The 53137-nt window shown below is 69.5% G+C and carries 37 protein-coding genes and 1 pseudogene; 16 read left to right on the top strand and 22 right to left on the bottom strand.

All coding sequences use genetic code 11. The features are described 5' to 3' along the window. Positions 1-23 precede the first annotated feature (23 nt). A complete protein-coding gene (locus R5W23_RS22725; RefSeq protein WP_320688273.1) occupies positions 24-452 on the bottom strand; it encodes a hypothetical protein in 429 nt (142 codons plus the stop codon). A 388-nt stretch (positions 453-840) separates the two neighbouring features. Here R5W23_RS22725 and R5W23_RS22720 point away from each other — a divergent pair, with 388 nt between their 5' ends. Together R5W23_RS22720 and R5W23_RS22715 are read left to right on the top strand one after the other, a co-directional pair. After that, a complete protein-coding gene (locus R5W23_RS22720) occupies positions 841-1182 on the top strand; it encodes a hypothetical protein (RefSeq protein ID WP_320688272.1) in 342 nt (113 codons plus the stop codon). A gap of 212 nt (positions 1183-1394) precedes the next feature. Continuing rightward, positions 1395-2297, top strand: a complete 903-nt coding sequence (locus R5W23_RS22715; protein WP_320688271.1) for an MBL fold metallo-hydrolase — start codon at positions 1395-1397, stop codon at positions 2295-2297. Between the two features lie 138 nt (positions 2298-2435). On the opposite strand, the gene R5W23_RS22710 is transcribed toward R5W23_RS22715, so the two are convergent. Further along, the gene (locus tag R5W23_RS22710; protein ID WP_320688270.1) at positions 2436-2663 is read right to left on the bottom strand and encodes a hypothetical protein; all 228 of its coding nucleotides are present in this window, start codon (positions 2661-2663) and stop codon (positions 2436-2438) included. A 730-nt stretch (positions 2664-3393) separates the two neighbouring features. Between R5W23_RS22710 and R5W23_RS22705 the strand changes: the two genes are divergently transcribed. Continuing rightward, positions 3394-3825, top strand: coding sequence for a response regulator (locus R5W23_RS22705; RefSeq protein ID WP_320688269.1), 432 nt, complete (start codon positions 3394-3396; stop codon positions 3823-3825). A 373-nt stretch (positions 3826-4198) separates the two neighbouring features. On the opposite strand, the gene R5W23_RS22700 is transcribed toward R5W23_RS22705, so the two are convergent. The 7 genes from R5W23_RS22700 to R5W23_RS22670 all read right to left on the bottom strand — a co-directional run bounded on the left by R5W23_RS22700 (position 4199) and on the right by R5W23_RS22670 (position 18909). After that, a complete protein-coding gene (locus R5W23_RS22700; protein WP_320688268.1) occupies positions 4199-6373 on the bottom strand; it encodes a sugar nucleotide-binding protein in 2175 nt (724 codons plus the stop codon). Positions 6374-6420: 47 nt separating this feature from the next. Continuing rightward, positions 6421-6819, bottom strand: coding sequence for a hypothetical protein (locus tag R5W23_RS22695; RefSeq protein WP_320688267.1), 399 nt, complete (start codon positions 6817-6819; stop codon positions 6421-6423). A gap of 81 nt (positions 6820-6900) precedes the next feature. Then, positions 6901-9579: an FAD-dependent oxidoreductase gene (locus R5W23_RS22690; protein ID WP_320688266.1), complete on the bottom strand. Its 2679-nt coding sequence runs from the start codon at positions 9577-9579 to the stop codon at positions 6901-6903. Positions 9580-9759: 180 nt separating this feature from the next. Beyond that, positions 9760-11616 (bottom strand): glycoside hydrolase family 2 protein, encoded by a 1857-nt coding sequence (locus tag R5W23_RS22685; RefSeq protein WP_320688265.1) that lies wholly within the window; start codon positions 11614-11616, stop codon positions 9760-9762. Between the two features lie 301 nt (positions 11617-11917). After that, on the bottom strand, positions 11918-14638 hold the full coding sequence (locus R5W23_RS22680; RefSeq protein ID WP_320688264.1) for a hypothetical protein: 2721 nt from the start codon (positions 14636-14638) through the stop codon (positions 11918-11920). A 28-nt stretch (positions 14639-14666) separates the two neighbouring features. Beyond that, complete coding sequence (locus R5W23_RS22675) at positions 14667-16484, bottom strand: hypothetical protein (protein ID WP_320688263.1); 1818 nt, start codon at positions 16482-16484, stop codon at positions 14667-14669. Between the two features lie 361 nt (positions 16485-16845). Beyond that, entirely contained in the window at positions 16846-18909 is a 2064-nt protein-coding gene (locus tag R5W23_RS22670) for a PQQ-dependent sugar dehydrogenase (RefSeq protein WP_320688262.1), read from the bottom strand. 844 nt (positions 18910-19753) lie between these two features. Here R5W23_RS22670 and R5W23_RS22665 point away from each other — a divergent pair. Continuing rightward, on the top strand, positions 19754-21217 hold the full coding sequence (locus R5W23_RS22665; RefSeq protein ID WP_320688261.1) for an SEL1-like repeat protein: 1464 nt from the start codon (positions 19754-19756) through the stop codon (positions 21215-21217). Between the two features lie 738 nt (positions 21218-21955). On the opposite strand, the gene R5W23_RS22660 is transcribed toward R5W23_RS22665, so the two are convergent. The 4 genes from R5W23_RS22660 to R5W23_RS22645 all read right to left on the bottom strand — a co-directional run bounded on the left by R5W23_RS22660 (position 21956) and on the right by R5W23_RS22645 (position 24812). Further along, entirely contained in the window at positions 21956-22213 is a 258-nt protein-coding gene (locus tag R5W23_RS22660; RefSeq protein WP_320688260.1) for an indolepyruvate ferredoxin oxidoreductase subunit alpha, read from the bottom strand. An 828-nt stretch (positions 22214-23041) separates the two neighbouring features. After that, positions 23042-23965: a sigma-54 interaction domain-containing protein gene (locus R5W23_RS22655; RefSeq protein ID WP_320688259.1), complete on the bottom strand. Its 924-nt coding sequence runs from the start codon at positions 23963-23965 to the stop codon at positions 23042-23044. Beyond that, positions 23962-24186, bottom strand: a complete 225-nt coding sequence (locus tag R5W23_RS22650) for a DUF1653 domain-containing protein (protein ID WP_010040454.1) — start codon at positions 24184-24186, stop codon at positions 23962-23964. Before R5W23_RS22650 ends, R5W23_RS22655 begins: the two co-directional genes overlap by 4 nt. An 80-nt stretch (positions 24187-24266) precedes the next feature. After that, a complete protein-coding gene (locus R5W23_RS22645; protein ID WP_320688258.1) occupies positions 24267-24812 on the bottom strand; it encodes a hypothetical protein in 546 nt (181 codons plus the stop codon). A gap of 140 nt (positions 24813-24952) precedes the next feature. On the opposite strand from R5W23_RS22645, the gene R5W23_RS22640 reads away from it, so the two are divergent. Next, on the top strand, positions 24953-25813 hold the full coding sequence (locus R5W23_RS22640) for a hypothetical protein (protein WP_261186946.1): 861 nt from the start codon (positions 24953-24955) through the stop codon (positions 25811-25813). A gap of 49 nt (positions 25814-25862) precedes the next feature. Beyond that, the gene (locus R5W23_RS22635) at positions 25863-28466 is read left to right on the top strand and encodes a hypothetical protein (protein WP_320688257.1); all 2604 of its coding nucleotides are present in this window, start codon (positions 25863-25865) and stop codon (positions 28464-28466) included. On the opposite strand, the gene R5W23_RS22630 is transcribed toward R5W23_RS22635, so the two are convergent. Beyond that, positions 28457-29305 (bottom strand): helix-turn-helix transcriptional regulator, encoded by an 849-nt coding sequence (locus R5W23_RS22630; protein WP_320688256.1) that lies wholly within the window; start codon positions 29303-29305, stop codon positions 28457-28459. The two genes, R5W23_RS22635 and R5W23_RS22630, sit on opposite strands and share 10 nt — an antisense overlap. Positions 29306-29707: 402 nt before the next feature. Between R5W23_RS22630 and R5W23_RS22625 the strand changes: the two genes are divergently transcribed. The 4 genes from R5W23_RS22625 to R5W23_RS22610 all read left to right on the top strand — a co-directional run bounded on the left by R5W23_RS22625 (position 29708) and on the right by R5W23_RS22610 (position 37274). Further along, positions 29708-32458 carry a VCBS repeat-containing protein gene (locus tag R5W23_RS22625; protein ID WP_320688255.1) on the top strand — a complete coding sequence of 917 codons (2751 nt, stop codon included), beginning with the start codon at positions 29708-29710 and terminating at the stop codon, positions 32456-32458. A gap of 154 nt (positions 32459-32612) precedes the next feature. Then, entirely contained in the window at positions 32613-33926 is a 1314-nt protein-coding gene (locus tag R5W23_RS22620; protein ID WP_320688254.1) for a bifunctional folylpolyglutamate synthase/dihydrofolate synthase, read from the top strand. A gap of 135 nt (positions 33927-34061) precedes the next feature. Next, the gene (locus R5W23_RS22615; RefSeq protein ID WP_320688253.1) at positions 34062-35867 is read left to right on the top strand and encodes a hypothetical protein; all 1806 of its coding nucleotides are present in this window, start codon (positions 34062-34064) and stop codon (positions 35865-35867) included. Between the two features lie 81 nt (positions 35868-35948). Continuing rightward, complete coding sequence (locus R5W23_RS22610) at positions 35949-37274, top strand: GAF domain-containing sensor histidine kinase (protein ID WP_320688252.1); 1326 nt, start codon at positions 35949-35951, stop codon at positions 37272-37274. Positions 37275-37333: 59 nt separating this feature from the next. Here the strand turns inward: R5W23_RS22610 and R5W23_RS22605 are convergent, their stop codons facing one another. After that, a complete protein-coding gene (locus R5W23_RS22605) occupies positions 37334-38569 on the bottom strand; it encodes a DNA polymerase Y family protein (protein WP_320688251.1) in 1236 nt (411 codons plus the stop codon). Positions 38570-38786: 217 nt separating this feature from the next. On the opposite strand from R5W23_RS22605, the gene R5W23_RS22600 reads away from it, so the two are divergent. Then, positions 38787-40088, top strand: a complete 1302-nt coding sequence (locus tag R5W23_RS22600) for a nickel pincer cofactor-dependent isomerase, group 22 (protein WP_320688250.1) — start codon at positions 38787-38789, stop codon at positions 40086-40088. Positions 40089-40098: 10 nt separating this feature from the next. Continuing rightward, complete coding sequence (locus tag R5W23_RS22595; protein ID WP_320688248.1) at positions 40099-40284, top strand: hypothetical protein; 186 nt, start codon at positions 40099-40101, stop codon at positions 40282-40284. Here the strand turns inward: R5W23_RS22595 and xylA are convergent. Beyond that, entirely contained in the window at positions 40277-41590 is a 1314-nt protein-coding gene (gene xylA / locus R5W23_RS22590; RefSeq protein ID WP_320688247.1) for a xylose isomerase, read from the bottom strand. The two genes, R5W23_RS22595 and xylA, sit on opposite strands and share 8 nt — an antisense overlap. A gap of 124 nt (positions 41591-41714) precedes the next feature. On the opposite strand from xylA, the gene R5W23_RS22585 reads away from it, so the two are divergent. After that, positions 41715-42119 carry a hypothetical protein gene (locus tag R5W23_RS22585; protein WP_320688246.1) on the top strand — a complete coding sequence of 135 codons (405 nt, stop codon included), beginning with the start codon at positions 41715-41717 and terminating at the stop codon, positions 42117-42119. A gap of 67 nt (positions 42120-42186) precedes the next feature. Here R5W23_RS22585 and cysN read toward each other — a convergent pair whose 3' ends face one another. Both cysN and cysD read right to left on the bottom strand, forming a co-directional pair. Beyond that, positions 42187-44103, bottom strand: coding sequence for a sulfate adenylyltransferase subunit CysN (cysN, locus tag R5W23_RS22580; RefSeq protein WP_320688245.1), 1917 nt, complete (start codon positions 44101-44103; stop codon positions 42187-42189). A gap of 190 nt (positions 44104-44293) precedes the next feature. Continuing rightward, positions 44294-45211: pseudogene (gene cysD, locus R5W23_RS22575) on the bottom strand (sulfate adenylyltransferase subunit CysD); the annotation flags it as partial. Between the two features lie 991 nt (positions 45212-46202). Between cysD and R5W23_RS22570 the strand changes: the two are divergent. Then, positions 46203-46937 (top strand): hypothetical protein, encoded by a 735-nt coding sequence (locus R5W23_RS22570; protein WP_320688244.1) that lies wholly within the window; start codon positions 46203-46205, stop codon positions 46935-46937. A 91-nt stretch (positions 46938-47028) separates the two neighbouring features. Here R5W23_RS22570 and R5W23_RS22565 read toward each other — a convergent pair whose 3' ends face one another. Together R5W23_RS22565 and R5W23_RS22560 are read right to left on the bottom strand one after the other, a co-directional pair. Further along, complete coding sequence (locus tag R5W23_RS22565; protein ID WP_320688243.1) at positions 47029-47658, bottom strand: hypothetical protein; 630 nt, start codon at positions 47656-47658, stop codon at positions 47029-47031. A 325-nt stretch (positions 47659-47983) separates the two neighbouring features. Next, entirely contained in the window at positions 47984-48541 is a 558-nt protein-coding gene (locus R5W23_RS22560) for a hypothetical protein (protein ID WP_320688242.1), read from the bottom strand. Between the two features lie 265 nt (positions 48542-48806). Between R5W23_RS22560 and R5W23_RS22555 the strand changes: the two genes are divergently transcribed. Further along, entirely contained in the window at positions 48807-49310 is a 504-nt protein-coding gene (locus tag R5W23_RS22555; RefSeq protein ID WP_261190762.1) for a DinB family protein, read from the top strand. Between the two features lie 149 nt (positions 49311-49459). Here the strand turns inward: R5W23_RS22555 and R5W23_RS22550 are convergent, their stop codons facing one another. Then, positions 49460-49747: a hypothetical protein gene (locus R5W23_RS22550; protein WP_261190763.1), complete on the bottom strand. Its 288-nt coding sequence runs from the start codon at positions 49745-49747 to the stop codon at positions 49460-49462. 211 nt (positions 49748-49958) lie between these two features. On the opposite strand from R5W23_RS22550, the gene R5W23_RS22545 reads away from it, so the two are divergent. Continuing rightward, on the top strand, positions 49959-50834 hold the full coding sequence (locus R5W23_RS22545) for a hypothetical protein (protein ID WP_320688241.1): 876 nt from the start codon (positions 49959-49961) through the stop codon (positions 50832-50834). Between the two features lie 223 nt (positions 50835-51057). Here R5W23_RS22545 and R5W23_RS22540 read toward each other — a convergent pair whose 3' ends face one another. After that, a complete protein-coding gene (locus R5W23_RS22540) occupies positions 51058-52836 on the bottom strand; it encodes a GDSL-type esterase/lipase family protein (protein WP_320688240.1) in 1779 nt (592 codons plus the stop codon). Positions 52837-53137 lie beyond the last annotated feature (301 nt).

Below are 53137 nucleotides of genomic sequence, written 5' to 3'. Positions count from 1 at the left end.
GAGTTCATGGACGAGAACCGGCACTAACTGTGTGTGCAGGAGTGCTCGGCGGCACAGAGCGCGTCGAGCGCGGTGACGCCGAGCACCGCGGCGGTCGCGGTGAGAATCTTGGTGCGGTCGGCAGGTCTGGCGTCGGCATACGCGGCCGCGAGGGTGGCGAGGTCGATCACGTCCCCGCCCACCCGGCTCCACAGCCAGAACGCCGGGCGCTCGTTGGTCAGGATGCCCAAGCCGCTCAGCATTTCGCGCAGCCCGTACGCGCGCAGCAGGCCCGGGGAGCGGACACCGGTCGCCCGGGCCATCGTGCCGGGGGCCAGGGCCTCGGCCAGCCCGAGCCCCAGGCTGAACAGGCCGAGAGCGGTCGCCAAGGGGCGAGGCTTCGAGCTACCCGCTCCGGCGGGGAGGTGTGTTTTGACCGCCCGCGCCGGCAGGGGCTGAGTCGTGGCTGTCATGTTTAAACGCTCCGGTACGATGGGCGCACGAATCGACGCCTCGCGCTGGCGGTGCAAGTGTGGCGCCTGTCCGCACGCCGGAGCCAAGTTCGCCAACTTCTCTGACGCGCTCGTGCTCACTTCACGCGCGTAACGCCGCGTTGCCCTTGGATTGCCCATCACGACCTCCACGCGATTATCCTGTCACGGTTCTTAACCGACTGACCGGCGCGGCACTCGTGCGGACGCCCACGACCGTAGACCGTCTGCGTTGGGCTCGTGTGCCGGGAGTTTCCCCACAACTCGAACAAAGCACTCGTTGAAGCGCGCCGGTCGCCGTCTTGGCTCCGGGGTTGCTACGGAAGCCCGTTATGTGGAACCGGGTCGTTACTGTTCAACGGGAGCAACCATGACAGATCGTGAGAAGGGACCGCTGGCTGTGGCGGCCGGGGCGATACTGGCCGTGACCGGGGCCTGTTCGCGGCGCCCGGGCGCCGCGGGGCTCATGATTGCGGGTGCGGGGCTGGTGTGGTACGGCCTCGGCCGGTGGCGGGACGCGGCCGGGGCGGGCCGGCGCGCCGCCCATCTGGCGCGCTACGGGGCCGGCGTGAGCACCGGCATTTATGACCACGTTGCACAGGCCGCCAAGGAGGAACGGCACCCGGCCGGCACACTCATTGAAGATGTCGTCGAGGAAGCCTCCGACGACTCGTTCCCCTGTAGCGACCCGCCCTCTTGGACGGCTCGCTGACGGGTTCGACCGCGAACCGGTTTCACAGCCGGTACGGCCCACAGATGAATAGCCAATCAATAAACAACTCGCGCGAATAATCGAAGCGCACGCCGGGTTACGTATGCAGCGACTGGCACGAGCCGCTCCGGTTCTGGGGCCGCTCCCCTGCTTCGGCTCCGGCCCTGCCCCACCTTACACCATAGGTCCGTGAAATGGCCACAGGCTCAGGAATGCAACCCGCGGCAGACGTGTTCCGCGTGCCGCTGTCGATCGTGAACGCGTACCTGATCGGCCCGCCACTCGCCGCCGACCGCGGGTGGGTGCTGGTCGACGCCGGGCTTTCGATCTCGCGGGCCGCGATCGTGACGGCCGCCGCCGCGGCCTTCGGCCCGCGCTCCCGGCCGGCCGCGATCGTGCTCACGCACGGGCACTTCGACCACGTCGGCTCGGTAGAAGCCCTCGCGGAGCTCTGGGACGCGCCGGTGTACGCGCACCCGCTGGAGCTGCCGTACCTCACCGGCCGGTCCGATTACCCGCCCCCGGACCCCGCGGTGGGCGGCGGGGCGATGGCGCTCGTGTCGCCGCTGTACTCCCGACGCGGGATCGATCTGAGTTCGCGGGTCCGCGCCCTGCCCGACAACGGGGCGGTGCCGCACCTGCCCGACTGGCAGTGGGTCCACACCCCGGGGCACACGCCAGGGCACGTGTCGCTGTTCTGTGCCGAAGACCGGACGCTGGTTGCCGGCGACGCCTTCGTCACCACCAAACAGGAGTCGCTGCTCGCGGCCCTGCTCAAGCCGGAGGTGGTTCACGGCCCGCCCGCGTACTTCACGACCGATTGGGAGGCCGCCGGCGCGTCGGTACGGACCCTCGCCTCGCTGCGGCCGGAAGTCGCCGCGACCGGCCACGGCGTGCCGATGCGGGGGCGCGTGCTGCGTGAGCAACTGGACCGGCTCGCACGCGACTTCGATCGGCGCGCGGTGCCCGTTGACGGGCGGTACGTGCGGCGCCCGGCGGTCGCAGATGTCCGGGGCGTGCGCTACGTGCCGCCCCCGGTATTCCCGCCGGCCGCGGTGCTGCTGGCGGTCGGTGCCGGTGCGGTGGTCGGCGCACTAACGGCAAGTGGGGACTGATCCCCCTTTGCTCGGGGCTCGGTCGCTTACAGCCGACGCCCGGCCCCGACACGCTCTCGGGCCGGGGCCGTGACAAGTGTTTGCATCGCCGGTTCGCACTGGAACCCGGCACCGGGACATCGACCGGTTGATCCGTATTCACTCGCATTCCGCAAGGCCGAGCGGGCGGTCCCTGCGCACGACCACGACCTCCCCACAACACACGGGCCAGCCGTCACACGCGAACCGGACCAGGTGTTCGGAGCCGAAGCGCGCCTCGCGACGACACACCAAGCACCGCCAGCGAAAAGGCTGCGGCAGCGGCACGGGAGCCAGCGGCGGGACCTCCATGAGGAGGTCGAACGCTTCGGGTGCGAGTGGAATCATTACGAAGAACACCAGCGATATAAAAACCTGAATTATTCTCAGAACGGGCTCACCGCGCGACAGGAGAAGGTAACGTGACGTGTCAGGAGTTTCGCCCACCGCGAGGGGAGCTGACTGCTGCGTGTTTCGTCCCGTGGAGGAAGTGGAGCGGCCACGCGGGCTCATGAGCGGCGCTCACGGTAGCCCGTGCGAAATCCTGACGCTCTACACGCTCGCATATTAGATCAACTCATCTGCTGTTGTGAAGATTAGTGTCGAATCGGCTCTTCCTGAATTTCTGAGCAAACGGCCCCGTGCGAAATCGCGCATGGAGAGCCGTCGCTTGTGGCGTTCGCGAATTGTCCTGACACACCCGCGGACCGTTCGCATGTATCCCGCCGCTTATATCGCCCGAGCAGTTTTCCGGGTTGCTCGGGCCACGGCCGGGGGCGCTGTTGCCCCCGGCCCGTGCTATTTGCGCTCCGCTCCCCAACACGCGCACGCCGTTTCCCGGCCGCACCCGACGCCACGATGTCACGTGGTGCCCGGCCGGCCGCACCGCTCCAGCCCCGCCGTCCGAGCCCCCGGGGCCGGACGTCCGGACGAACTCGGACGCGCGACAGGATTGAAGCAAAACCTTACCGGGAATTCTTGGGGTCCGCTGAATCCGGGCTACGATGACCCTGATCCATCACATAGCACGGTCCCCGGCGGACGGTTGGGGCCAGCTCATCGTTGTGCGGAGCACGCCGTGACGAACCGACCTGCGGACGGGCTGTCTGTCCTGCTCATCGAGGACCGAGAGGACGTGGCTCAGTCCACGGCAGAGCTGCTGACCCTGTGCGGGCACGCGCCCCGGGTCGCGGCCTGCGGCGAGGCGGCCCTGAGCGAGGTTGCTCGCGACGTGCCCGATGTGGTGCTCGTGGACCTCGGGCTGCCGGACATGGACGGGTGGGACGTGGCCCGGCAGATCCGGGCGCGGGCGGGCCGTCAGCCGGTGATGATCGCGGTGACCGGCCGGGGCACCGAAGGGGACCGAATTGCGTCCGCCGATGCGGGGCTGGACCTGCACTTGGTCAAGCCCGCGGACCCATGCGCGCTAACCGGCCTGCTCGCCCGAATCCGGGAATCGCTTTCGGACCGCAGTGCGTCCGGCAGTAGCTGTGTCCGGGCCGCTCGGTGAGCCACCCACCCGGAAGCGTGTTCCGGGTGAAGTTGTGTCCTGATAGGGCACGTGTGGCGGGCAGGGGCTCTGCGGACGGCTTCTCGGGCCTCGGCAGTGATCGCTTGGATGGCGCGAAAGGAGCACAGGTACTGATGCCGAGGCCGGGCGGGGTGCCCGCACCGCGCGCCTTTTCCTTGACCGGCACTCTCAACCCCATCACCTGTTCAACTGCGGCAATCACCTCTCATACATGAACCCGCCTGCGGTGTCGCTTTTCTTGATGAGCCCGCGGCCAATGCGCGCGTTCGTGCCCCCTCTCGGGCAGTCGCGGCTCATCAAGAAAGGCGACGCTACCACCTGGCACATGCATCCGCGCTGTCGCCGGTGACGGTCACGGCGCGAGTACGACATCGAAGGCGCGGGCGAACCGGGTAAGGCTGTCGGCGAGTGGGGGCAGCAGCACCCCGCGTTCGGTACCGAGCGCGCTGTACGGGGGGCGGGGCGCGGGCCACCGGAACGAGTGAGCCGGCCGCCCGATCACGCCCGTGTATTCCAGGCCCGCCCGGTGCGCCGCGGCCCGGGCGAGCCCCGCCCAGCTCATCGAATCCGGCGGGGCCAAGTGCCACAGCCCGCACTCGCCGTCGATCAACAGGTTCAGGGCCTCGGACACCAGATCGGGCAGGTAGGCGGGCGTGGTGACCAGATCATCGGCCGCGGGGAACGGCACGCCCGTCCGAAGCGCCCGGAGCGCCTGCGCAACGAAGTTGCGCCCGTCCCACGGGCCGAACAGCGGGCCGGTGCGGATGACCAGGGCGCCCGGGTGAGAGGTCAGCACCCGGCGCTCCGCCTCGGCCTTGGCGGCGCCGTACACGCTCAGCGGCTCCGGGGCCGCCCCCTCGCAATAGGGCCGCGTGGACCGGCCGTCGAACACCAGATCGGTCGAGAAGGTGACGAGCGGCAACCCGTGGCCGGCGCACGCGGCGGCCAGCCCGGCCGGCCCGTCGGTGTTGTGTCGGCGGCACCGCTCGGCCTCGGCCTCGGCCGCGTCCACCTTCCCGTACCCGGCCGCGTTCACCACCGCCCACGGCCGCAGCCGGGCCAGCGCCGCGCCGACGGAGGCCGGGTCCGTGATGTCGCACTCGTCACGGACCGGGGCGACGACCGCGAGCCCGCGGCACGCGCAGGCCCGGAGGAACGCCGAGCCGAGCGGCCCGGCCCCGCCCGTGAGGAGGATCGGCCGGGCTGGCGTGACGGCCGGGCCGTCGGATGTTGCCGGGCGGTCGGGGAACAGCAACCGGTCGGACCGCCGCCACCACCCCGGGCTGTCGAGCACCGGGTGTACCGGTTCGGCGCCGCCCGCCAGTTGCTTGACCAGTGCGGCGACCGCGGTCGGGCGCGGCGGGTCGGCCCGGGCGTCGAACGCGCCCGGCTCGTAGCTCCCGCGCTCCTCGGTGACGAGCGAGTCCCAGCCGTGCGCCCCGAACACCGACCACGCGGTGACGGCCTGCACGTCGGCCCCGTCCGCCCGCGCGGCGCACGCGGCCCGCCACACGTCCGCGAGCCAGCGCACCTGCTCCTCGCGGGTGCAGCCCAGGTGCGCCTCGGTCACCGCGACCGGGCGCCGGTACCGCTCCCATGCCTCGGCAAGCACGCCGCCCGCCCCCGCGGTCCCGCCCGGGAGGATGCGCACGGCTTCCGTGTCCACGTACACGTGCCGGCCGTTCCCGCCCCGCGCGGCCGGCGGGTAGCGTTCCAAACGCGGGTCGAGGTACCGCTCGCTGGTGACGTAGTAGTTCGCCCCGAGCACGTCGGGGGGGCACGGGTTGCGGTGGAACCAGTCCACCTCGGCGGCCGGGGCACCGGACCAGCGCAAGTAGGCCGCGAGCGGGTGCCGCTCGCCCACCCGGCCGCACAGCAGGTCCCACGAGAGCCACCGCCGCGCGTTCTCGAAGTGGGCCTGGTACGCCAGCGCGGGCGGCGCGTGGGTCTTGCCCAGGTCTTCGGTCTGGATCAGGCGGGCGGCCGGGTTGACCGCCCGCACCGCCCGCATCGCGAGCACGACCGCCCGGCACTGGGTGAGCAGGCACCGGACGAACGTGGCGTCGTCGCGGCCGTGCGGGTACCAGTGCCCGTACAGCCCGGCGAACCGGGCCGTGGTGAGGGGCTCGTTCACCGGCGTGTACGCGTCCGCCCACGGGTACCGCGCGGCGACCCGCGCGGCGAACGCGGCCAGGCCGTCGGCGAAGGCCGGATCGGTGAGCGACGTGTGCGGCGGGCCGCTCCCGTGATGGACCAGCCCGAGGATCGGCCGCACGCCCGCGCGGCGCAGCCGGTCGAGCCGGTCGTCGGTACGGTCCCACTCCCCCGGGTCGGCCGCGTGCCGCTCCCAGAGCACCGGGTACCGCACGGCCGTCACCCCCAAACCGGCTAGGCGCTCGATGTCGCCGGGCCGGTGCTCGTGCCCGCCGCGGGCGAGCTGGTCGTGGTACCGGTCGCCGACGCGGTTCACCGTACACTCGACCCCGGCCCACACCTCGGGCCGGTCGCGGTCGGTCGCCCCCCCCATCGCTCCGCCCTCTGGAGGAATGGAACCCGGCCCTCGGCCGCCTGCGGTCACTGCGGCCGGCGGGACCAGAAGGCGTGCCGCCCGGTTCGGCCGCCGCACTGCGGGCAGGTGGGGAAGTACTCGCGGTCCACGCTGGCCTCGTGCCCGCACCGGCGCCCGGCGCGGACCGGCACCGGCAGCCCGCACCGCTCGCAGTCGTGCAGCGGCTCGGCCTCGTCGTCCCGCAGGTACACCTCGACCAGCTCGCTCGGCAGCGCGTCCGGCAGCGCCCCCCGGTCGGCGTCGAGGCGCGCCAGGAGGGCGCGGAGGCCGCGGCCCCCGCAGTGCGGGTCGGTGAGCAGGGCCCGCACCCGCCCCCGCTGGGCGGCGGGCACCGCCGCGAGGAACATCCCCATCGTCTCACTCGCGCCGTCGTGCCCGGCCGCGGGAAGCTGGTTGCGTACCATCGAACCGTCTCCGTCGTTCGTCGTTAGTAACGGCCTCCGTGCCGCGGTGTTGGGGGCGAACATGTTGACACATCCGGGCCGTCAGGCCGGCGCCAGGGCCGACGAGCCGAGGGCGGCGCGGGCCTCGTCCGCGGCCTTCTTGCCGGCCAGGAACGCGTGGTCCGAGTTGTAGTACTCCCACTCGCTGTACCGCCCGGCCAACTGGATCCCGTGCCCCGCCAGCCACTCGCGGATCAGCCGCACGTTCGCCGGCCGGGCGTGGTCGTACACCACGTAGGCGTGCGGCATGTCCACCTGGTTCGCGGCCCAGATCAGGTCCGCGGCGTCGATGATGCCGACCTTGACGCAGTCGGCGATGCACCGCCGGATCAGTTCCTCGCCGTCGCACGGGAGCGGCTTGAGCGGCCCGTAGGTGATCTCGCAGGTGAGCCCGAACCCGCCCGGCGGGTTGCAGTGCGGGCTCGCGTTCCCCTGCACGAAGATGCGGTGGAACACCGTGTCCTCGGGGTAGTAGATCCAGTGCTTCTCGGTCACGCTCGCGCGGCCCACCCCGAGGTTCACGCACCGCACCGAGGTGAACCGCAGGGCCTCCGCGGCCCGCCGCACCCGCTCGGGCGCCTCGCCCCCCATCGCCCGGATCAGCACCGGCAGCGGCATCGTGCTGACGAGCCGCTCGTACCCGATCTCCTCGCCCGCGGTCGTGGTCACCACCCGCCGCAACGGGGACACGGCGCGCACCCGGGTGTTCAGCCGCAGCTCGCCCCGCAGCCGGGGCAAGAACCCGTCCATGAGGGCCTGGAAGCCGCCCCGGAGCGGGTACCCGAACCGGGCGTTCGGCCCCATCGGCTTGGGCTTGGGCAGCAGCGCGCCCTCGATCATCTCGCGCAGGTCCGGCATCGGCACCCGCCCGCCCAGCCAGCTCGTCTCCATCGTGTCCAAGGGGACCGCCCAGATCTTCCGGTTGTACGGGATCGCGAAGTGCTTCGCGATCCCGGCGCCCCACACCTTGTAGATGAACTCCTCGAAGTTCCGCGGCTCGGTCGGTTCGCCCCCCGTACCACTCCCGGCCCGCGGGGCCAGCGGCACCGTGCTCTCGGCGACCCCGTCCGCGCAGCAGTCGGACACGCCCGCGTCCTTCGGGTCGGCCGTCGGGGTCAGCCCGCACGTGCCGCTCTTCGCGTGCTTCCCGTTGCCGTTCGCGCCGTGCCCGTTGGCGGCCGGCAGCGGCTTGGGGGGCTCCGGCTTCTGGGTCGCGCTCCCGAAGCGGGCTTCGATCGCGCCCAGAATGCACTCCGTGATGACATCCGCCGGGAGGCCGTACAGCGCCCCCTGGAACGGGTACCGGGTATACACGCCCTTGCTGTAGACCCACGCCTCGCGGTCCTGCCAGTGGACGTTGTCCCCCAACAACAGCCCGTACATCTCGTGGACGTACGGGTCGTTCGAGAACATGATGTGGCCGGCCCAGTCGAACGTGAACCCGTTGTCCACCAGCGACCGGCACCACCCGCCGACCGCGTCGTTGGCCTCGAGCAGCAGCGCGTCCCCGCCCAGGTGGTACGCGGCGCTCAGCCCGGTCGGCCCGGCCCCGATGACGACCACCGGGGCCGCCGGTGGGCGGCCGGGGGTCGCGCCCCCGGTGCGGGCCGCGGCCCGCTCCGCGCACGCCTCGATGCGGTCGGCCATGAGGGTCGCGGTCGCGTCCCACGACGTTTTCGCGAGCACAGACTTATATTGCTCCAACCGCCGGCCCCTCGCGTCGGGAGTTTCGGCCAGCGCCCGCTCGCACGCGACCACAAACTCTTCGGGCGTGCTCGCCAGCCCCACCATCGCGCCGTACGGCTCGGCCACGTCGGCGATGGGCGTGGACACGATCGGCTTGCCGGCCGCCATGTACTCGACTGTCTTGGTCGGGCTGATGTACCGGGTGGACTCGTTCCGCGCGAACGGGAGCAGCGCCACGTCCCAGCCCGCCAGGAACGCGGGCAGGTCCGTGTACGGCCGCTGGCCCAGGAAGTGGACGTTGGGGCGGCGGGGCAGGTCCGCCGGGTCGATCTTGACCACCGGCCCGACCATCACGAACTGCCAGTCGGGCCGGGCGGCGGCGGCGGCGGCGAGCAGCGCGCGGTCGAACCGCTCGTCGATCACGCCGAAGAACCCGAGCCGCGGGCGCGGCAGGGCCGCCTGCTCGGCCGGTTCCGGCAGCGGGCCGGCCGCGGTGCCGAAGTGGGCCGCGTCCACGCTCGACGGGAAGCAGTGGCAGTTGGCGTGGCGGTCCTTCTTCGCCCGGTACAGGCTCGGGCCGCCGGTGAACACCACGTCCGCCCGCTCCAGCAGCCGGCGCTCCAGCTCCAGCAGTTGCGGCGGGGCGAACTGGAACGCCGACAGCTCGTCCATGCAGTCGTACACCGTGACCCGCGGGGCCAGCCCGTCGGCCAGCGGCAGCGCCATCGGGGTGTAGAACCACAGGTCGTACGCCCCGCCGGCGCGCGCGACCAGCTCGCGCACGAGCGGGCGCAGCTCGGGGTACTGGGCGTCGTTGAACCCGGCGTGCCGGGCGGCGGTGTGCGGCCGGCACACGGTCAGGCCCGGCGGCCCCTCGCGCAGCTCCCACCGCGGCGGCCCGTCCGTTTGGGTCGGCTCCTCGACGAAGAACACCGGGCGCGTGCGGGCCAGACGGGTCATCAGGTGCTGCGGGCGCTGGAAGACGAAATCCCAGCGGAGGTGCGAGAACACGACGAGCGCAGGGGGCTTGGACATATCTGGCCTCGGGAGCGGGCGTGTGGCGGCGTCCCGGGGTGAGCAACTGACGCACCAGACGGGCGGGTCCGGCGAAGCTCCCGACAGGGCGTCAGGAGGCCACGCAATCGGTCCACCGCGTTGTGTCAGCGGTTGCCCGCGCTGCCCGCCGGGCGCCGCCCGCGCGGCCGGCGGCGGCCTTCACACCCCTTCGCGGCGGCCTGCCCGCTGCCGGTGCATGAGTTCGTCGCGCCACCCCTGCTCCTGTTCGTGCTCCTGGGCCGTCGTCGGGCCGCGCGTGGCCCGGGCGATGTCGGCGAGCGGGAACTTGGGGGTGCGGTCCGCGAACAACAGCCCGTTCGCCTCCTGGTACGTGTCCGCGAACTGCGTGTAGCAGAACCCGGACAGCACCGGCAGCGCGCGCACCACCGCCAGCAGCCGCGAGTACCGGTCGGCGAGCGCCTGCGTCGAGCCGACCCGGCTGTAGCCCCAGGCGCCGACGTCAGGCGAGTACGCGATCCCGCCGAACTCGGTGAGCACCACCGGGTGGTCCGGGTGCTGGGCGCCGGCGTCCCCGAGCACCAGCATCCGGCCCCCGGGGCGCTCCCGCCGGAACAGGCGGGACAGGTCGTCGGCGGCGCCGTACCGGGCCGCGATGCGCTCGAGCTGATCGTCGTAGTCGTGGATCCCGATGACGTCGGTGGCCACGCTCTCCCACCCGTCGTTGCCCACCACCGGGCGCGTCGGGTCGAGCGTCTTGGTGAGGAAGTACAGGGCGCGGACGTAGTTCCGCTGGGCCGGGCTGTCGGGCAGGTCCGGGACGCCCCAGGACTCGTTGAACGGCACCCACGCGATCACGCACGGGTGCGAGCGGTCGCGCTCGATCACCGCGGCCCACTCGGCCGTCAGCCGCTCCACGGACTCGGTGTTGAACCGGTACGCGCTGGGCATCTCCTCCCACACCAGCAGCCCGAGCGCGTCGGCCCAGTACAGGTACCGCGGGTCCTCGATCTTCTGGTGCTTCCGCACCCCGTTGAACCCCATCGCCTTGGTGAGCTCCACGTCGCGGCGGAGGGCGCTGTCGTCGGGCGCGGTCTGGCCCGTCCCGGGCCAGTACCCCTGGTCGAGAACCAGCCGGAGCGCGAGCGGGCGGCCGTTCAGCACGAACCGGTCCCCCTGCACGGCGATCGACCGCAGCGCGGTGTAGCTCCACGCCTCATCGACTACGGCGCCGTCCGGCGCGAGCAGCTGGAGGTGCGCGTTGATGAGCGTCGGGCGCTCCGGGCTCCACAGCAGCTCGTTGCGGTAGTCGTCGATGCCCGGGTCGGACAGCGCGATGCGGCGGTGCACCTCCCCCGCGACCACGCGGTAGGTGTCGTCGGCCAGGAGCACCGGGCCGGCGGTGAGGACGGCCCGCAGCCGCAGCCCGTCCGGGGGCGGGCCGCCGTCGGCGTGGACGAACGCCTCCAGCCCGATCTCCCACCGCTCCAGCGTCGGGGTCCAGCGCACCCGGCCGATCCGCACCGCCGGCACCCGCTCGAGCCACACCGGCTGCCAGATGCCGGTGGCCCGCGGGTACCAGATGGAGTGCGGGTGGAGCTGCCAGTCCTGCTTGCCGCGCGGCTTCGCCAGGTCGTGCGGGTCGTCGTCGGCGCGGACCACCAGCTCGACCGGGCCGCCCCCCGCCGCGGCGTCCGTCAGGTCCGCGTGGAACGGGGTGTACCCGCCCCGGTGGGCCGCGACCCGGGCGCCGTTGGCCCACACCACGGACTCGTAATCGACCGCGCCGAAATGCACGTGCAGCCGCTCGTGCGGCCCGAGTTCGGCGGGCGGCAGGCGGAGCCGGTACCAGCACCGCTTGTAAAAGCCCGACTCGACAACGCCGCTGGCTTCCGTTTCCGGGGCGAACGGCACCCGGATCGTGCGGTCCCAGGCGACCTCCGCGGGGGCCGCCCACCGGGCGCCCGGGTCGCGGGCGAACTCCCATATGCCGTCGAGAGAGGTCCAGTTGCGGCGTAGCTGCGGGCGCGGGTGGGTCGGCCGGTTGCGGTCGGGCATCCCGTTTCTCCTCACGTTGTGGTGCGCGAGAGCGGTGCAAACGGGGTACCGCGCCCCGCGGTCAGGAGCCCGCGCCCGTCCGTCGGGAGTTCGATCAATCGCGCCGCGCGGGCGCCCCGGCGGCGCGAGCGTTGCCGACGAACCGTTCGTGAGAAGAAGGCGGTGCTAACGCGATCGAACGACCGCCAGAGATGTGGGTGATCCGCGGGGCCGGGCGCCGCCGCGGTTGAAGCCAGAAGCGGTTCCACCCACCGGGCCGCCGCGCCCGCCCGGCGCGGGCGGACGCGGCCCCGGCGGGCCGTCAATCGAACTGCACGCCGCCGGCCGCGCGCCGGCTGCGCTCCGCCGCCTCGCGGTACGCTTCCGGCGACGTGAACACGCCCGGCCACGGCCGCCCCGCCAGTTGCCGGAACAGCCGGTTCGCGAGCACGTGCTGGCCGGCCCGCGCGGCCATCTGGGCGTACACCGTCTTCGCGTACCGGCACGCCGGGTCCGCCTGGGTCCATGTTTGGAGCACCTCCTCCATCTGCGACCAGAACCGGGGGTTGTTGAGCAGGCCGCGGTGGCGCGTCTCCAGGACGTTCAAATCTATCTCGAACGCGAGGAGCCCGAATCCCCCCTCCCAGCGGCCGATGCTGTGCGCGATCAGCCGCAGTGCGAGCCGCTCCCACCCGCCCTCGTCCCCGTCCCCCGCCGACACCCGGTACCGGACGAGCCACCGCAGCGCCTCGTAGTTGTCGGGGTTCGCGGCCCCGGCCCGCATGAACCACCGCTCCGTAACGGACCGCGGCTCCCGCAGCCCGGTGGCGACCGCGAGCATCCGGGTCGGCGCTTCGGGCCGCTCCGGGGCCAGCCGCCACGCCCGTTCCAGTAAGGCTCTCGCGTCCCGCAGCCGCGGCGCATCGGCGCGCCGCGGGCCGGCCGCTTCTCCCCACCCGGCGGTGATGAGCACCGCCGCGGACACGACCAGCGAGCCGTATGCGTCGCCCCCGGCCGCGAGTGCGGCGCTCAACCGCTCGCCGTCCGCCGACCGGCCCGCGGGGAGCGCGACGAGAAGCCGGTCAGCGGCGCGGAGCAGTTCTTGCCGGGCGACCGGTTCCGAGTCCGCCGCGGCGCTGGTGAACAGCGGCCACAGGTCCGCGAGCCGGTCCGCACTGCCGCCGGCCGTGGGGTCCGTGATGTCCAGCGCTGCCGGGAGCCGCACCGCGACCGGGTAGCGACTCGCCGCGAGCCGCGCCGCGGCCTTCCGGAGTTTGTCGCCGCCCCCGGTGCCGAGCCCGGTCGCGGCCCCGAACCGGGCGTGAAGGGTGGCAACGAGCGGGTCGTCACACCCGGCCGCGACAGCGCGTTCGAGCGCCCCCCAGGCGGCGTCCGCGACACCCCCGGACAGGAAGCCGGGCGCCTCGGCGTCGGCCACCGCGTTCAGCGCTGCAAGCCCCTCGGCGCGCCCCGGGCCGTCGGCGGGGTACGCGGCGCCGAACGAGTCGCGGTACGTCCGCGCGAACCACTCCCGTCGGGCCGCGCGCGCGGCCGTCCGGCGCTCCGGCTCGCCGAGCTTTGAGTAACCCGGGTAGGGCGACGGGGGCGCCGCCCCCCCGAAGGTCTTCTCGACCCCGCGGTAGGCCTGTGCGGCCGCCGCGGCGAACTCGTCCGGCCCAGCGAACACCCCGGGCCGGGGACGGTTTTTGAGCGCTTCGAACAGCGGGACCGCGATCTCGTACCGCTCGGCGTCGGTCGCGAGCCGCGCGTACAAGGTGCGGGCGTGCCAGTCGGCGGGCCGGGCCGCGAGCCAGGCGTCGAAGAACGTTTGCACCTCGGCCCACCCGTCCGCCGTGGTGAGGAAGTTCGGGCGGTGCCGGCGGGCGATCTCGAACGTGACGGCCGCGGCGGCCGGGACGCCCGCGTCCCAGGCGCCGCGCTCGCGGCACGACCGCGCCACGGCCAGCGCGTCCGGAACGGTGCCGCCGCGGTCCGGGCCGACGGCGTCCGCCAGCGCGGCCCAGGCCCGCGGGTTGTCGGGGTCCGCCTCAACGGCGCGGGCGAACCACCGCCGGGCCTCGTCGGCGCCCAGGCCGAGCCCGGCCGTCACGGCGATCAGCTCGGTCGGGGCGGCCGGGCACGCGGGCTCCAGTTCCCACGCCCGCTGGAACGCGGCGCGGGCACGTTCGAGTGCGGCCCGCGCCGCAGGGCCGGTGCCCGCGCGCCCCGCCCGCGCGGCGTGGAAGCCGTCGAGTGCGAGGCGGACGTGCTCGCGGGCACCCGCTGCGGTCAGGGCCGCCGCGGCGCGCGTGTGGTTCTCCTCCGGCGTGCCGCACACGGGGGCGTCGCGCCCGACCAGCTCGCGGGCCGTCGCGAGCAGCAGCGCCTCGGCGGCCGGGCTCGGGTCGCGCGCGGCCTCGGCGAACGCCGCCCACAGCGCGTCACGCACCTGGGCGGCCGCCGCCACCCGTTCGGCCGGGGACCGCTCCAGCAGGTCCGCGCTGCGGTCCACCGCGTCGAGGTGCGCCTCCAGGCGGTAGGCCGCCGGGTACTTCGTCCGGCCGAGCGCCTCGGCGAACCGGAAGCCCGCCTCGCCGGGCGTGTCCGCCCCCGCCTCCGCGCCGACGCGCCACTCGGCGAACGTCACGAACGGGTCCTTCGACCCGTCAACGACCGCCCGCCGGAGGGCCTCGCGGCAGTGAGCCACGAGCGCGTCCGGCGGGTGCGGGTGGGCCAGGAACAGGGCGTAGTCCTCGACGGCCCACAGCACGGTGTCGTGGATCCGGGCCGGGCCGTCGAACGCGGCCTCGAACGCCGGCACGAGCGCGGCGCGGGCGGCGGCGTACTTCGCCGCGCGGTGCGGCGGCAGGCCGTTCGGGTCGATGGGCGAGGGCAGGCGCAGGCGGTCCGGTCCCGGCGCCCGGGCGACCGGCGCGGGGGACCGGAACAGGCCGAGAAAATGTCCCACGAGGGCGAACGTGCCGAGACCGCACACGACCACGACCGCGGCGTAAGCCCACGGCGGAAGGCGAGACGAGGCCATTAACGCTCCGGTCAATAGGGAGAGGTGCTCACCCGCCCGGCGGGCGGCCGGTGCGGGCCCAGGTGCGGTAGCGCGCGAGGGCGGCCGGCGAGCGGAAGCCGCCGCCGCTGAAGTCGTCGCCGACGGCGTTCAGCTCCCGGACCGCCACCCCGTGCTGCCCGGCGAGGCACGCGGCGCGGGCGTGGCTGCCCCGCACCCAGAGCAGCTCGGGGCGCTCCCGCCGGACCACGGTGTACCCCGTGTCCAGCACCCGCCACACCAGCGGCTGGGAGTACTGCGGCCGCGCCTGTGCCGCGGCGGCCGCCAAGACCGGCTCGGGCACCGGCATGTTCGCGGTCAGGTTCGACACCGCGGCGAGCGGCAGCAGCCCGTTCACGTTGCGGGTGCGGACGCACTGCCACGCGAACCCGAGGTACTCTTCCTGCGACCCCTGCCACTTCGGGTGCAGGGACTCCACCTTGGTCGCGCACGCCTGGGCGTTGTCCGGGTCGGCCCGCATGGCCCGCTCGAACCACCGCTCCATCTCGTCGCGGGGGTGGCCGCGGCCCATGCACACGGTCAACATGCTGGTCGCGGCGTGCGGCCGGTTCGGGTCCCGCTCGTGGGCGGCGGTCAGCGCCTCCTCGGCCTCGGCCAGGCGCTCGGAGAACTGCCGCCAGCCGTCGGGGGTGACGGTGTTGGCGTACCCGTAGCCCCGCGCGTCCCACGCGTACCGGATCAGGAAGGCGCCGCGCACCGCCAGTTGCGTCGCCTCGGGCGCGCCGCCCTTCTTGAGGCACGCGGCGATCTCCTCGTGGGCCTTCTGGCGGCTCCGACCCGCGCTCATCGACTGCCGCTCCCGCAGGGTGGTGAGTTCGATGACGTTGTCCTGGTTGACCGGGTCCGGGTCGGCGCTGACTTTGGTCAGCAGCTCCCAGAACCGTTTGTCCCAGGTCGCGATCTCGTCCGCCGGGGCGCGGTGCTCGTGGAACTGGGCGAGCAGGTTGTGAACCGCGTGGATCTTGCGCGCGTCGGCGTACCGGCTGTCCCACACCAACTGGGTCACGCGGCGGGCCTCGGCCAGCACCCGATCGGGGGGCACGGCGCCGGCGGCCCGCTGCGCTTGAAGGTGGAAGTACTGCACCAGCGGGTCGTCGCACCCGTCGGCGACGGCCGCGGCCAGCGCGGCGGCGCTCGGCGCGTCTTCGGGGCTGTGTGAGGCGAACGGGGAGCGGATCGCCATTTCCTTCGCGCGCAGCGCGAGCGCGGTCCGGGCCTTCGCGGCCCACGGCGCGTCGGCCCGGCCGACGCGGCCGAAGGCCAGTTCGGTCGTGTCCCGGCACCACTCCAGGTGGGCGGTCCGGAGCGCCTTGGCCCGGGCCTCGTCCTGCGGGATCGCCGGCCCCTCTGCGGCGTACCGGTCGAGTTCGGCCACGGCCGCCGCCGCAACTGGGTCGGCCGGGCGGAACGGGTCCGCGTCGTCGGCCGCGGGGGCGATCGCCGGCGCCTGGGGGAGGGGCGGCGGCGGGGCCGGCGTGCCGACGGGCGGGGCCGGCTTCTGCGGCAGCGGCGCCACCGCGACCGGCCCGACGGCCCCCTGGTCCGGTTCCCGGGTCAGTGACCGCACCAGCACGAGCGCCCCGGCCGCCGCGGCCCCGAGGGCGGCGGTCCCGAGCCCGACGAAAAGCAGCGCGCGGAACGGGGAGCGGGCGGCCGGCGCGCCGGCCCCATCATCCTCTTCGTCTTCATCCCGGTCGTCGGGCGCCGAGAAAATGTGCTCGCACCGGGGGCACTCGATCGCTTCGGCGCCGGGCGGCTGGACGAGGCGGACATCGCACTCGGGGCACCGGATCTTGCGTGTCGGCATGGGCGCCTGGGGGTGGAACGGGCGGGCGGTCCGTCGGAGGAGTTATCGTGCCGGTCGGTCCAGCCGGCGTCAAGTGAAATCGGCGAACGGTCACCTGCGCGCCCGTTGGAGCGGGCCTTTCGTCACGGCCCGGGGCGCCGCAGGTTCGTTTGCACGGCAACGAGAACGGGCCGGGCCGGCTGCGCCGACCCGGCCCTCATTTACTCTCGTCGATTACGGCTGTCTTATCTTCTGCCTTTGTGGCACAGACATTCCTGTCTGTGCGGCTCTGAGACCCCGCACAGACAGGAATGTCTGTGCCACAAATTAGGCACAATTGGTCAACGTCATTCGTTCAGAAGCGCGATCGCGAACACGCGGCCTACTTCGTGAACCGGTAGATCCCCTTACCGGTGTTCGTGACGGTCAGGAAGTAGATCTCGCCGTTCTCGTCCTCGCCGAACGACACCACCGGCCGCTGCGGGTCCTTGATCGGGCGGTTCGCGGTCACCCGCTTCGCCCCCTCGTCGTACTTGAGCGCCCACAGCCGCGACGTGACGTAGTCCGCGTACAGGTAGTGGCCGTCGAGCTCCGGGAGCGCCTTGCCGCGGTACACCCCGCCGCCGGTGATCGACTTGCCCACGTCGTGGTGGTACTCCCAGACCGGGTCGATCATCCCCTTGTTCTCGCGCACGCCCTTCGGCCCGAACGGGTGGAACGACTCGCGCAGGTTCCACCCGTAGTTGCCGCCCTTCTCGATGATGTTGATCTCTTCGTACAGGTTCTGGCCCACCTCGCCGGCCCACAGCCGGCCGGTCTTGCGGTCGAAGCTCATGCGCCAGATGTTGCGGACCCCGTACGCCCAGATCTCGGGCCGCGTGTCGTTCTTCCCGACGAACGGGTTGTCCTTCGGCACCGCGTAGTTCTTGCCGTCGGCCTTCTGGTCCACGTCGAGCCGCAGGATCTTGCCGTAGAGCGTGTTCAGGTTCTGGCCGTTCTCCTGCGGGTCGCCGCCCATCCCGCCGTCGCCGTGGATCACGTACAGGAACCCGTCCGGGCCGAAGCAGATGGTGCCGCCGTCGTGGTTCCAGAACAGCTTGTTCTCGTAGCGAAGAACCTGCTCCTCGGACGCCGGGTCGAGCTTGGTCGGGTCGGCCTTGCTGACCCGGAACCGCGACACCACGTTGACCTTGTTCTCCTTCTTCGGCGTGTAGAAGATGAAGACCTCGCCCTTCTCCTTGAACTTCGGGTGGAACGCGAGGCCCAGCAGCCCTTCCTCGTTCGTGTTGTCGTTGTACTTCACGCGGTCCCGGATATCGAGCACCACGTTGGTCTCGGTGGCCTTCTGGTCGTTGGCGAACGTGTACACGACGCCCTGTTGTGTGGCGACGAACACGCGGTTGGAGCCGTCCCCGGCGTGCGTGAGCACGAGGGGGCGCAGGGGCACCACCCGGCCCGTCGCGCCCTCTGCGTCCCACCCCTCCCACTTGAGGTCCGGGAACGCGACCTCGGTCTTCAGCGGCAGCGGGCTGAAATCGACCTCGGCGCCCGGCACCTGGGCCGCAACCGCGGTCACCGTGCCCGCGGTCGCGTCCGCCACCAGGACGTTCGCCCCGCTCGCGTCGAGGCACAGGTCTCCGGCGGACTTGAGCCCCCCGGCGACCGGCACCGGCTTCTCGCCGGGCCGGGGAATCACGAACAGCTTGCCCGACGCCCCGCCGGACACGAACAGCCGGCCGTAGTAGTCCCAGGCGAGGCCGCTCGCGCCGTCAACGCCCTCGGCGATCAGGTCGCTGGTGCGGTCGGCGAGCTTGACGCGGTAGACCTTGCCCGTCCCGGCGTCGGTGAAGAGCACGTGCGACGCGCCGTCCATCGCCACCCCGCCGGGCGTGTGCAGGCCCTTCAGTTTGGTGGCGTCCACGAGGACATCGACCGTGCCCGGCCCCCGCCCCCCTTGGCCCGGCCCCTTCGGCGCCGCGGGCGGGGCGACGCGGTACAGCGCGCCACCGCTGCCATTGGCGCCGGCGTCGGTCACGAACACCGTGCCGCTCTCCGGGTCCGCGACCACATCGGCGAGCGCCTTCGCCGCGACCGGGAACTTGTCCGCGGGCACGTACACCTCGGCCTTCGGGTCCTTGCCGAAGACGTTGACGCGGAGCAGCCCGGCCTTATCGACGACGTAGAGCCAGTTGCGGAACAGCGCGAGCCCCTTTGGGTCGTTGAGCCCGGTCACGAAGGGGGTCGCTTTGCCGTCCTTGATAACGGCAACGGAGCCGTCACCGTCCTTGCCGGGTTCGCCGGCGAGCGACACGAACACGCGCCCGTCCTGCGCGGCCGCAATGGACTGCGGGTGGGCCAGGCCGCTGGCGAGCGGCTTGGGCGGCTCCGCCGCCCGGGCGCCGGCCGGGGCTCCCAGGAGAAGCAACAAAGAGAGGTACCGCGTCATGGCGTCAATGATCCTCACGCGTGCGGAAGGTGCCGGGATAGTCTGCCGCACCGCCCCGCGAAGGACAAGGGGGGAGGCAACGGGCGTACTTGTTTAGCGCCCCGCAAGCTCTGACCCAAATCCCACAGAGGTATTGCTGAAATGTTAGTCTAATCCGCCACACGAAATTGCAATGGTGGTTTCATGGCTGTCATGCAGGCGCGGATAGATGCGTGGGAAGTAGCGATCCGAGAACGTCAGGAACGGTTGGGCGAAGCCGCTATTGTGTTGCAGCACCCGAGCCGATCTCACCGGCCTTCGATAATCGCGAATGACGGCCCAGGCCTGTTCCTTGACCGATCCGACTCGCCACCTGAAACCCGCACTCGCGCAGCCCCAACTCCTCCAAGCCCGCGACGCGCCGCGAACCAATCCGCCGAACCTTACCCGCGTAAGTTTTTTCGCGTTGTAATTTGGTGATCGAGCGGCAATACGCTGCGCTCGTTCGCGAGCGCAGCGTGTGTGCTTCAGGGTATTTTCGCACCACCGAGCCCGACGGTTCAGGTACTTGCCCTTGTGAACGTGGTCAGACTCGGCTCATTAACTTTCAGCTCCGGCAGATATGCTCAACTCCATCGCCCGTGTACTCCTGGTGGGAACAGCCGGCACTCGGACCGGTCTGGCGTATCGACGCGGGCCGTGTGCTCTGCTGATCTTCACGCTTTTCGTCGCTGGCGCGTGTCAGCGCCGGGAGTCAAGCGGCAACGCAATATCGAGCGTGCTAGCCCCAGGTTCGACCGCGCTGCCCCAAACGGAAACGCCCGAGGCTCCAATCGTTGACAGTGTCTCGGAAGACTACGCTGTCGTGGAGCGGTGCTGGCGCGAGCACCGCAGCACCGCGGATTTCTTCAAGGCACAGGGGGAGAAGCGGGCACCTGCGTGGAAGGATGCTGCCACACAGGGTTCGAGCAAAGGGATGCTCCTTTATGCCCGGTCCCTTCAAGAGGGGGCAGGCGTAGCGAAGGATCTGGCCGAAGCGGCGAAGTGGTTCCGCAAGGCCGCGGAACTCGGGTTGCCGATGGGACAGTATGCTCTGGGGAGCTGCTACGTCACCGGCGAGGGCGTGGGGAAGGATCCGGTCGAAGCGGTGAGGTGGTTCCGTAAGGCCGCAGAAGCTGGGTATGCCGAAGCGATGCGTTCCGTGGGTGGGTGTTACGCAAATGGCGTGGGCGTAGGCAGGGATCCGGTCGAGGCGGTGAGGTGGTTCCGTAGGGCCGCAGAACTCGAGTTGCCGATGGGGTTGCACGATCTGGGGATGTGCTACCTCATTGGCGTGGGCGTGGAGAAGGATCCGGTCGAGGCGGTGAGGTGGTTCCGCAAGGCCGCGGAACTTGGCAATGTCGAAGGAATATTCAAGCTCGGCTTGTGTTACGACGACGGTGTCGGGGTCGCGAAAGATCGGGTCGAAGCGGCCAGGTTGTTCCGTAAGGCCGCAGAGTTCGACAACGCCGAAGCGATCCACGTGTTGAGTGCGCGTTACCTCAACGGTGATGGCGTACCGAAGGACTCGGCCGAGGGGATCAAGTGGCTTCGCAAGGCGGTGGAACTCGGCAATGCCGATGCGATGCACAGCATGGGTGCGTGTTACGTTAACGGCGTCGGGGTCGCGAAAGATACAGTCGAGGCGGTCAGGCTGTTCCTCAAGGCCGCACAACTCGGCCAGACCGAAGCGATGCGAAGTTTGGGCGCGTGTTACTTCAATGGCGATGGTGTGCCGAAGGACTCGGTCGAGGCGGTCAAGTGGTTCCGTAAAGCGGCAGACCTCGGTAACGCCAAAGCGATACACAGCATGGGTACTTGCTACGTCAATGGCGTCGGGGTGGCAAAGGATCCGGTCGAGGCGGTCAAGTGGTTCCGCAAAGCGGCAGACCTCGGTAATGCCGAAGCCATGCGAAACCTGGGTATACACTACGCCGATGGTCTTGGGGTCGCGACAGATCCGGCCGAAGCGGTGAAGTGGTTCCGCAAAGCGGCAGACCTCGGCCTACCGATGGCGATGGCGAATCTGGGGAAGTGTTACGTGCTCGGCATCGGAGTAACTAAAGACACCGTTGAAGGGTTGAAATGGGTCCGTAAGGCTGCGGAACTCGGCGAACCGTACGCCATGCACCTTCTCGGCGCCTCCTACCTTGCGGGTTTGGGCACGCCCAAGGATTCATCGGAGGCGGTGCTGTGGCTCACCAAAGCCGCGGAACTCGGATGGGCAGAATCTCGAGACATCTTGCAGCGACTGCACCGCACACCGCTACTGCCGCCATGCACTAATTAATTAGAACAAACTGTTATTCAAGAGAGCTAAAGTTGCGAGCAAAGACGGCCTCGCACCCGACTCGAATCGCAGGCGTTGTCTTTTTTCCCACGTAGGACCACGCCTCGTCGGCTTGGACCTGCTGTGGTTGGACGTGCCGAACCATCTGGTCGTGGAACCGCTGGCTTTGGTCCCAGGCCGCCGCGCGAATGGGAGCACGGTGTTCAGGTTAACCCGGCACATGCGCCCGGTGGGCCGCGTGCCGTTGCCATCGACCAAGTGCCGGGCGATGTCGTGGACCTTCTCGTCGCACAGGTGGAACCCGAACAGGGGCGTGCCCTTACGCTCCGAGAAGTTCTTCCCACAGGTGATGCACCGCGTGCATCGGATGCCCCGCGTCTGGCTCGACAGCCGTGGGACCGGAGGTTGCCTTGGCCCGCCTGGGCATACGTGGCACAGTTGGGGTTGGGACACGCGATGTTCGTCCCATCGCGCTCTCGTACACCCCTTCCACACTTGGCTGCGGCGGTCTATCGCCCTAGCAAATCGAGACTTCCGACGGAAGCGTAAGGACTTCGAGTCAAAAGTCGTCAGGTCAGCAAGTCGTAAACTCACAGACCATCATTCTCATTGGATTTGTGACTTTACGACTTTCGACGATCGGACTTTTGACCCGAAGCCCTACGCAAGTCGCCACCGTTGTCTTTCCAAAATCGCCGGTTGAGCGAACATGTCCGCGTCAGCGGCTGTTCTTCTCAGTCACGCGCGCCCGAGTGGCTTCAGGACCTTCACGCGGTCGGCGTTGAGCGGTACGAAGTCCGACCACTTCGCGGGCACATCCCCATCCAGGAAAATCGCCTCGACCGGACACTCGGGGGCACACGCCCCGCAATCGATGCAATCGTCCGGGTCGATGTAGAGCTGGCGCTCGTCGCCGTAAAAGCACTCGCTCGGGCACACCACCACGCAGTCCGTGTACCTGCACCCCACGCACGGGGCCGTCACCACGTGAGCCATCGTCGCACCTCGAAACGGTGTTCGGAACCGCGCGACGCAATTGCAGCCCGCGTGCCGCCCAAAAAAGTGCTTGAAAAGCCCCGTCCCGGAACGGAACGACCGACCGGATTTGGTCGGGTGACGAAATGCGGTCGGACGGCGGAAGGAAATCCGGTCCCGAGTGCCGCGGTGCCATCAGTCGGATGTGGGACTGCGCGAAGACCCGCCCGTACCGGCCGGACACGGCGGCCAGCCGCTTCGAGCCGACGCGGTATTGATCGACCGCAGCGGCGCGCCGAGGTTGCACCCGCCCCCGGGTGCCGCGCGTCCGGCTGACGACGACCACGATGAGTTCGGGTACTGGCTTCGCTCGTGGCGCAGGCCCTTCGGTCTGGGCCACGAGCAAAGCCCCGCGAGGCTGGTGCCGTCCCTCCCACCTCGCCTCTGCTGTAACGGGGGTTACAGCACGGCAGCGGTAGCACCTGACGGGGCGCGGACTGGACATTCGCTGCCGTCCGACTGGTGAATCGCTACCGGTTCGCTGGGTGGTCGCTACCCGCGAATCACGCCCTCAAAACCCGCAGGAGTCTCCCGAATGCACGAGCACCGGTTCCAGTGGCATCCGAATCAAACGACGCAATATGCGAACGCAGAGCCACTTGCAACGAGCACGGCCCACACGCGCGGTTTCTCCCGCGAACGAACGCTGGCGCCAAACACCCAACCGGGTGCCGCTCAAACTTCCAAAAGTGCCGCGAAAGGGGAAATGCCGTGGGGCAATACCGGGTGTGCCGACCGTTCGGCGTGGTCGCGCTCCAGCGAGCGGGGTGGGACGTTCCCGCGCCGACACTACTGCCAGTCGGCTTCGCGCGTGATGCCGTGTTTGCGCATCTTGCCGTAGAGTGTGGTGGGCTTCAGCCCGAGACGGTGAGCCGCCCCGCCGGGACCGTACACGCGACCGCCGGCCGCCCGCAGGGCCGCCACGATGCGCGCCTTTTCCTGCTCGGCCCAGGTGCGCGCCGTTTCGACCGGTGGCGCCCCGAGCCACGCGGGATCGACAACCAGTTCGTCCCCCTCGCTCACGATCACCGCGCGTTCGATGACGTTCTGAAGCTCGCGCGCGTTCCCGGGCCAGTCGTATGCGGCCAGCTTACGCAGCGTCGGGGCGGAAATGGTGTTCGCCGGCTTGTTGTGCCGGGCCGCGAAGTGTTGGAGGAAGTGCGCGGCGAGAGCCGGTACGTCGTCCCGACGGTCGCGGAGCGCGGGGAGTTGGATCGGGAACACGTTCAGCCGGTAGAACAGGTCGGCGCGAAAGGTGCGTTCGCGAACACCGGCGGTGAGGTCGCAGTTGGTGGCCGCGATCAGGCGCACGTCCACCGGAACCGGCTTGCACCCGCCGAGCAACTGAACCACCCGTTCCTGAAGGGCACGGAGCAGCGCGACCTGCGCGTCGGCCGTCAGTTCGCCGACCTCGTCCAGGAAGAGCGTGCCGCCGTGCGCCTGCTCGAACCGGCCGGCGTGCCGGCGCGCGGCACCGGTGAAGGCGCCGGCCTCGAAGCCGAACAGTTCGGCGACCACCAGCGATTGCGGCAGCGCGCCGCAGTTGACCGGTACGAACGCCTCTCGCGCCCGCAGGCTCTGCGCGTGCAGCGACCGGGCGACGAGTTCCTTGCCGGTCCCGGTTTCGCCCAGGATGAGGACGGTCGCGTCGGTTCCGGCCACCTGCTGGATGGCCTTGCGCACGCCTGGAAGGGCACCGATGAGGGGTGTCATGACGGCCCAACGTATGCGAACCGCGGGACCGGTTCGCCGCTCACGGTGACGGTTTCGAGGAACATCGCGAGCGGGCGCACCCACAGCCCGGTGTCGTTGTACAGCGGCCGGTACACCACCAGCGGCTCCTCCGTCTCGCTGTGCCGGGCGACGCCGACCACCTCGTACTCGCCGCCTTTGTAGTGACGGTACCGTCCCGGTCGCGGCTCGTGACTCGACATTGTGCTTTCCCTGGGACCGCGACCATGAGCCGATCACCTGCGAGCGCCCGAAACGGCCGTGATCCCGTGGGGAAAGCGACTCAATGCTTCGGCTTCACGGCGCGTGGCGCCGGGGCCACGGGCAGCGCCGGCTTCTTCGGCTCTTCGGGCTTTTTCGCGGGCGGTTCGACCTTCTTCGTCTCGTCCGGTTGCTTGGCGGGTGTCTCGGTCTTCTTCGGCTCTTCGGGCTTCTTGGTGGTCGGTTCGGGCGACTTCTTCGGTGCGGCGGTGGCGGCCTTCAGGTTCTTGCGCACCGCCTCGATGGTCTCGTGCAGGAGGAACGCTTTGCGGTCCGCGCTCGCTTCTTTGTCCGCCGCTTCCAGCCCGGCGTCGATGAGCTTTTGCGCGGCCGGGCGGTGGCCGATCAGCGGGCGGACGGTCGCCAGCGCGCCCTGGTACACGCGGTACGTGCCGACGAAGTCCTTGCTCTCGTTGTACAGGTCCGCGCCCCGGTTGTGCACGTCCCGGAGCGTGTCGATCACGAGCCGGTCGAAGGCGGTCGCGTCGGGCAGCCTCGGCTCGTCCGCGGTGCCGCGCAGCCCCAGCAGCGCCACGAGGGCGAGTGCCGCGAGTCCTCGGGTGGTCATGTGGTGTACCTCGGGTTCGTCTTCCCTGTCGAAGTTCCGTGCCATCATGACGCGCCGGGGTCGGGGTTGCAACGCGACTCGGGTTCCGCGTACCATCGGTGCGAGTGCCCCCACACACCGTCCCGCACGGAAGCGGACCCGTGGCCGACAAACTGACACAACAAGTCCTCGACGCCCTGACCCGCGCCGCGGCCGAACCGACCGGCCTCCCGCTGTACGCGGGCAAGGCCGACCTGGGCCTGTTCCCGAACGTCGCGGGCGCGAAACCGGCCGCGCAGAAGTGCCTCGCCGAAGACCTCGTGCGGGTGGTCGGCGCGGACCCGAAGAGCAAAACGCCCCGCGACCTCTACGGCCTCACCGACAAGGGGTGGGAGTACCTGCTGGCGGCGGTGAACCCGAAGCAGGTGCTCGAGGACTTCGTGCGCGTGCTCGAGGCGCGCCAGGGCGAGGTCACCGATCTGCTCGCGACGGCCCGCCGCATGGCCGACAGCCTCCAGGGGCTCCGGGACGCCGTGTCGCGCGTGCTGCCGGCGGTCACGGCGGTGCGGGTGCGCGAGCCGCTCCCCTCGGTCGCCGCCCCGAAGGTCGAAGAGCCGGCGGGCGAGTTCGTGCCTTCGACACCCGCCGAAGTTTCGGAGGCGCCGGCCCTGAGCCCGTTCCTGCTCCGTGGCGGGGTCGAAGAGGGACTGCTCCCCGCGCCCGCACTCGCGCCGGCGGTGCTCGCGCACCTCGCCGAGCACACCGGCCCCACGGACTGCCCCCTGCCGGAACTGTTCCGCGCCCTCGCGCAGACCGCCGCGCTCACGATCGGCGAGTTCCACGACTGCCTGCGGGAGCTGCACTCCGAGGGGCGGGTCTCCCTGCCGCAGTGGACCGGCCCGCTGTACGCACTGCCGGAACCGCAGTACGCCTTGCTCATCGGCCACGGCATCGCGTACTACGCCTCGCTCCGCGAAGCCGGGGTCCGGGAGCTCGCCGGCTCGCCCCGATACGGTTCCTGACCCCCGCCCCTCGCCTGGTCGCCGACGCTCGAACAAGGAGGTTCATCTGATGACCGCTACCGCCATCGCGCCCGAGCCGATCGCCTTGACCGGGCGCACCCGCGACGTGCTCAAGCGGGCCGGGAACCCGTTCCGCAACTACTTCGCCCGCAACCCCGACGACGAGGTGTGCGCGCGGTACCACGTGCCGGAGCTGTTCGCCGCCGAGCGCGACCTGCTCCACGCCATCATCGACCTGTACCGGTACGACCCGCAGACGCACAGCGAGGTGGTGCCCATTCTGGGTAACAAGGGCGCCGGCAAGACGCACCTGCTGCACAGCATCAAGCACGGCACCAGCGGGCAGTGGCAGCTGCTGGTCACCCCGGGCGTGTACCAGCGCGACTCGGACTTCCTCGAGTACCTGCTGTTCCAGATCATCGACACGCTGCTCGGGGGCGGGAAGCAGAAGGGCGTCCGCCCGCTCGAGTACATCAGCGACCAGCTCGTGCGGCGGCAGCTCGGCGTCGCGCTGCGCGAGCTGAGCGACGAGGAGAAGGTGGAGCTGTTCCCGCCACCGGGGCTAGGCCGCTGGGCGCGTCGCCTGGGGATGGGCACGCAGCAGGCCCGCGAGCGGGCCGAGTGGCTCGCCGAGAACCTGAGCGGGTACTCCAACTTCGCCCGGGTGCCCACGCCGGTGCTCCAGGCCCTCAGCGAGGCCGGGCTGACCGCGCAAAAGGCGTTCGACCTCGTGAGCGCCTACGTCCAGAAGAACGAGGCGCACAACACCGCCGGGCTGATGCGCCGGCACATCTTCCAGGGGTTCGCGAAGGCGGCGCTGCTGCGGGACGAGAGCGACCTCGCCAGCTTCCTCACGTTCGGATTCGCGGAGCTGGAGTTCCACGTCCGCCCGACGCGCCAGGACCTCGTGCTCGCGCTGTTCAAGGTGCTGACGGAGGTGTTCCGTAGCCTGAAGACGCCGGTCGTGGTCGCGTTCGACCAGCTCGAGGACCTGCTGCTCGCCCGCCGCACCGACGACGCCCACAAGACCGCCGAGGCGTTCTTCGCCGGCATCGTGCAGGTGATGCACCAGATCGACGGTCTGTGCTTCCTGATCTTCGCCGAGCGCGGGCTGTGGAACCGGTTCGTGCCCTCGCTGGACGGGTACATCCAGGACCGGCTCAACAACCCGGTCCACGTGCCGAAGCACGGCACCGTGAAGGCCATCCGCCTCGAGGCGCCGCCGAGCGACCTCGTCCGCCGGGTGGTCGAGGCGCGCCTCCGGCCGTGCCTCGCCGAGCTGCCGAACGGCGAACCGGTGCCCGAGATCTTCCCGTTCGCCGACGAGCAGGTGCTCCGCATCGCGCGCACCGAGCCGACCCTGCGCGACATGCTCCAGCAGTTCCGCCACCTGTTCGACCACGTCGTGTACGGCCCGGACGACCTGACCGCCGAGCGCCGCCCCGCCCCCGCGCCGGTCGAGGCGCCGGCGCCGGCCGTCGCCGCCCGCCCGGCCCCGTCTGGGTTCGTGGAGCTGCCGGCGGCGCGGTTCGACGTGTCGGCCGAACTCGCGCCCGCGCCGACCCCGGTGGTTCCGGCCGAGCCGACGCTCGACGACTGGCCGGTGCCGGTGGACCACGCGAGCCGGCTCGCGGCGCTGCTCGGGCACGACGAGGCCGAAGCCCCTGAGAAGGTCGAGTTCACCTTCAAGCAGGTGGACGTGATCGAAGCGCCGGCCGCCCCGCTGATGCTCGCCCCGGCGCCGGTGGAGGTGCCGCTCGCAGTGGCAGTTGAGGAGCAGGAGCGAATCGAAGAGCAAGCGCGGGCGGGGGAAGTCAGCACCCCGGACGCCCCCGCGGCGGAGCCGGTGAGCGAGCCCGCGGCGGTGTTCACCCACGAGCCGGTGAGCGAACCGCCACCGGCCCCGGCGGCGATCGAGGACGCTCCTCGTCCGGTCGAATCGGTTGCCGCCCCGGAGGTGCCGGCCGCCCAGAGCTTTCCGGCGGAAGTACCGGCAGACGTACCGGCCCCCGCTGTGGTGAAGCTGACCGCCGCCGCGCTCGTCGAGCTGTGGGAGCAGGAGCAGCGGGCCGCGCGGCGGAAGCTCGAGCCGGAAGGGGCGCTCACGGGCGCCACGCGCGAGCTCCAGGCCGGCCTGGGCGCGTTCCTGAGCACCTGCCACGAGCACGGCGTGAAGGTCGGGCCGTGGCGCTTGCAGCACGTGGTGGACGAGTGGGTCTACGGCGAGCACCCGACCTACGGCGTGGTCACGATCGCGCACTGGGCCTGCAAGGACGGGCAGCCCTGGCGCATGGGGCTGGGGCTGTTCCTGGCCCGCGGCGCCGGGAAGCCGAAGGACCTGGAGGTGAAGCTCGGCGTGCTCGAGACCGAGCCGGCGATGGTGGACCTGCTGGTGCTGCTGCGGCCGGAGGACGACATCGCCACCACGGGCAAGAGCAAGACGCTGCTGAACGACGCCGAGCGGCGCGGCAAGCACACGCGGCTGGAGCCGGTGTCGCTGGACGGGTTCGCGCAGATGTACGCGTTCCCGCGGTGGCTCGCGGTGGTGCGCGAGTCGCTGCCCGAGGGCGCCCCGCTACCGAACCTCGCGGACGTGATCCAGGAGAAGTGCGAGAAGTTGCTCGAGCAGGTGTGCATGCCGGTTCAGGGCTGATTCGCCGGCCCGGGCGGGCCGCCCCCGGGTCCGGCCCAGGCGCACCGGGCGCCCCACCCGCGCCGCACCCACCGGGCCAGCAGCTCGGCCCGGGACGCGACCCCGAAGTGGGCGAAGATCACCTTGGCGTACTGGTTCACGGTGTACCGGCTCAGCCCCAGCCGGGCCGCGATCTGCTTGTCCGAGTCCCCCTCGAGCAGGCACCGCAGCACGTCGCGCGCCCGCGGCGCGAGGGCGCTCGGGGCGGGGTCGCTGAACCCGGCGAGTGCCCCACTCATCAGTGGGGTGATCGCCGCGTACGCCTCTGCGACGACGGCCTGCTCGCGGGCGGCGAAGTCCCGGCGCCCCGCCGCCCGCGCGATGATCTGCCCGTGTGTAACATCGGCCCGGCCGGGGATGAACCGAAAGCACCACAGGTTGCGGTGCACGCCGATGGTCCGGTACACCTCCTGGTACTCGATCCCGCGCCCCCAGTCGTGGTCGCGCACCAGTTCGCTGCCGCACAGTGCGACCCCGTCCTCGCGGCACACGCGGACCCGGTACGCCCCCATGAGCGGCGAGTACGCGGGGTCGGCCCGGAGGAGCTCCAGCGCCCGGAGCCAGCCGGCCCGGTTGAACCCGTTCTCCCAGCCCCACTCCGCGGTTCCCAGGTCGCGGGGCGCGCCGCCCCGGACGCCGCCGAGCTCCCCGCCCAGCACGAGGTCCGCCCCGACCAGCCCCGCGACCCCGGCGAACCAGTGCCGCCGCCAGGCGGCGCCGTCGTCGCCCAGGTCGCGGCACTCGTGAACGAGTGCGTGGACGGCGCGGAGGTCGCGGAGCCGAAGAACGGAAGAGGGCATGACGTACTCTGGGCGTGATTGTTTGCGAGTACGTTCCCTAATTTAAGGGACTCGTACCGGCGGCTGAAGACGAATACCTTTCTATCAACGCGGTCTGACAGGCAGCTCGACTTGATCGGTGGGGCGGGCGCCACGTTCCAGTTGAACGCGGCCCGACCCGTTAAGGGTCGGGCGAGCGCCGGACGGGTCGCCGGATCTCGATCGGGTGCCGGGGCGGCCCGCGAACGCGCGCGGTTCGAGCAGCACGCCGGACCGATCTTACTGTTCCGCTATTCCTCCGGTCCCGTTGTCTTTCGTTGTCGCCCATAACGGTATCCGGCCATCGCCCGCGCCGAGCCCAGAACGGTAGCGAGCGTATTCGCTCGGCAGGCGCGCGCCGGATCATTTACGAAAGAGGCTTCCATGTTTCGAGCCGTCAAGCTCATCGTGCGGTGCGGCCCCGCCCGGGTCCGCCCGTCCCGGTCGCGTGCATGTGCTCTCGGCGTCGAACCACTCGAGTGCCGGCTCGTCCCGGCTACGATTCAGTTCCTCGGGGAGGGCGGGATCGGGAGCCTCCTCGCGCTGAACGGGGTGCGGGACGAGCGTGTCGTACCCGCCGCAGCCATCGCGGACTACGTCATTCCCCCTGTGCCGGAAGGCAGCGGCTTCAGCCCGCTGGAACTGAACTCGCTGCGCGATTCGAGCGGGCCGGCGGGAGCCTCCGTCTCGACGGTCTTTAACGTCTGGGAAGGACCCAACTCGCGGTTCTTTCCCAACTCCCCGGTCGTCACCCTCGACCTGCAACCGGGCTTTTCTCTCCGCAGCGCCACCCCGACCAGTACCGGCACATTCACCGCCGGAACGACCGGCGCCGCCGGGTACGGCTCGGACCTCCAGGTCCGGATCCTGCCCGAAGCACCGGGCGAACATATCGGCGACCCGGTCACCCTCATCCTCCAGGCGAGCTTCAGCAGGTTGTCTTACGGCTACGAGCCCGGGGCGCAGGGCCAGGGGGACCCGAACCTCACGATGTCTTACGCGGCCCGTTACACCATCGGCGGGCAGACCGCCACCTTGCTCTCGGGGGTCCACACCCCGCCCGGCGGGGTGTGGTCGCAGTCCGGGCCAGGGACGGTGTTCATCCAGACGCGCATCGGGGAGACGTTCGGCGTTTCGCTCCTCGCATCCGGCGGGGGTACGACGACCGGGAGCACCGGCCCCGGGTTGACCGGTGAGCTGTATTACGGCATCGGGTTCGTAGGCCAAAACACGCCGCCACGCTGGCCGACCGTGTTGCCCCCCAAGGACCCGAACAGCAAGTCCGGCGCCGACGGATACGGGCCGCAGGAGTTCGTGCCGGCGGACGCGGTCATCCCGTACCGGGTTGATTTCGAGAACTTCGGCCCGGGAAGCACCCCGCTGCCGCCGTTCGCCACCGGACCCGCGCAGCGCGTCGAGATCCGCGACCAACTCCCGGACGAACTCGACTGGGGCACCGTCAGCTTCACCGGGTTCGGCTTCGGCGACGAGCTGAAACTCGTCCCCGCAGGCCAGCAGAACTACTCCGCGGTGGTCCCAACGAAGATCAACGGCCAGAGCTACCAGGTAAACGTCGAACTGTCCTTCGACCCGTCCACCGGGCGCTTGGTGGCCGCGTTCCAAACTCTTGACCCGGCGACCGGGCTGCCGCCCGCACCGGGCACCGGGTTCTTGCTGCCAGAGGACGGCACCGGCAAGGGGCATGGGTTCGTGGCCTACAGTGCCCGCCCGGCCGCCCGGCCCAGCGGCACCGAGATCCGCAACGTGGCGCTGATCCAGTTCGACAACGAGTCGGTGATCGCCACCAACCAGATCAACGTCTTCGACGCCAGTCAGGGCACCGACCCGGCCAAGGAGGCGCTGGCCACGATCGACGCCGAGCCGCCGACGGCGACGATCGTTCCGCTCCCTGCGATCGCGCCCGCCGAGACCTTTACCATATCGTGGGCCGGGGACGACGGGGCCGGCTCGGGCGTCGCGTCCTACGACGTGTACGTCTCGACCGACGGCGGCCCGCTGGCCCGGTGGCTGAGCGGCACGCTCCAGACGTCTGCCACCTTCACGGGCGCGAGCGGTCATCGGTACGGGTTCGCGGTGCGGGCCACCGACCACGTCGGGCTCCGCCCGGCCGTCCCGGTGGCGGCGCAAGCGGGCACGCAGGTCGGCCCCCCTCCCGTCACCGCGCCCCCTGCGGCCCCGGAACCGGCGCCGGCCGGGGGCGGCACCGCGCCCACCGTTCCGCCCCCGGCGCCCGTTCTGACCGCCTCCGGTGGTGCGGTGCGCCAGTTCGATTCGGCGGCCGTGCCGACCCGCACGCTGGTGCCCTTCTCGGAGTTCGGCGGCGAGGTGCGGGTTGCGACCGGGGACGTGGACGGCGACGGAGTTGCGGACACGATCGCGGCCATCGGCTCCGCCGGCCCCGCGCACGTGAAGGTGTTCAGCGGGGCTACCGGGGCCGAGGTGTTCAGCTTCTACGCGTTCGACCCGCTCTTCCTGGGCGGGGTGTCGGTGGCGGCCGGGGACGTGGACGGCGACGGCCGCGCCGACATTGTTGTCGCGGCTGGGGCCGGCGGGAGCGGTCACCTCAAGGTGTTCAGCGGGGCCACCGGAGCCGAGCTGCTGAGCGTCCTGTCGTACGCCGGCTACAACGGGGCGACGAGCGTGGCTGTGGGCGATGTGAACGGCGACGGGCGCGCCGACATCGTAACGAGCAGCGGCGCCGGCACTCGCCCGCACGTCAAGGTGTTCAGCGGGGCGGGCGGACTGATGCGGAGCTTCTTCGCCTTCGACGCGGACTTCCTGGGCGGGGTGGCGGTGGCGGCCGGGGACGTGGACGGCGACGGCCGCGCCGACATCGTAGCCGGCAGCGGCCCCGGCTCCCGCCCGCATACCAAGGTGTTCAGCGGGGCCACCGGGGCCGAGCTGGCGAGCTACTTCGCGTACGACGCCGGGTTCGCGGGTGGCGTCCGCGTGTCCGCTCGGGATGTGGACGGCGACGGCTTTGCCGACGTTGTTGCGGGCAGCGGCCCCGGCACCCGGGCGCACATCAAGGTGTTCAGCGGGCGCACGAACGCGGTCGTTGAGAGCTACTTCGCGGACGACTCCAGTCACACCGGCGGCGTCTGGGTCGCCTGACGGGCGCGGCCCGCCCCGCCGGGCACGGGCGCTCACCGTGCCCGGCACAGTCACGGATGACCGGAACGCCCGCGGCAGTGTCGCGGGCGTTCTCGCTTTTCGGCCCGGTTTCGCTAACTCATCATCGGAATCGCCCGTCCCCCGCACGGCCCCGATGACTTACGACGAAGCCCTGGCCTTCTGGTACGGACGCATCAACTACGAGGTGCGGTCCGCCGGGCCGCTGGACCTCAAGCTGGAGCGGATGCGCGCGCTCCTGCGGCGGCTCGGCGACCCGCAGGACCGGCTGCGCCTCGTTCACGTCACCGGGACAAAGGGCAAAGGCTCCACGTGCGCGATGCTCGAGTCGGTGTTGCGTACCGCGGGCTACCGCGTGGGGCTGTTCACATCCCCGCATTTGGCCCACATCGAAGAGCGGATGCAGGTCGACCGCGTGCCCATTTCCCGCGCGGAACTGGCGAGGTGCATGGAAGAGGTGTCCCCCGCGGTTCGCGCGATGGAGGGGGACCCCCGGTTCCCGTCACCGACGTTCTTCGAGATCGGCACGGCGCTGGGGTTCTTACACTTCGTGCGACGCCGCTGCGACATCGCGCTGATCGAAGTGGGGCTCGGCGGGCGGTTCGACAGCACCAACGTGTGCCAACCGCTTGTGTCGGTGATCACGAACGTCGGGCCGGACCACATGGCCCAGCTCGGCACCACGCTCGAAGCGATTGCGTTCCAGAAAGCGGGAATCATCAAGCGCCGGGTGCCGGTGGTGAGCGGCGTGACCCAGGACGGGCCGCGCGCAGTGATTCGCCAAGTGGCGGCCGAGTTGAGTGCTCCAATATGGGAAGTGGGCGTAAAGCCCCATGCTCCAACCGCTCCCTTCAAAAGTGAAGAGCGTCATGCTGCTGAGGGGGTCGGAGTGGGAGCCACTCCCAGTGGCCTACTCGGTGCGCACCAGCGTGCGAATGCGGTGGTGGCGGCGGCGGTACTGGACCGGCTCCGGGAGGCCGGGATGCACCTGCCGGCGGCGGCCGTCGCGCGCGGTCTGGCGGCGGTAAAATGGCCGGCACGTGTCGAGGTGGTGGGTGAACGCCCGACCACAATTCTCGACACCGCGCACAACGTGCCGAGCGCAGAGGCACTCGTGGCCACGCTGCGCGAGGCGTTCCCGAACGCGGGCACGAAGCGCGTGGTGTTTGCGGTCTCGTCGGACAAGCAGTTTGCGGAGATCCTTCGCGTTCTTGCGACCTACTTCGACCATTTCTATTTCACAAAGTACAGCAACAACCCGCGAGGCGTACCGACCGAAGCGCTCGCCACCGCACTCGCTACGGTCGCGCCGGGTAAACCGTTCACACTTCATGCGACCGCGCCGAGGGCTTGGGACGCAGCCGTTTCCGCCGTAACCGATACGGACCTGCTGTGCGTGACCGGCAGCGTGTTCTTGGCCGGCGAACTGCGCCCGCTGATGGCGTCGTGAGCCACCGACACATTTCCGGTTCGTGCCCGTAACTTGTTCCGATAGAAGTGGTAGAATGGCCTGTGCCTTCCCGCCCGGTTCCGCGGAACCGGGCGGGGGTGATGCGTGCGGCCCCGTAGTGTGGTTAACGCCTTCATGAAGTTGCTCACCTCGGTGTTCACTCTGAACGGGCGGGTGCTGCCGGCCGGAACCTGGTTCACGGTCGCAGTGTGCGCATTCGTCATTGGGTTAGAGATCGCCGGGCGGTACGCCGCATCCGACTTGCACGACGGCGCCGCGGCGCTGGCGCTAGTCGGGTGCGGGTTGGCGGTCGCGGTGCGGCACCGGCGTGAGCCGCTCCCGTGGGTCGCGCGGCTCGCCACGTTCGGTCGGCGGGCGGCCGCGTCGGCCTCGTGGCTCCGGTACGAACACGGCATCGATTTGCGCGGGGTGCCCCCGCTCCCGCGGCGCACCCCGCCGGTGGTCTTCATGCTCGTCGCGGTGCTGTTAACCTGGGGCGGGTGCGCCGCGGGAGCGTGGGCCGCATTCCCCGCTGGCTGGCGAGTAATCGGAACCCACTCGTCGTACACACTGTATCTCGCTCTGCTGCTCGTGCTCTGGGGCACCCTTCTAACGGTCGCGTGCGTGGGCCTGTTCGTGCCGATCGCGGTGCTGGACAAGTGGCTCCGTCGGTGGCTCGGGGACACGGACAGGCGCGGGGCCGAACTGGCAGCGGTTGTCGGGTATGCGGTGCTCGTGGCGCTCGTCGCGTGGGAGGTCCCACCAGCTCCGGTGCTGCTCCTGTGCCTCGTTGTGGCAACAGGTGCTTGGGCCGCGTACGTGCCGCGCGGCCGCGACGGCGCCGCGCTGCTCTGGCGCGGCTCGGCCGACAAGCCAGTGTGTGCGGTGCCGCTGCGTCGGGTGCTTGCCGCGGTGATCGGGCTGACCGCGCTTCTCGCATTCGCCGTACTCCTCACCGCGTGCGGCGGGCGCCTGTTCGCTCCCCCACGGGCCGACGACACGATGCCGTTCACCGCGCTACTCGGAACCGTTGCGGCGTGGTTCCTGCCTGGGTTACTGTGCGTCGTGTTGGTGAAGCTGAACGGCGCGCGGCGGGGGGACCCGGCCCGCCGCACCCCGCCGACGCTGCACATCGCCGGCTCGAACGCGGTTGATGTCCGCGCGGCCGCGCGCATCGCCCGCCGGTGGGGGTGGGCCGTTTGTGCCGCGCCACACGCGCGGGAGCCGAACCACGTCGGGGTCGAGGTCGTTGTGGAAGAGCGGTCCGAGGCGACCGAGTTCAATCCGGTCTGGCCTCTTAAAGTGAGCCTCGCCGACCTGCAACTCCGGGCAGTAAAAGAGCGCCTGGACCGCCGCGATGAGATCAAGGTGCGGCGGCAACTGTTCCGCGGACTTCAGAAGCTGTTCAAGCGGGCCAGTGTGTTTAAGGGGCCGGCCGGCGGCGGGTTCTGGCTCGCCCCGCACTGGTGGTTCGTTGAGGGCGTCGGCCGGGAGGACGCGGATTCCGCCAGCGAGGAGGCCCCGCCGATGGTCGGCCCGGCGTACAGCCGCGTGCTGCCCAGACGCGCCCGGCAGCACGCGCACGCCGTGCTCCGGGCCACTCAAGTGGACATGATCTTCATTGAGGACGGGGTGACGTTCCGCAACCTGGAGCGCGCGCTGCGCGTGTTAACCGAGCTGTATGACGTTCACGGCGGGACGCGCCGCGCCGAAGAGATGCACTTCCGCGGGGTGCCGAAGGTGCGGGCCATGATCCACGAATACGAGCCCGGTAACCCGTTCCGCTCGGACCTGTACCCCGAGCCGAAGTTCGATGACCTGTCCCGGGTCCGGGTGCTGCACATTTTCCGGGATCGCGGGGCCAGCGAGGAACTGACCGACCAGCCGTTCGACTTCTCGTGGACCCCGGCCCCCGCACCGGTCGGCAGCGCGGGTTGGTGAGGCGGAAACGAAACCGCTGTCCACGCGCCTTGGCGTGGGTTACAGTAGGACTTGTATCTCCTCTGTACCTCGTGCCGCCCCATGACCTCACCGCACTCCGTACCCGGGCCGAGTCGGGCCACGGAAATCGCCCGCCTGGAACTCGCCCGGCTCGCTCCGAGTGAGCCGCTCGACGCCGTGTTTCGCCGCGCGTGCGAGCTGTGTGCCGACGCCCTCACGGTCGAGCGCGTCGGCGTGTGGCTGTTCATCGACAACGGGGGCGCGCTCCGCTGCGCGAACCTGTTCGAGCGGTCCAAGAAGGAGCACTCCGCCGGGACCATGCTCCGGGTCGCGGACTTCCCCGCGTACTTCACGTCCATTTCCATTCGCAAGGCCGTCCCTGCCGAGGTCGCGGGCACGGAGCCGTGGACCGCGGAACTGGCCGCGCGTTACCTGCGCCCGCTCGGCATCGGCTCGATCCTCGACGCCGGCATCTTCGTGGACGGCGAGTTGGTCGGGGTGCTGTGCCACGAACACGTCGGTCTGCCCCGCGAGTGGACCACCGAGGCGCGCGACTTCGTCGGCTCGATGGCGGACCTGCTCGCCTTGCGGATCCAGTCGGCAGAGGTGCGCGAACTGCGGGCCGCGTTCCTTACCCAAGACGAGCGCTCCGCGGCGCATGAGAAAGCCGCGGCGCTGGAGCAACTTGCCGCGGGCGTGGCTCACGACTTTCGCAACCTGCTGACCGTGTTCCTCGGGTACGGGGGACTGCTCGCGCGTCGTGACGACTTGCCTCACGACGCACGAAAGCAGGCAAAGGACATCGTCACCGCGGCCGAACAGGGCACCGCGCTGGCCAAAGGCCTTCTGGAGTTCGCGCACCCGCAGACAGCGCCCCCGGCGGTGCTCGATTTGGGCGCCGTTGCCGCCGAGTTCATGCCTGTACTTAAGGCCGCGATCGGTTCGAAGTACAAGATCCAGTACACGCAGCCGGACGAACTCGGACAGGTGTTCATCGAGAAGGGGCAGTTCACGCGGCTGCTGCTGAACCTTGCGGTTAACGCAAGCGAGGCGATGCCCGAGGGCGGTCTCGTCACGATTCGGTTGGCGCCTGTGAAGCTGACCGGCAACCCGAGCTACCTGGGCCGGTTCGTGCTGCTCGAGGTGACCGACACCGGGACCGGGATCGATGCGGAGACCCAGCGCCGGATGTTCGATCCGTACTTCACCACCAAGTCGAAGGGAACGGGCCTGGGGCTGGCGATCGTGCGTCGGATCGTGGACCGGGTGGGCGGGCTGATCCGTGTGGAGAGTTCCGAGAGTAAAGGAACCACGTTCCGCGTGTTCTTCCCGCGGGTCGGCGCCAGCACCGGCGGCACCGCGCTGTTCCCGATCCTGCCCCCGCAGCTCGGCGCGGAGCCCGCGTAACACCGACAAACAAGAACCGAAGCGCACCGGTCCGTGGGCTCAACACGCGCCAACCGACCTCAGTTCACCCGGCGGTCGAAATCGGGGATCTGTGTGAACGCCACCCGCGACGGCGCCGCGTCCCGCATCCCGAACATCGCGCCCAGGTACACCACGCTCGCGCCGAATTCGGCGTTTGCCTCGTCCAGCGCGGCCGAAATGTCGCGGCCCTGATGGTCCTCGTCGAAGAGCGATGGGGTTGCGCTCCGGGCTGGAACCAGGTCACTCAGAACCACCCCAACCTTGAACGGCGCACCGCCGTGCGGTCGCCCCGCCCACAACTTCGCGACCACCGCGACCAGCGCCGGCGTGTCCTGGCACCGCGGCACGCGAGCGCTCTCGTCCCACCGCACACGGGCGCTGCGGTCCGCGCCCAGGAACCGCACCCCGACCGACACCGACCCGCACCAATAGCCGATCTTTCGGAGCCGCGCCGCGGCCTTATGGACCAGACGCATCAGCACCCCGTACGCGCCCTCATCGGTGCGCAGGTTCGGCGGGAGCACGTGCGAGTGGCTCACCGTCTGGCGGCGGGTAGGCGTTTCGGCCACCTCGTCGCCGTGCAAGAGCCCGTGCCAGCGCTCGCCGATCACTTTGCTGCCCCACACGTCACTCAGCGCTTTTGCGGACGCCGCACAAAACTGAGCCACCGTGCAGATGCCGCACAGCCGGAGCCGCCGCTCCATCCGCGGCCCCACTCCCGGGAAGTCGCTCACGTGCAACCGGTGGAGCGCGTGCGGCAGGTCTTCGTCCGCGAGAACGGTCAGGCCGTTCGGTTTGTGCATATCGGCGGCGACTTTCGCCAGCAGCACGTTGGGGCCGATCCCGATCGAGCACTTCATGTAATCACCGGCCATGCCGTAAATCGCTTGCTTGACCTGTTCCGCGAGCGCCCGCGCCCGCGCGGGCTCCCGGTCGCGCCCGGTGAGCCGGCACGACATCTCGTCGATCGACCGCACGCTGTCGATCGGGAGGACGCTCCGCACGGCCGCGAGGATACGGTTGTGCATGGTGACATACCGCTTGTGCTCCGTCGAAACGAACACGATCTCCGGGCACAGCTTCCGTGCCTCCCACACCGGCGTACCGGTCCTAATCCCGAAGGCCTTCGCCTCGTAGCTGGCCGCGATGCACGAGGTGGTTTCCGCCCGGGTCGGGATCACGGCGATAGGGCGACCGCGCAGTTTCGGATTGTCCTGCTGCTCGACGGACGCGAAGAACGAGTTCATGTCGATGAAGAGGTGCCGGAGCGGCATCGCGCGGTCTCCACGGTTCACCCGTTCACTATCGACGGGATGGTGTAAATATGTGCGCTAAAATTTCCGGGGGTGCAAGTCGAGGGTCAGGAGTTTCGGAGCGAAATGTGTTTGCCGGGCCTTGCACAACCGGCAGCCGGTCGCGGCTCGACTTGCATTCGGCAGGCGCGAGACGAAAATACGCGATGTTCCCTCCCTATTCAAACAAGAGACCGCCGTGTTCATCCCCCGCGTCCAACTCGTGCGCCAGACCGCCCCGCAACCGTCCGTCGCCGACGTCGCCCAGGCGACGCGCGAGACGTGGCTCAGCTCGAGCACTGCCAAACGTATTCGCCCCGGTATGAAGGTGGCCGTCGCGTGCGGCAGCCGCGGCATCAACAACTACCTGGCGATCGCAAAGGCGACCGTTGACGCCCTGAAGGAACTGGGCGCGCAACCGTTCGTGGTGGCGGCGATGGGGTCGCACGGCGGGGCCACGTCCGCGGGCCAGCGTGAGCTGCTCGCGAGCTACCGCATCGACGAACAGCACCTCGGCGTGCCGGTCGTGACCGATATGGACGCGGAGAACATCGGGGCCAACTCCTGGGGCCAAGCGGTATGGTGGGACAAGAACGCACTGAAGGCCGACGCGGTGGTGACGGTGTCGCGGGTGAAGCCGCACACGGACTTCCGCGGCACGTTCGAGAGCGGCATCTTGAAGATGCTGGTGATCGGGCTCGGGAAGCGGCACGGCGCGGACCAAGTTCACAGCTTCGGCACCCGCGGCCTGCGCGACATGATCCCGGAGTCCGGGCGGGTGATCCTGGCGAAGACGCCGTTCGTCGGCGGCCTGGCGATCATTGAGAACGCGAAGGAAGAAACCGCCCGGCTCGAAGTCGTGGACCGTGACGACCTCTGGGCGCGCGAGCCCGAACTGCTCATAGAAGCCCGCGGCCTGATGGGCCGGCTCCCGTTCCCGGGCGCCGACGTGCTCATCATCGGCGAGTGCGGCAAGAACTATTCGGGCGCCGGGATGGACCCGAACGTGGTCGGGCGGATGCTGATCGAGGCCACCCCCGAGGCCGAGACGAACGACCCGCGCATCGTGCGCATCGGGGTGCTGGACGTGTCCGCGGAGAGCCACGGCAACGCGACCGGAATCGGGATCGCGGACCTGACCACCAACCGCGCGCTGGCGGGCATCGACCCGGGTCCGTTCCGCATGAACAACCTCACCGCACGCTCGCTGTGGCGGAGCAAGCTGCCGATCGGGTTCGACACCGACCGCGAGGTGATCGGCCACTGCGTCGAGACGTGCTGGCAGCCGGAACTGGAGAAGGTGAAGCTCGCGTTAATTCCGAACACATTGGAAGTGGTCGAGATGTGGCTGTCGGAGCCGCTGCTGGCGGACGTGCGGGGCGTCCCGCACCTGGAGTTCGTAGGCGATCTGGTAGAACTGCCGTTCGACGCGAACGGGAACCTCATGCAAGAGAAGCTGTTCCCGCACAGCGTCCGCGGCCGTCGCGTGAAGGGGCACTGAAGCCGGAAGAGTGCTGGCCGCAAAAAAGCACAAGCCACAGGCAGAAGAGATGGGCCACAAAAAGGCACAAAAAGCACAAAAGGAAACCAAAGAGAAAAACAAGAGATTGATTTCAACACAACTCTTTTGCTTCTGGTTTTGGTTTCCTTTTGTGCTTTTGTGCCTTTTTGTGGCCCATCTGTTCGGCTTTACTTGAGGTAGCGATTAATGATGTTCTCGATCAGCTCCTGGCGGCCGGACACGTTGGGCTCCGCCTCGCCCTTCTTCAGCATGTAGGCTTCCAGTTCCTCGAACTTCGCCTTGCCGGCCTCGATGTCCGCGCCCACGCCGGAGTCCCAGCTCGCGTACCGCTTCTTCACCATGTCCTTCAGCACGCCATCCTTCCGCATCGCGGCAGCGATCTTCAGGCCGTGGGCGAACGCGTCCATCCCGCCGATGTGGGCGTGGAACAGGTCGATCGGCTCGAAGCTGTCGCGCCGCACCTTCGCGTCGAAGTTCATCCCGCCCGACCCGATCCCGCCCTGGTTCAGCACGATCAGCATCACCTGTGCGGTCAGGTACAGGTCCGTCGGGAACTGGTCCGTGTCCCAGCCGAGCAGCGGGTCGCCGCGGTTGGCGTCAATGCTCCCGAGCATCCCGTTAATGCTCGCGTACTCCAGCTCGTGGCCCATCGTGTGCTTAGCCAGCGTCGCGTGGTTCGTCTCGACGTTGAACTTGAACTCCTTCTCCAGGCCGTAGCTGCGGAGGAACGCGAGCGAGTTGGCGCAGTCGAAGTCGTACTGGTGCGAGGTCGGCTCGTGCGGCTTCGGCTCGATCAGGAACGCGCCCGTGAACCCGATCTTCTTCTTGTACTCCACCGCCATGTGGAAGAACTTCGCGAGGTGGTCCAGCTCGCGCTTGAGGTCGGTGTTCCAGAGGGTCATGTACCCCTCGCGCCCGCCCCAGAACACGTAGTTCTCGCCGCCCAGCTCCTTGGTCGCTTCGAGCGCCTTCTTCACCTGCGCGGCGGAGTACGCGAACACGTCCGCGTTGCAACTCGTGCTCGCGCCGTGGACGAACCGCTTGTTGCTGAACAGGTTCGCGGTGCCCCACAGCAGCTTGATGCCGGTGCGGGCCTGCGCCTCCTTAAGCTTCGCCACCACCGAGTCGAGGATCTTGTTCGTCTCGGCGAGGTTCGCGCCTTCCGGCGCGATGTCGCGGTCGTGCCAGCAGTAGTACGGCACGCCGAGCTTCTCCATGAACTCGAACGCCACGTCCACCCGCTTGAGCGCCATCGCAGGGCTGTCAGTGCCGTCCTCCCACGGCCGGATCGCGCACCCGGGGCCGAACGGGTCGGAGCCGGTGCCGCGGAACGTGTGCCAATAGCACACCGCGAACCGCAGGTGCTCCTTCATCGACTTGCCCTCGACGAGTTCGTCGGGGTTGTAGTGCCGGTACGCCAGCGGGTTGGTGCTGTCCGGGCCTTCGTACTTGATCTTCGGCACGTCCGGGAAGAACGACATGGAGGCCGCCTGTCGGTGAGAGGATTTGGGGTCGTGAAGTGAGCGTAGCGGTTCGCGCCGCGCGCGGGTAGGATGTCGTGCGGCGGCTTTCCTGGTTATCCCATTTCTTGATGGGGAAAGTGCCGTGTCTGAGCCCGTTGGGTTTCCCGTTCCGGCCGACGACCTCCGGTTCCTCGAACGTGCGGCGCGGGAGCGGTCGCCACCGCCCCCGGTCGGTCGCGACCCACCGCGGGTGTCGTACCTCACCGCCGCCTCGGTGCAGACGCTCTACGGGTACATGGGCGGGTGGCGCCGGCGGCGGGGGCGGCATTTGCGGCGGTGGAAGCCGCCGACCGGGTTCGCGAACGTCGTGTGCGTGAGTGTGTCCTCCGTGTCGCTCGCTGTCGAACTGATTTACTTCATCGTGTGCCGGCCCGATTTGGGGAACCGGCAGATTCGGGCGAGGCTCGTCACACCGCGCGACGTGCAGCGAATCGTCTACCTGCGGATCGGGACCGCCCGCGGGCTCCTGAACCGCGTCCGAATGTAACCGCGCCGGGCCGCTCAAAAACGGGCAGCCCGGTGTCACTTTCGAGCCCCGCAAGGCCACGACGTGCTTAGCTCAAGAACCCCTTCGATCTCATCAGCTCGACGATCCGGCCGATGCCCTCGTCGACGCCGATCTGGTCGGTTCGCAGCACCAGGTCGGGCGATTGCGGCTCCTCGAACGCCGCGGTCACGCCCGGCATCTGGGCGATCTTGCCCTCGTCGGCCAGCCGGTACGCGCCGCTCTGGTCGCGCGCCCGCAGCACCTCCATCGGCGCCGTGCAGAACACCTCCAAAACGCGGTCGCGGCCGATCAACTGTTTCGCCTTCTCGCGCACCGCCTCGTGCGGGGCCACGAACGCCGCGACGGTGATCACGCCCGCGTCGTTCATCAGCTTCGCCACCTCGGCCGACCGCCGCAGGTTCTCGGAGCGGTCGTCCGCGGTGAACCCCAGGTCGCGGTTCAGCCCGTGCCGCATGTTCTGGCCGTACAGCACCGTCACCGCCCGGCCCTCGTCCCACAGCCGGCGCTCCAGGGCGTAGGCGATGCGGCTCTTGCCGCTGCCGGTCAGCCCGACCAGCAGCACCGTCACCGGCTTCTGCCCGAACCGCCGCTCCCGCTCGGCCGGGGCGATCAGGCTCTCGCGGGCCTTCGCGGTGACCACCGCCTCCGCCTGCCGCGCCCCCCCCGCCTCCAGGATCATCCCGGCCCCGACCGTGTTGTTCGTCAGCCGGTCGATCAGGATGAACGCCCCGGTCGCGGCGTTGGTGCGGTACGGGTCGCACGCCAGGGGCTGCGTCAGGCTGAGCTGAACGTGCCCGACCTCGTTCAGCTCCAGCCGCGCGACGGCCCGGTGCTCGAGCGTGTTGACGTCCACGCCATAGCGGAACGCCGCGACCTCCGCCGTCACCTGCCGCGTGGTCTGCTTCAGCGTGTACGTCCGGCCGGGCACGAACGGCTGCTCGGCCATCCACACCACCATCGCCTCGATCTGGCGGCTGACGTGGGGCGGGTTGTCCGGCCGCACCAGCACGTCGCCGCGGCTGACGTCCACCTCGTCCGCCAGCGTGATCGTCACCGCCTGCGGCGCGAACGCCTCGTCCTGCTCGCCGTCATAGGTCACGATCGACTTCACCCGGCTGCGCTTGCCCGACGGCAGCACCATCACCTCGTCGCCCTTGCGGACGATGCCGGACGCGACGGTGCCCGCGAACCCGCGGAAGTCGAGGTTCGGGCGGATGACGTACTGCACCGGGAATCGCAGGTCGGTGAGGTTGCGGTCGCTGGCGATGTGAACCGTTTCCAGGTGGTCCAGGAGTGCCGGGCCGTGATACCAGGGCATCGCGCCGCTCTTGGACGCGACGTTGTCGCCCTTCAGCGCCGACATCGGGATGAACGTGATGTCCGGCAGGCCGAGCTTAGCGACGAACCCGGTGTAGTCGTCCTTGATCCGCTCGAACACCTCCTGTGAGTGCCCGACGAGGTCCATCTTGTTGACCGCGACGACGACGTGCCGGATGCCCAGCAGCGACACGATGAACGAGTGCCGGCGGGTCTGCGTCTGCACGCCGTGGCGGGCGTCGATGAGGATGATGGCGAGCTGGCACGTCGAGGCGCCGGTGGCCATGTTCCGCGTGTACTGCTCGTGGCCGGGCGTGTCGGCGATGATGAACTTGCGGCGGTCGGTGGAGAAGTACCGGTACGCCACGTCGATGGTGATGCCCTGCTCGCGCTCGGCCTTCAAACCGTCGGTGAGCAGCGCGAGGTCGATCTCGCCGGCGCCCGTGGTGCCGACCTTCTCGCTGTCGCGCTTCACCGCGGCGAGTTGGTCCTCGTAGATCATCTTGGTGTCGTGCAGCAGCCGCCCGATGAGCGTGCTCTTGCCGTCGTCCACGCTCCCGCAGGTGAGGAACCGCAGCAGTTCCTTCCGCTGGTGGCGGGCGAGGTAGGCGTGGATGTCTTCCTGACTCAGGTCAACGGCTTGCATTGCAGAACTACTCGGAGAATGTGGTTAGCGGGCAGAGGTTGGGTGGGCGGAAGGCCGGTTTCACCGCAGAGGGCGCGAGAGGGCGCAGAGAAGAGCAAAAGGTGGAGAATCAACAGGGTTTAACTCTCCACGGTTTTCTCTCTGCGCCCTCTCGTGCCCTCTGCGGTGAAATCGGCCTCATGCCCATTGTTCAGAAGTACCCCTCGCGCTTCTTCTGCTCCATCGAGCCCGACTCGTCGTGGTCGATCATCCGGCCCTGGCGCTCGGAGTTCTTCGCCAGGAGCATCTCCTCGATGATCTCCGGCAGGGTCGTCGCGGTGCTCTCGATCGCTCCGGTGAGCGGGTAGCAACCCAGCGTGCGGAACCGCACGCGCTTCATCATCGGCACCTCACCGGGCCGCAGCCGCATCCGCTCGTCGTCCACCATGATGAGCGTACCGTCGCGCTCCACGACCGGGCGCACGTCGGCGAAGTACAGCGGCACGATCGGGATGTTTTCCAGGTGGATGTACTGCCACACGTCCAGCTCGGTCCAGTTGCTCAGCGGGAACGCGCGGATGCTCTCGCCCTTGTTCACCTTGCAGTTGTACAGGTTCCACAGCTCCGGCCGCTGGTTCTTCGGGTCCCACTGGTGCAGCCGGTCGCGGAAGCTGTAGACCCGCTCCTTGGCCCGGCTCTTCTCCTCGTCCCGGCGGGCGCCGCCGAACGCCGCGTCGAACTGGTAGTGGTTCAGCGCCTGCTTCAGCGCCGCCGTCTTCATCACGTCGGTGTGCTTCTTCGAGCCGTGGTCGAACGGGTTGATGTTCTGGGCCAGCCCCTCCGGGTTGGTCCAGACCTTCAGGTCGAGCCCCTGCTCGCGGCAGAACCGGTCGCGGAACTCGATCATCGCCCGGAACTTCCAGGTCGTGTCGACGTGCAGCAGCGGGAACGGCAGCCGGCCGGGGTGGAACGCCTTCTGCGCCAGCCGCAGCATCACGGCCGAGTCCTTGCCGATCGAGTACAGCATCACGGGCCGCTCGAACTCGGCAGCGACCTCGCGGATGATGTGGATGCTCTCCGCCTCCAGCACCTTCAAGTGGGTGAGGTTGTAACTGCTGCTGATGGCCCGCCCTCCCTCGTGAGTCTTCTGGCACTAATTCTATGAGATCGCACGATCCGCAGTCGCGGTCGTCCCGGCCACAGGCGTGGCCCGAAGCGGCTCCGATCCGTTCCGCCAGTCACGTGCGATGCGTGTCGAAAAAGGACGAGCCGCGTAACCGCCGCATCAGGCATTTCCCCACCGTATTCCGACTGCCCAGCACTTCCGGAAGTCCAAATCACTCCTCGCAGAGCTATCGGCGCCAACGTTTCGTCCGACCGGGTGGAACCACGCACAGATCAAAATCTCTACAAACACTATCACTACAATGCCTTGCGCCGCATCAGCGGCCCGTCACCAGGCCCGGCATCCATTAACCTCGGCACTTGACCCGTTGCCGGAAGGCGGGATTCGTGGGTAGTTCCGTACCTACTCGCGGGTAGTCCGTGACCAGTCGAACGGCAGCGAATGTCCAGTTCCTGCCCCGTCGGGTATCCACCAGTATCGGCACTGTAACCCCCGTTACAGCACGGTCCGGGTCGGGAACACTCGGACCGTCCGGATGGCTTTCGGTCCTCGGTGCGGAAGCGACCAAAGAGCGGCGAAAACGATTCGCGGCACTCGGCGTGCGCCACACACGAACGCATAGCGGAATGAGACCCCAATTGGATGCCCACGGCTCGATCGGGAAGCCCAAAAGAGTTCGACGGGATCGACAAGATAAACGGGATTTTCAATCGGTCGGTCTTCATCCGGTCAATCCTGTCGATCCTGTCAAAACCGGTCTTCGTGAACACGAGGCCCACGGGGGTCGAAGCGAAGCCGCACGACCACCTGTCCATTCTGCCATCCGCTTTAGGCTCGGAAGCGCGTGGCCTCCTCGACACGGGCAGAACATCCCCCTACCAAGCTGATGGCACGGGCGAACGCGCCGCATCCCTTGCGATCGATATGCAAAGTGGAGGTGGCGAACAGCACCCCAGAGCGCCCGCCACGCGGGCGCGGTTTCTCGGAGGCAACCGTGCTGCGGATTCCCGAGTTCCGGATGCTGATCGACGCCCCGGCCGAGTGCGGTCTGGCGGCGGCGCCGGGCGTGTACCTGTTCGGCCCGACCCACGGGACGTTCGGGCTGGGCGTGACCCGCGCCTCCCCAGCCGACGATCCCGCCGGCGACCTGCTGTCCCTGTACGAACTAATGGCCGCCCTCGGGCCGGTCGGCACGCACGGGGCCACGATACTCAACCGGCGTGACCCGGACGTGCCGTTCATCGGGGCGATCCGCAACCCGGACACCGCCGAACTATTCCTCCTCGCGCCCTTCAACCACGCGGGACTCACCGAGCCCGAGTTGCGCCGTGAGTGCGCGCGGCTCATCGGGTACGTGAGCTTCGTGAGCCCGGCGATGGAGAGTTGGGCCTCCGTGCTGTCCGGAACGGTGCTGGTGGGCGCCGACACGTACCGCAGCACTCCCGGGGCGGGCGGGTATACGGTCGAGGAGCGGTACACGTTCCGAACCGACGGGATCTACGAGCGGATCAAGGAAACGCAGGTCACGGTCGGCGTGGGCGGGCTGTCCGCCAGCCGCACCGGGCGCGAGCGCGAAATCGGCTCGTGGGACGTTATCAGCGCGGACGGGCGCCCGGCCCTGCGGCTCGACGACGCGGACGGTAACCGCCGCGTGCTGGCTCTGACCCGGCGCGGTCCGGACGTTCTGCTCAACGGCGAGCGGTTCGTCCTCGATCGGTTACGATCCTGACCGCGAGGTTGAGCGGGAGTCGGCCGCGCCTTGCCTACTGACAATCGAGTCAGGACCTTTGCGCGCAGAACGCGGCGCCGCCCCAAGCCGGTCAGTTCCATCGGGTGTTCCGGCCCACGGTGGCCATGACAACGACGAGCAGCACCGCGCCGGTGGCGAGCGCGGCCGGCGGGCCGCCGGCCAGGACCAGGGCCGCACGGCTCAGCCCGCCGAGGTGCAGGGCCACGCTCGCACCGATCAGCGCGGCGATCGCCGCCCCCAGCCTCCACAACGCCCCGACGCGGCCCCCCGGGGTCGCTTGGCAGATCGACCCCGTGACGAACACTAGCGCGGCGGTGTCGACCGCCCACGCGACGAACAGGGCGAGTCGCATACCGACCGCGGGGCCGTCGCCATCCTGCGGCGGCAGCAGCAGCACCGCGGCCGCCCCGACCGCGAACCACACGCACCACGAGATGACGGCGACCGGCCAGAGGCGGCCCCGGTTCAGCCGCCACCCCCACGGGATCAGGTATCCGGCCGCGCGGTTCCGCCAGGTGACCCGGCCGACCGCGCTCACCCGCAGCAGGATCGCCCCGAGCGCGCACGCCACGGCCGCGGCCCCGCCCCACAGCAGAAGGGCCGGCCCCGGGCCGAGGCTCCCGGCCGCCCAATAACAAAGCGCGGCCGCCGCGGCGACCGACGCGACCCGACGGGCCAACAAGACGATCAGACCAGTCACCCCGCCCCTCCCCCGGCGTCAGCGCCGCCTCCCGGTTCAGGAGCCGGCGCGTCGTCCTCTGGCGTGTGTCGCGGACGCGATGCCGGGGCCACGTTGCGGACCGCTCGTACCGCCGTACTCACGGCACGTGAGCACGCCTGCACCTCGCCGGCTCCTGGTCGCCGGCGCACGTTCAGGGCGTTGGCGCGGGAGCCTTTAACCGGACGAACGTGCGCTCGGGGTCGGGGACGGCCAGCACCACACCCCAGAACTTCCGAAGCTCGGTCACACCGGCATTCCCTGCAACCACCGTGTGGCAGGTCCTTAGAGGCTCACGACAAGCGGACTAAACGACCGGGTCCGGGGCAACACCAGAAGCCAATTGCGCCTCGTACTGTTTACGGTCGAAAGTAAACGGGCCGAGGTTGTAGTGCCAGTGCGGGCGGTGGAACTGCCCGAACTCGGACCAGACGACCACTTCCGGCAGCAGCGTAACACGCACCTGAAGGAACCAGCATTGGGTAATCCCGCAAGTGCAACCCAACACCGTGGCCTTGGTGCGGCGCGGGTCGTCCGGATCGAGTACGAACCCCGGATCGCATGGGCCGTCGAGCAGTTCGCGACTTGGTAGCAGCAACTGGGCGGCGGACAGGTAGTGATAGTCCCCTGGCTCGAATTTGAACTCGTCGGGGTTCTCGGCTTCCGGGAGCCGCTCCAGGTATTCGGCCCGTGCCCACGGTTCCTCCGCGCTCCGAACCAGTTCAATTAACGGCACCCCGTTGATCGCAACATGCGCCCGCCGGAATCGTACATGTTCCACATGTGTCGGGTACAGTGTGATCTCGAACCTGTCCAAGAGGGCACGCACAACGGCGTAACCCGGGCCTTTCAGACTCTGGGCCATTGCGCCTCCCTTTGTAGCCGCATCAGCTCTCCGACCCGGCCGCGACTCCGCTGTGCGGCACGACTGCTCAGCGAGCCACGGAAAACGAGCCCCGCCGCTCGCTCCTGCCGTGAATGAGCGTACCCAACCCACGGCCCGGTGCGACACGAAGTCGGGTGCTCCCGGCACGAGCTTTTGACCTCCGCGTCGGGAACGCTATGCTCGTACCCGCGGCGCGGGGCGTTGTGCCCGGCGCGCCTGAAACGACCGGTTCGAGAGGCGACCGATGACGGACGCAATGGCCGACCAATACCGCCGCTGGTTCGAGTACGAGCGGGACGCGCACGCCAAGGTGCTGGCGTCCCTCGACACGGTTCCGCCGGACCGGCGCGGCGGTCCCGAGTACCAGCGGGCGGTGTCCGTGTTGGCGCACGTGCTGGCCGCACGCCGGGTCTGGCTGGAACGGCTCGGCGTGCTCCCGCCCGGCACCGCCACGCTGTTCCCCGATAACGCCGCGTTCGAGCGACTGGCGGCCGAGTGTCGGGAACTCGAGGGTCACTGGACCTCGTTCCTCGCCGGGCTCGACGCCGCGGCGCTGGGCCGGACGTTCGAGTACCGCAGCCTGGACGGCGGCCGGTTCCGCAACACCATCGGAGACATCCTGGCGCAACTGTTCGGCCACTCGTGGTACCACCGGGGCCAGATCGCCATGCTGGTCCGGGCGGCGGGCGGCGAACCCGCCGTCACGGACTTCATTTACTGGTGCCGCGAGCCGGTTCCGGGCGCGTAGCGTCACACACGGTCCGGTTGATGCGCGTCGGTGGGGCAACCGGCACCGGTTCGGTTCCGCGAGAACTCGCACGCCACACCAGCGCGTCCCAGCAGACCTACGGACACAAGCGGGCGGCGCGCAACCCACTTGAAACGACTGGGGCGATCTCAGTCGCGGGTCGCGTAGATGTACGTGGCGCTGCCGTCCGGGTAGCAGATGTGGAACATGAACGCCCGGTCGGGCTCCACGGCCTCACCCGTATGGAACTTGCGCCCCTTGTCGTTAACGTGAAACGGCGTGTACTTTCCGGCGGCCGGGTCGCCGCCGATCCGAAGCATCCACACGGCCGTGGGCAACTCACTCGGGCGCGCCGAGACGGGACGGTTGCCGCGGGCCGTCCAGCCGAGAACAGCGCCGAAGAGCACGAGGGCGACGGCAAGGCCGAGCCGGCGCATGGCGGCCTCCTGTAAAGTACGGGCACCAAGTAAACGCCTCCGCACCCTCAAACCGGACAGCACGCGGGCGGGCGGGCGGCGCGCCGGCCCTGCGCATCGCCCCGGCGGTCCGGTTTGCGGCTCTCCCGAATTCCTCCGCGTCACTAGACCTATCGTACCGGCGGCCTCGTCTGAGGAGTAACCGCGCACGCTCCCAAGCAGGGCTCGATTTATGTTCGTTCCGGTCGGCTGCACGAGCTGCGGGAAGCTGTTCCAGGTGCCCGAGGCGGCGCTCGGACAAACGGCTCAGTGCCCGTGGTGCCAGGCCGCCCAACCGGGCGCCCCGCCCTCGCCCGCCGCGGGTCCGGCCGAACCGCCGGCCCCGAAGTGGCTCAAGAAGTACACTGGCGAAGCCCCTCCGGTGTCCCCCGCAGCGGCCACAAAGCCGCACGAGCAGGAGCCGCTGTCCCTCGACGACGACGAGGCACCGGCCGCGCCACCCGACCCGAGGGCGCCACGGTTCCGCCTCACGACGGTCGCGGCCGTCGCCGGCCTCTCGCTCGCGGCACTGCTGCTGACCGTTGCGGCGCGCGGCTACGGGTCCGGCCGCGTGCAAGAGTGGTTCTGGAGCGAGTACACGCCGCCCGACAGGTCGTGCTCGGTGCTGCTCCCGGCGACGCCGTCGGAACAACCGGTGGACACGAACCCGGACGGCTTCGCGACCGGCGGCAAGCGGTACGTCGCAAAGGGGTGGCTCACCCGGTCGGCGGCGTGGCTCGCGTGGAACGACCTCGACCCCGCGTTCGCGAAGTCCGCCGCGGCCGACAAGGGGGGAAGGGTCGCTTCACACGCCCTGCACGCCGAAGTGGTGCGCGAGGCGGCTCGGCTGCACGGCACCGTGACGAAGGAGGGCGACATCCAGGCCGGTTCCGGCTGGGGCTACGAGGTCCACATGGACACCCCGCGCGGGAAGGTGATCGAGTGGCTGGTCGTGCGGCCCTCCGGCCCGCGCCCGCGGCTCTACGTGTACGGCCTCGAGGCCACCAACATTTCGCCCGACAGCGCCGCCGTTCGCCGCATGTTCACGTCGTTTCAGACTCACGAGTGAGCGGCGAGCACGGGCCGGTTCGTGGCACAGGTCACGCCGCCGTGTGATGTCTCGCAACGGGCGAGGGCCGAGCCATCCAGGCCCACGACTCGCGTGGCCGCGCAAGTTGCTGAGGAACGAATGAAACTGGAACCGCCAGCGGTCGTGAGTCACGAAACGACGAACCACAATCGCCGCACGAATCGAAGATGTTACAGAAGAACAATAACCCCAGGTCCCGGCCTCAGCCGCCGAACGTCGCGCCGCGGCTGTAGCCCGGCTCGTACAGCATGAACCGGTCTTTCGTCGTGCCGAGCATGTCGAACCGCCGCACGTCCGCGGTCCCGGCCGTGTTCGACACCGACCAGAGTTCCGCTCCGCCGGAACGCGGCACCGCGCTCAGCCCCACCCCACCCTGGAAGCCCGCACCGTAAGCGAAGAAGCCGCAGACCCACTCCGCGGTGAGCGGGCGGTACACGATCACACACGCCGCGGTCCCGCCGCTCGTACCGACCGCGACCTGCCCCTGGCCGCTGCCGTCGAAATCGCCCGCCGCGATCGACACCGTACCGCCGTAGGCCGCCCCGAATGCGTAGAAGCTCGCCAGCTTGCGATTCGTGGCGACCGAATACGCCACCACGTGCCCGTGCCCTCCGGCCCCCGCCGCCACAACCACGTCCGCGTACCCGTCACGGTTCAAGTCGGTGGCAGCGACCTGGATACCGCCCGCGAAGCCCAGCTCAAACGCTTCAAAGCTGTTGATCAGACGCCCCGCGGCGGTAAACGTTTTGACGTGATCGGTGCCAGCGGCCGTACCCACCACAATGTCGCCCGCGCCGTCGCCGTTCACATCGCCGATGGCGACGCTCAGCCCGCCCAGGTACGCCGGATCGAACGCAAAGAAGCTCGCAAGGAGCGCCCCGTTCGTACCGTCGATCACCTTGACGTGCGGCGCCCCTCCGGGACCGGCTGCGGCAACCAGATCCGGCACGCCGTCACGGTTCACGTCGCCCAGCGAAACCCGGACGGTCCCGCGAAACCCCTCGAACACGTCGAACGCGAGTGTCCGTCGTGTCCGCGTGTCGAACAGTTGAACCTGAAACCCGTTGGTGTCGCCGGTCCCCAGCGTGATCGCGCTCGTGAGTGGCAGCCAAGCGTTGCCCAAACTCGTGGAGTCCGGTTCTTGGCCGAGCAGCAGCACGCGGCGAAGCTTATCCAGGGTTTGCAGTGCGGTCACGTTGCGGGTGTTGTAACCGAAACCGAGACCGGGCGGGGTCAGATCGCCCCCGCCGTTCGGCGAGACGCTCGGGTGAACCCCGTCGCTACTGATGCCGCCGCCCGGAAGCCGCTGGAGCGCTCGCCAGTAGTTCCACACGGGCACCTGAAGCTCTTCGCCGATGTCCTGAACGATCTGGTTGAACGTCGGGATGTTGGCCTGGGCGGTCGGATACAGCGGGATATCCGGAATGGTACTCAGTACCGGCACAACGCCCGCGCCGATTGCCGTCTCGACAATCTTGGTGAGGTTCTGACGGTAGGTGTCGGCCGGCACGCCCAGACCGATATCGTTGGTCCCAACCATAATCAGCACGAACGCGGGCCGACTCGCCGCGAGTTCTGTGGGGAGGTTCTGAAGCACGTCCGTCGTGGTCCAGCCGCCCCGCGCCGCCTGGCTGGGGTTCGTGAACGAGTTATTCGCACCGACCCGCCCGGAACGAAAATAAGCGAGCGTATCAGAAAGCGATCCGTCACCAGAGAGGTCCGTCGCGGCAGACGGAGTACCGAGTGGGACGAGGAAGTCGTTCGCGAAGGTGATGCTGTCGCCGGCTCGGGTAAACACGTTGGCATGGTTCCCGCGACCTTGCCCGTCCTGAAGCACCACAGACAACCGGGCGGTCATCGCCGCCGTCAGCGCGGGCACGACAGGCGTGAGGGTAAAAGACGCGGGCAGTTCGCGCTCTTCCAGGCGATCGAGACCGAGCCGACTACGCAGCGGTGAAACGTCATGGGGTGTGAACGGCATCAGTGAGCACCTCGCGTTCGGAAGCCGCGCCGACGAAAGCCATTATGTCGAACGCCTCGGTTCCTGCGTGAGCGTGAGGGGCTCACGGTGCGAAGGAGTGAAGAGAGATGACCGCTACAAACGAAACAACCACCACGTCAGACTCGAAAAGCCTGCGGAGGCACGGTCAAAGTGTAATGGCCAGGGAGGGGCGATCGGAAGTGGGGGGTGGAGTGTGGGTATAAACGAGCCGCGGCCCCGGTGCAGGTGTGCATCGGGGCCGCGGGGATATCGTTGGCAAGTGGGTGCGTGGGGAGTCTGT

It is taken from the genome of Gemmata algarum, assembly GCF_034097035.1.
Lineage (GTDB): Bacteria > Planctomycetota > Planctomycetia > Gemmatales > Gemmataceae > Gemmata > Gemmata algarum.
The sequence above is the reverse complement of the archived record's forward strand: the minus strand, read 5'-3'. Positions and strand labels throughout refer to the sequence as shown.

What these genes read in the sequence shown, in the direction of transcription:
- R5W23_RS22725 (WP_320688273.1), bottom strand. Translation starts at nt 452, where the DNA reads ATGACAGCCACGACTCAGCCCCTGCCGGCGCGGGCGGTCAAAACACAC.
- R5W23_RS22720 (WP_320688272.1), top strand. Translation starts at nt 841, where the DNA reads ATGACAGATCGTGAGAAGGGACCGCTGGCTGTGGCGGCCGGGGCGATA.
- R5W23_RS22715 (WP_320688271.1), top strand. Translation starts at nt 1,395, where the DNA reads ATGCAACCCGCGGCAGACGTGTTCCGCGTGCCGCTGTCGATCGTGAAC.
- R5W23_RS22710 (WP_320688270.1), bottom strand. Translation starts at nt 2,663, where the DNA reads ATGATTCCACTCGCACCCGAAGCGTTCGACCTCCTCATGGAGGTCCCG.
- R5W23_RS22700 (WP_320688268.1), bottom strand. Translation starts at nt 6,373, where the DNA reads ATGGGGGGGGCGACCGACCGCGACCGGCCCGAGGTGTGGGCCGGGGTC.
- R5W23_RS22695 (WP_320688267.1), bottom strand. Translation starts at nt 6,819, where the DNA reads ATGGTACGCAACCAGCTTCCCGCGGCCGGGCACGACGGCGCGAGTGAG.
- R5W23_RS22690 (WP_320688266.1), bottom strand. Translation starts at nt 9,579, where the DNA reads ATGTCCAAGCCCCCTGCGCTCGTCGTGTTCTCGCACCTCCGCTGGGAT.
- R5W23_RS22685 (WP_320688265.1), bottom strand. Translation starts at nt 11,616, where the DNA reads ATGCCCGACCGCAACCGGCCGACCCACCCGCGCCCGCAGCTACGCCGC.
- R5W23_RS22680 (WP_320688264.1), bottom strand. Translation starts at nt 14,638, where the DNA reads ATGGCCTCGTCTCGCCTTCCGCCGTGGGCTTACGCCGCGGTCGTGGTC.
- R5W23_RS22675 (WP_320688263.1), bottom strand. Translation starts at nt 16,484, where the DNA reads ATGCCGACACGCAAGATCCGGTGCCCCGAGTGCGATGTCCGCCTCGTC.
- R5W23_RS22670 (WP_320688262.1), bottom strand. Translation starts at nt 18,909, where the DNA reads ATGACGCGGTACCTCTCTTTGTTGCTTCTCCTGGGAGCCCCGGCCGGC.
- R5W23_RS22660 (WP_320688260.1), bottom strand. Translation starts at nt 22,213, where the DNA reads ATGGCTCACGTGGTGACGGCCCCGTGCGTGGGGTGCAGGTACACGGAC.
- R5W23_RS22655 (WP_320688259.1), bottom strand. Translation starts at nt 23,965, where the DNA reads ATGACACCCCTCATCGGTGCCCTTCCAGGCGTGCGCAAGGCCATCCAG.
- R5W23_RS22650 (WP_010040454.1), bottom strand. Translation starts at nt 24,186, where the DNA reads ATGTCGAGTCACGAGCCGCGACCGGGACGGTACCGTCACTACAAAGGC.
- R5W23_RS22645 (WP_320688258.1), bottom strand. Translation starts at nt 24,812, where the DNA reads ATGACCACCCGAGGACTCGCGGCACTCGCCCTCGTGGCGCTGCTGGGG.
- R5W23_RS22635 (WP_320688257.1), top strand. Translation starts at nt 25,863, where the DNA reads ATGACCGCTACCGCCATCGCGCCCGAGCCGATCGCCTTGACCGGGCGC.
- R5W23_RS22630 (WP_320688256.1), bottom strand. Translation starts at nt 29,305, where the DNA reads ATGCCCTCTTCCGTTCTTCGGCTCCGCGACCTCCGCGCCGTCCACGCA.
- R5W23_RS22625 (WP_320688255.1), top strand. Translation starts at nt 29,708, where the DNA reads ATGTTTCGAGCCGTCAAGCTCATCGTGCGGTGCGGCCCCGCCCGGGTC.
- R5W23_RS22620 (WP_320688254.1), top strand. Translation starts at nt 32,613, where the DNA reads ATGACTTACGACGAAGCCCTGGCCTTCTGGTACGGACGCATCAACTAC.
- R5W23_RS22615 (WP_320688253.1), top strand. Translation starts at nt 34,062, where the DNA reads ATGAAGTTGCTCACCTCGGTGTTCACTCTGAACGGGCGGGTGCTGCCG.
- R5W23_RS22610 (WP_320688252.1), top strand. Translation starts at nt 35,949, where the DNA reads ATGACCTCACCGCACTCCGTACCCGGGCCGAGTCGGGCCACGGAAATC.
- R5W23_RS22605 (WP_320688251.1), bottom strand. Translation starts at nt 38,569, where the DNA reads ATGCCGCTCCGGCACCTCTTCATCGACATGAACTCGTTCTTCGCGTCC.
- xylA (WP_320688247.1), bottom strand. Translation starts at nt 41,590, where the DNA reads ATGTCGTTCTTCCCGGACGTGCCGAAGATCAAGTACGAAGGCCCGGAC.
- cysN (WP_320688245.1), bottom strand. Translation starts at nt 44,103, where the DNA reads ATGCAAGCCGTTGACCTGAGTCAGGAAGACATCCACGCCTACCTCGCC.
- R5W23_RS22560 (WP_320688242.1), bottom strand. Translation starts at nt 48,541, where the DNA reads ATGGCCCAGAGTCTGAAAGGCCCGGGTTACGCCGTTGTGCGTGCCCTC.
- R5W23_RS22555 (WP_261190762.1), top strand. Translation starts at nt 48,807, where the DNA reads ATGACGGACGCAATGGCCGACCAATACCGCCGCTGGTTCGAGTACGAG.
- R5W23_RS22550 (WP_261190763.1), bottom strand. Translation starts at nt 49,747, where the DNA reads ATGCGCCGGCTCGGCCTTGCCGTCGCCCTCGTGCTCTTCGGCGCTGTT.
- R5W23_RS22545 (WP_320688241.1), top strand. Translation starts at nt 49,959, where the DNA reads ATGTTCGTTCCGGTCGGCTGCACGAGCTGCGGGAAGCTGTTCCAGGTG.
- R5W23_RS22540 (WP_320688240.1), bottom strand. Translation starts at nt 52,836, where the DNA reads ATGCCGTTCACACCCCATGACGTTTCACCGCTGCGTAGTCGGCTCGGT.